63 protein-coding genes and 1 pseudogene (2 of these 64 cut by a window edge) are annotated in these 56542 nt (G+C 50.0%); 40 read left to right on the forward strand and 24 right to left on the reverse strand.

Annotated features, from left to right (window positions below):
- The 11 genes from LKD37_RS01320 to LKD37_RS01370 form a co-directional block, all read left to right on the forward strand.
- Positions 1-12: the final stretch of a hypothetical protein gene (locus tag LKD37_RS01320; RefSeq protein WP_178803257.1), read on the forward strand. The gene continues 174 nt to the left of window position 1, outside the view; the window shows 12 of its 186 coding nt (coding positions 175-186); its start codon lies off the left edge, out of view; its stop codon occupies positions 10-12.
- 17 nt (positions 13-29) lie between these two features.
- Positions 30-2003, forward strand: a complete 1974-nt coding sequence (ligA, locus tag LKD37_RS01325; protein ID WP_302927602.1) for an NAD-dependent DNA ligase LigA — start codon at positions 30-32, stop codon at positions 2001-2003.
- 119 nt (positions 2004-2122) lie between these two features.
- Positions 2123-2596 carry a hypothetical protein gene (locus LKD37_RS01330; protein WP_302927603.1) on the forward strand — a complete coding sequence of 158 codons (474 nt, stop codon included), beginning with the start codon at positions 2123-2125 and terminating at the stop codon, positions 2594-2596.
- Between the two features lie 14 nt (positions 2597-2610).
- A complete protein-coding gene (locus LKD37_RS01335; RefSeq protein WP_302927604.1) occupies positions 2611-3354 on the forward strand; it encodes a hypothetical protein in 744 nt (247 codons plus the stop codon).
- Entirely contained in the window at positions 3351-3863 is a 513-nt protein-coding gene (locus tag LKD37_RS01340) for a hypothetical protein (protein ID WP_302927605.1), read from the forward strand. The genes LKD37_RS01335 and LKD37_RS01340 overlap by 4 nt, the downstream gene beginning before the upstream one ends.
- A complete protein-coding gene (locus tag LKD37_RS01345; protein ID WP_302927606.1) occupies positions 3847-4641 on the forward strand; it encodes a hypothetical protein in 795 nt (264 codons plus the stop codon). Before LKD37_RS01340 ends, LKD37_RS01345 begins: the two co-directional genes overlap by 17 nt.
- A gap of 195 nt (positions 4642-4836) precedes the next feature.
- Positions 4837-5265 (forward strand): DUF4262 domain-containing protein, encoded by a 429-nt coding sequence (locus LKD37_RS01350; RefSeq protein WP_256283879.1) that lies wholly within the window; start codon positions 4837-4839, stop codon positions 5263-5265.
- Complete coding sequence (locus tag LKD37_RS01355) at positions 5262-5576, forward strand: YodL domain-containing protein (RefSeq protein WP_302927607.1); 315 nt, start codon at positions 5262-5264, stop codon at positions 5574-5576. The genes LKD37_RS01350 and LKD37_RS01355 overlap by 4 nt, the downstream gene beginning before the upstream one ends.
- Before the next feature lie 97 nt (positions 5577-5673).
- Positions 5674-6348, forward strand: a complete 675-nt coding sequence (locus tag LKD37_RS01360) for a YkgJ family cysteine cluster protein (protein ID WP_302927608.1) — start codon at positions 5674-5676, stop codon at positions 6346-6348.
- Between the two features lie 48 nt (positions 6349-6396).
- Entirely contained in the window at positions 6397-7128 is a 732-nt protein-coding gene (locus LKD37_RS01365) for a YkgJ family cysteine cluster protein (RefSeq protein ID WP_302927609.1), read from the forward strand.
- Positions 7121-7762: a hypothetical protein gene (locus LKD37_RS01370; protein WP_256283875.1), complete on the forward strand. Its 642-nt coding sequence runs from the start codon at positions 7121-7123 to the stop codon at positions 7760-7762. The genes LKD37_RS01365 and LKD37_RS01370 overlap by 8 nt, the downstream gene beginning before the upstream one ends.
- A gap of 256 nt (positions 7763-8018) precedes the next feature.
- Here LKD37_RS01370 and LKD37_RS01375 read toward each other — a convergent pair whose 3' ends face one another.
- The 8 genes and pseudogenes from LKD37_RS01375 to LKD37_RS01410 all read right to left on the reverse strand — a co-directional run.
- Entirely contained in the window at positions 8019-8186 is a 168-nt protein-coding gene (locus LKD37_RS01375; protein WP_302927610.1) for a hypothetical protein, read from the reverse strand.
- Positions 8186-9922: an ABC transporter ATP-binding protein gene (locus LKD37_RS01380; RefSeq protein WP_302927611.1), complete on the reverse strand. Its 1737-nt coding sequence runs from the start codon at positions 9920-9922 to the stop codon at positions 8186-8188. Before LKD37_RS01380 ends, LKD37_RS01375 begins: the two co-directional genes overlap by 1 nt.
- Positions 9919-11649 carry an ABC transporter ATP-binding protein gene (locus tag LKD37_RS01385; protein ID WP_302927612.1) on the reverse strand — a complete coding sequence of 577 codons (1731 nt, stop codon included), beginning with the start codon at positions 11647-11649 and terminating at the stop codon, positions 9919-9921. The genes LKD37_RS01380 and LKD37_RS01385 overlap by 4 nt, the downstream gene beginning before the upstream one ends.
- Before the next feature lie 11 nt (positions 11650-11660).
- Complete coding sequence (locus tag LKD37_RS01390; RefSeq protein WP_302927613.1) at positions 11661-13127, reverse strand: ABC transporter ATP-binding protein; 1467 nt, start codon at positions 13125-13127, stop codon at positions 11661-11663.
- A 9-nt stretch (positions 13128-13136) separates the two neighbouring features.
- Positions 13137-13838, reverse strand: coding sequence for an energy-coupling factor transporter transmembrane component T family protein (locus tag LKD37_RS01395; RefSeq protein ID WP_119980246.1), 702 nt, complete (start codon positions 13836-13838; stop codon positions 13137-13139).
- Positions 13838-14452, reverse strand: a complete 615-nt coding sequence (locus LKD37_RS01400) for an MptD family putative ECF transporter S component (protein ID WP_302927614.1) — start codon at positions 14450-14452, stop codon at positions 13838-13840. The genes LKD37_RS01395 and LKD37_RS01400 overlap by 1 nt, the downstream gene beginning before the upstream one ends.
- 83 nt (positions 14453-14535) lie before the next feature.
- The gene (locus LKD37_RS01405) at positions 14536-15174 is read right to left on the reverse strand and encodes a TetR/AcrR family transcriptional regulator (protein WP_349048815.1); all 639 of its coding nucleotides are present in this window, start codon (positions 15172-15174) and stop codon (positions 14536-14538) included.
- A 238-nt stretch (positions 15175-15412) separates the two neighbouring features.
- Positions 15413-15660, reverse strand: a pseudogene (locus tag LKD37_RS01410) (relaxase/mobilization nuclease); the annotation flags it as partial.
- Between LKD37_RS01410 and LKD37_RS01415 the strand changes: the two are divergent.
- From LKD37_RS01415 to LKD37_RS01425, 3 genes are all read left to right on the forward strand, one after another.
- Positions 15655-15846 (forward strand): hypothetical protein, encoded by a 192-nt coding sequence (locus LKD37_RS01415; RefSeq protein ID WP_302927651.1) that lies wholly within the window; start codon positions 15655-15657, stop codon positions 15844-15846. The pseudogene LKD37_RS01410 and the gene LKD37_RS01415 overlap by 6 nt on opposite strands.
- Positions 15847-16041: 195 nt before the next feature.
- On the forward strand, positions 16042-17088 hold the full coding sequence (locus LKD37_RS01420; RefSeq protein WP_302927615.1) for a Fic family protein: 1047 nt from the start codon (positions 16042-16044) through the stop codon (positions 17086-17088).
- 187 nt (positions 17089-17275) lie between these two features.
- Positions 17276-18715 (forward strand): VanZ family protein, encoded by a 1440-nt coding sequence (locus LKD37_RS01425; protein ID WP_302927616.1) that lies wholly within the window; start codon positions 17276-17278, stop codon positions 18713-18715.
- Here the strand turns inward: LKD37_RS01425 and LKD37_RS01430 are convergent.
- The 9 genes from LKD37_RS01430 to LKD37_RS01470 form a co-directional block, all read right to left on the reverse strand.
- The gene (locus tag LKD37_RS01430; RefSeq protein ID WP_302927617.1) at positions 18628-19317 is read right to left on the reverse strand and encodes a hypothetical protein; all 690 of its coding nucleotides are present in this window, start codon (positions 19315-19317) and stop codon (positions 18628-18630) included. The two genes, LKD37_RS01425 and LKD37_RS01430, sit on opposite strands and share 88 nt — an antisense overlap.
- A 144-nt stretch (positions 19318-19461) precedes the next feature.
- Positions 19462-21153 carry a recombinase family protein gene (locus LKD37_RS01435; RefSeq protein ID WP_021738918.1) on the reverse strand — a complete coding sequence of 564 codons (1692 nt, stop codon included), beginning with the start codon at positions 21151-21153 and terminating at the stop codon, positions 19462-19464.
- Between the two features lie 38 nt (positions 21154-21191).
- The gene (locus LKD37_RS01440) at positions 21192-21377 is read right to left on the reverse strand and encodes a hypothetical protein (RefSeq protein WP_004849804.1); all 186 of its coding nucleotides are present in this window, start codon (positions 21375-21377) and stop codon (positions 21192-21194) included.
- 270 nt (positions 21378-21647) lie between these two features.
- A complete protein-coding gene (locus LKD37_RS01445) occupies positions 21648-22988 on the reverse strand; it encodes a virulence-associated E family protein (protein ID WP_302927618.1) in 1341 nt (446 codons plus the stop codon).
- Entirely contained in the window at positions 22873-23613 is a 741-nt protein-coding gene (locus LKD37_RS01450; protein WP_044997810.1) for a CHC2 zinc finger domain-containing protein, read from the reverse strand. The genes LKD37_RS01445 and LKD37_RS01450 overlap by 116 nt, the downstream gene beginning before the upstream one ends.
- A gap of 47 nt (positions 23614-23660) precedes the next feature.
- A complete protein-coding gene (gene mobQ, locus LKD37_RS01455) occupies positions 23661-25133 on the reverse strand; it encodes a MobQ family relaxase (protein WP_072850453.1) in 1473 nt (490 codons plus the stop codon).
- 2 nt (positions 25134-25135) lie between these two features.
- Positions 25136-25453 (reverse strand): DUF3847 domain-containing protein, encoded by a 318-nt coding sequence (locus LKD37_RS01460; RefSeq protein WP_195549376.1) that lies wholly within the window; start codon positions 25451-25453, stop codon positions 25136-25138.
- Between the two features lie 284 nt (positions 25454-25737).
- Positions 25738-25941, reverse strand: coding sequence for a hypothetical protein (locus LKD37_RS01465; RefSeq protein ID WP_004614949.1), 204 nt, complete (start codon positions 25939-25941; stop codon positions 25738-25740).
- A gap of 147 nt (positions 25942-26088) precedes the next feature.
- Positions 26089-26313 (reverse strand): helix-turn-helix domain-containing protein, encoded by a 225-nt coding sequence (locus tag LKD37_RS01470; protein WP_005362423.1) that lies wholly within the window; start codon positions 26311-26313, stop codon positions 26089-26091.
- Between the two features lie 242 nt (positions 26314-26555).
- Here LKD37_RS01470 and LKD37_RS01475 point away from each other — a divergent pair, with 242 nt between their 5' ends.
- From LKD37_RS01475 to LKD37_RS01500, 6 genes are all read left to right on the forward strand, one after another.
- On the forward strand, positions 26556-27656 hold the full coding sequence (locus LKD37_RS01475) for a DUF6076 domain-containing protein (protein ID WP_431833258.1): 1101 nt from the start codon (positions 26556-26558) through the stop codon (positions 27654-27656).
- Between the two features lie 138 nt (positions 27657-27794).
- Entirely contained in the window at positions 27795-28478 is a 684-nt protein-coding gene (locus LKD37_RS01480) for an ABC transporter ATP-binding protein (protein WP_206671811.1), read from the forward strand.
- Positions 28471-29175, forward strand: a complete 705-nt coding sequence (locus LKD37_RS01485; RefSeq protein ID WP_274271061.1) for a hypothetical protein — start codon at positions 28471-28473, stop codon at positions 29173-29175. Before LKD37_RS01480 ends, LKD37_RS01485 begins: the two co-directional genes overlap by 8 nt.
- Complete coding sequence (locus LKD37_RS01490; RefSeq protein WP_009243059.1) at positions 29166-29813, forward strand: hypothetical protein; 648 nt, start codon at positions 29166-29168, stop codon at positions 29811-29813. The genes LKD37_RS01485 and LKD37_RS01490 overlap by 10 nt, the downstream gene beginning before the upstream one ends.
- A gap of 32 nt (positions 29814-29845) precedes the next feature.
- Positions 29846-31150, forward strand: coding sequence for a sensor histidine kinase (locus LKD37_RS01495; RefSeq protein WP_302927619.1), 1305 nt, complete (start codon positions 29846-29848; stop codon positions 31148-31150).
- The gene (locus tag LKD37_RS01500) at positions 31131-31730 is read left to right on the forward strand and encodes a response regulator transcription factor (protein ID WP_009243057.1); all 600 of its coding nucleotides are present in this window, start codon (positions 31131-31133) and stop codon (positions 31728-31730) included. Before LKD37_RS01495 ends, LKD37_RS01500 begins: the two co-directional genes overlap by 20 nt.
- A gap of 225 nt (positions 31731-31955) precedes the next feature.
- Here the strand turns inward: LKD37_RS01500 and LKD37_RS01505 are convergent, their stop codons facing one another.
- The 6 genes from LKD37_RS01505 to LKD37_RS01530 all read right to left on the reverse strand — a co-directional run bounded on the left by LKD37_RS01505 (position 31956) and on the right by LKD37_RS01530 (position 36278).
- Positions 31956-32093: a helix-turn-helix transcriptional regulator gene (locus LKD37_RS01505; RefSeq protein ID WP_302927620.1), complete on the reverse strand. Its 138-nt coding sequence runs from the start codon at positions 32091-32093 to the stop codon at positions 31956-31958.
- Positions 32094-32564: 471 nt separating this feature from the next.
- Entirely contained in the window at positions 32565-32828 is a 264-nt protein-coding gene (locus LKD37_RS01510; protein WP_302927621.1) for a hypothetical protein, read from the reverse strand.
- A gap of 9 nt (positions 32829-32837) precedes the next feature.
- A complete protein-coding gene (locus tag LKD37_RS01515) occupies positions 32838-33305 on the reverse strand; it encodes a hypothetical protein (RefSeq protein WP_302927622.1) in 468 nt (155 codons plus the stop codon).
- Positions 33306-33488: 183 nt separating this feature from the next.
- Complete coding sequence (locus tag LKD37_RS01520) at positions 33489-33917, reverse strand: PepSY domain-containing protein (protein WP_302927623.1); 429 nt, start codon at positions 33915-33917, stop codon at positions 33489-33491.
- On the reverse strand, positions 33856-35706 hold the full coding sequence (locus LKD37_RS01525) for a PepSY domain-containing protein (protein ID WP_302927624.1): 1851 nt from the start codon (positions 35704-35706) through the stop codon (positions 33856-33858). The genes LKD37_RS01520 and LKD37_RS01525 overlap by 62 nt, the downstream gene beginning before the upstream one ends.
- Complete coding sequence (locus tag LKD37_RS01530) at positions 35703-36278, reverse strand: RNA polymerase sigma factor (protein ID WP_302927625.1); 576 nt, start codon at positions 36276-36278, stop codon at positions 35703-35705. Before LKD37_RS01530 ends, LKD37_RS01525 begins: the two co-directional genes overlap by 4 nt.
- A gap of 121 nt (positions 36279-36399) precedes the next feature.
- On the opposite strand from LKD37_RS01530, the gene LKD37_RS01535 reads away from it, so the two are divergent.
- The 20 genes from LKD37_RS01535 (at position 36400) to LKD37_RS01630 (ending at position 55641) form a co-directional block, all read left to right on the forward strand.
- Positions 36400-36843: a zinc ribbon domain-containing protein gene (locus LKD37_RS01535; protein ID WP_302927626.1), complete on the forward strand. Its 444-nt coding sequence runs from the start codon at positions 36400-36402 to the stop codon at positions 36841-36843.
- 63 nt (positions 36844-36906) lie between these two features.
- The gene (locus tag LKD37_RS01540; protein WP_302927627.1) at positions 36907-37473 is read left to right on the forward strand and encodes a hypothetical protein; all 567 of its coding nucleotides are present in this window, start codon (positions 36907-36909) and stop codon (positions 37471-37473) included.
- 8 nt (positions 37474-37481) lie between these two features.
- On the forward strand, positions 37482-37937 hold the full coding sequence (locus LKD37_RS01545) for a hypothetical protein (RefSeq protein WP_302927628.1): 456 nt from the start codon (positions 37482-37484) through the stop codon (positions 37935-37937).
- Positions 37934-38131 (forward strand): hypothetical protein, encoded by a 198-nt coding sequence (locus LKD37_RS01550; protein ID WP_302927629.1) that lies wholly within the window; start codon positions 37934-37936, stop codon positions 38129-38131. Before LKD37_RS01545 ends, LKD37_RS01550 begins: the two co-directional genes overlap by 4 nt.
- Before the next feature lie 197 nt (positions 38132-38328).
- Positions 38329-38805, forward strand: a complete 477-nt coding sequence (locus LKD37_RS01555) for a single stranded DNA-binding domain-containing protein (protein WP_069431375.1) — start codon at positions 38329-38331, stop codon at positions 38803-38805.
- A 96-nt stretch (positions 38806-38901) separates the two neighbouring features.
- A complete protein-coding gene (locus LKD37_RS01560) occupies positions 38902-39654 on the forward strand; it encodes a hypothetical protein (protein WP_256285538.1) in 753 nt (250 codons plus the stop codon).
- A 24-nt stretch (positions 39655-39678) separates the two neighbouring features.
- Positions 39679-41559 carry an AAA family ATPase gene (locus LKD37_RS01565; RefSeq protein WP_302927630.1) on the forward strand — a complete coding sequence of 627 codons (1881 nt, stop codon included), beginning with the start codon at positions 39679-39681 and terminating at the stop codon, positions 41557-41559.
- Between the two features lie 27 nt (positions 41560-41586).
- On the forward strand, positions 41587-43857 hold the full coding sequence (locus LKD37_RS01570) for a cobaltochelatase CobT-related protein (RefSeq protein ID WP_302927631.1): 2271 nt from the start codon (positions 41587-41589) through the stop codon (positions 43855-43857).
- An 84-nt stretch (positions 43858-43941) separates the two neighbouring features.
- Positions 43942-45072 (forward strand): hypothetical protein, encoded by a 1131-nt coding sequence (locus LKD37_RS01575; RefSeq protein WP_302927632.1) that lies wholly within the window; start codon positions 43942-43944, stop codon positions 45070-45072.
- A 17-nt stretch (positions 45073-45089) separates the two neighbouring features.
- Positions 45090-46067 (forward strand): hypothetical protein, encoded by a 978-nt coding sequence (locus LKD37_RS01580; RefSeq protein WP_302927633.1) that lies wholly within the window; start codon positions 45090-45092, stop codon positions 46065-46067.
- Positions 46057-46977 carry a hypothetical protein gene (locus LKD37_RS01585; protein WP_302927634.1) on the forward strand — a complete coding sequence of 307 codons (921 nt, stop codon included), beginning with the start codon at positions 46057-46059 and terminating at the stop codon, positions 46975-46977. Before LKD37_RS01580 ends, LKD37_RS01585 begins: the two co-directional genes overlap by 11 nt.
- 307 nt (positions 46978-47284) lie before the next feature.
- On the forward strand, positions 47285-48427 hold the full coding sequence (locus LKD37_RS01590) for a hypothetical protein (RefSeq protein ID WP_302927635.1): 1143 nt from the start codon (positions 47285-47287) through the stop codon (positions 48425-48427).
- A 35-nt stretch (positions 48428-48462) separates the two neighbouring features.
- Positions 48463-49464: a YqaJ viral recombinase family nuclease gene (locus LKD37_RS01595; protein WP_302927649.1), complete on the forward strand. Its 1002-nt coding sequence runs from the start codon at positions 48463-48465 to the stop codon at positions 49462-49464.
- A gap of 16 nt (positions 49465-49480) precedes the next feature.
- Positions 49481-50017 (forward strand): DUF7768 domain-containing protein, encoded by a 537-nt coding sequence (locus LKD37_RS01600; protein WP_302927636.1) that lies wholly within the window; start codon positions 49481-49483, stop codon positions 50015-50017.
- Positions 50018-50165: 148 nt separating this feature from the next.
- Positions 50166-50669, forward strand: a complete 504-nt coding sequence (locus LKD37_RS01605) for a hypothetical protein (protein ID WP_302927637.1) — start codon at positions 50166-50168, stop codon at positions 50667-50669.
- A 17-nt stretch (positions 50670-50686) separates the two neighbouring features.
- Positions 50687-51109, forward strand: coding sequence for a hypothetical protein (locus LKD37_RS01610; RefSeq protein WP_302927638.1), 423 nt, complete (start codon positions 50687-50689; stop codon positions 51107-51109).
- 33 nt (positions 51110-51142) lie between these two features.
- Positions 51143-53353, forward strand: a complete 2211-nt coding sequence (gene recD2, locus LKD37_RS01615) for an SF1B family DNA helicase RecD2 (protein WP_256285548.1) — start codon at positions 51143-51145, stop codon at positions 53351-53353.
- Positions 53334-53783 carry a hypothetical protein gene (locus tag LKD37_RS01620; protein WP_134109519.1) on the forward strand — a complete coding sequence of 150 codons (450 nt, stop codon included), beginning with the start codon at positions 53334-53336 and terminating at the stop codon, positions 53781-53783. Before recD2 ends, LKD37_RS01620 begins: the two co-directional genes overlap by 20 nt.
- 15 nt (positions 53784-53798) lie before the next feature.
- Positions 53799-54533 carry a hypothetical protein gene (locus LKD37_RS01625; RefSeq protein WP_302927639.1) on the forward strand — a complete coding sequence of 245 codons (735 nt, stop codon included), beginning with the start codon at positions 53799-53801 and terminating at the stop codon, positions 54531-54533.
- Between the two features lie 52 nt (positions 54534-54585).
- Positions 54586-55641 carry a DUF3854 domain-containing protein gene (locus tag LKD37_RS01630; protein WP_302927640.1) on the forward strand — a complete coding sequence of 352 codons (1056 nt, stop codon included), beginning with the start codon at positions 54586-54588 and terminating at the stop codon, positions 55639-55641.
- Between the two features lie 62 nt (positions 55642-55703).
- Here LKD37_RS01630 and LKD37_RS01635 read toward each other — a convergent pair whose 3' ends face one another.
- On the reverse strand, positions 55704-56542 hold the 3' portion of the coding sequence (locus LKD37_RS01635) for an ATP-binding protein (protein ID WP_302927641.1). 352 nt of this gene lie beyond the right edge of the window; the window shows 839 of its 1191 coding nt (coding positions 353-1191); its start codon lies beyond the right edge, outside the window; the stop codon is at positions 55704-55706.

A 56542-nucleotide genomic window follows, 5' to 3' on the forward strand; every position in this document is an offset into this window, starting at 1 on the left:
AAAATCTATTAACAAAAAGGAGAAGCATTATGCGAGAAAAGAACAATACCAATCTGGAACGGATGCGCGAACTGATCGAGCGGCTCACGGAGGCGGACATCGCCTACTACAAAAACGATGCTCCTATTATGACGGATCTGGAATATGACCGACTGACAGAGGAGCTCTCCTCTTTGGAGCATGATACCGGGCTGGTGCTTTCCGGCTCGCCGACGCAGAAGGTTTCCGGAGAGATTTTGGAAAGCCTGGCGGAGGTGCGGCATACAAAGCCCATGCTGTCCGCAGGCAAGACGAAGTCCATTGAGGATCTGATCCGGTTTGCAGCAGGACGTGCTGTTCTACTGTGCTGGAAGATGGACGGGCTTACGCTGGTTTTGCGGTATGAGTACGGAAAACTGAAGCAGGCCATCACCCGCGGCCGCGAGGGTATCATCGGCGAGGATGTGACCCATACGGTGCGCACCTTCCGAAACGTGCCATTGACGATCCCCACGAAGGAATCGTTTGAGGTACGCGGAGAGGGCGTCATCTCATGGGAGAGCTTCCGCAGAATCAATGCCAGTCTGGAGGAGCCCTATACCCATCCGCGAAATCTGGCCTCCGGCAGCACGCGAAAGCTTGACGCCGGTGAGGCAAGCAAGCGCCGGCTGGAGTTCTGGGCTTTCGAACTGGTCAGCGACCATCTGGAACCTGAGAGCAAGCTTGCGCAGCAGCAATTTCTGCAGCGCAGCGGTTTCTCGGTTGTGCCGTATATCTTTTTGGATGCCGGGCACAGCGGGCAGGACATCCGAGATACAGTCGCCGGCATGGAACCCAAAGACTTCGCATATCCGGTGGATGGCCTCGTCATGGAGTATGAAGACCTCCGCTACGGTAAAAGTCTTGGAGCAACCGGACATCACGAGAATCGCCTGATTGCGCTCAAGTGGGCCGATGAACTCTATAGCACGCGTTTTCGCGGCGTGGAGTTGGCCACGACCAGAACCGGTATGGTAAGCATCACCGGTCTGTTCGATCCGATCAGTATTGACGGTACACTCGTCAGCCGCGCTTACCTGCACAACCTTGATATCTTCGATGAGTTTCAGTTTGGCATCGGTGACGAGATCAGCGTGTATAAGGCGAACATGATCATTCCGCAGATTGCGGACAATAAAACGCAGAGCAACACCTATATGCTGCCCATGACCTGCCCCTGCTGTGGAAAGCCGCTAACGGTAAAGTCCACATCGGGCGGCACACGGCAGCTGTATTGCGGTAATCCGCACTGTGCAGCCAAGCTGGTGCAGAAGTTTGCGCATTTCTGTGAAAAGACCCGCATGAATATCGAAGGACTTTCAGCAACAACGCTGGAGAAGCTCATCGGTCACGGCTGGGTGCGAAATTTCGGAGACTTATACGAGCTGGAGCAACACCGTGAGGATATTGTACGCACCGAGGGTTTCGGCGAGCGATCCTTTGACCGACTGCAGGCGGCAATTGAAAAGAGCCGCCGCTGCACGTTGGCAAAGTTTATCGCCGGTCTCGGTATCCCGATGGTCGGGCGCCATGCAGGCCGGGATCTGGATCGCTATTTCCATGGCTCATGGGCTGAGTTTGAGGCGGCAATTCTCAACGGCTTCGATTTCACACAGCTGCCGGATTTTGGCGAGACCATGCACAACAACATTTATACCTGGTATGCGGATGCTCAGGAGGCAAAGCTCTGGCGTCCGCTGCTGAGAAAAATTCAATTTGAAACAAAGGAGAATTTGACTATGGAAACCACCATGAATAACCCCTTCGCAGGCAAGACCGTCGTTGCTACCGGAAAGCTGGAGCATTACACCCGTGACGGCATCCAGGAGAAGCTGATTTCTCTGGGCGCCCATCCGTCCGGTGCCGTGAGTAAGAAAACCGATTATCTGATCGTTGGCGAAAAAGCCGGCAGCAAGCTGACCAAAGCACAGCAGCTGGGCGTAAAAACGCTGACTGAACAGGAATTCGAGGACATGCTGGCCTGAATGGAAGGCGGCGCAACGGTTGCGGAGCAGGGATTACCTGCTCCGTTTCCGGTTTACCGTGCTTTTCACGCAGAGGGCAAAATGTTTCTTGTAAATTCTCACACCGAGGAGGACACACAATGAGAAGAAAGAAAATCGGAGTCATGGATTTCCACGGCAGCGTGGATATCACCGACCCCTGTTATGACAAAGATGTCTGGTGCCGGATGAACGATGTGAAGATCAGTGACGGCGAATATACCTGCAATGTCTGGCATCATACCGACAAAGGCACATATAAGGACGGGACGCCGTATTCGTATATACTGGTCGGCGCGATCGGGATCTACCGAAACGGTGACATCCCGCGTCAGAAAGACATGGAGAAGATCGGCAGCATCGGCGTGGATGCCGGGCTGGCAGGCTTCTTCCACAACAAACCGGATTACAGCGACGAGGCATGGAGCAAATTCTGTGACAGGATCCGTCATGGCGATGCGTGGCTGACCGAGGACGGCTTTTACAGTTCGTCCGGGTACGGCGATGGATGCTATGGCGTGTATGCCTATAAGCAGGATGGCGAGATCACCGCGCTGGAAGTCCGCTTTCTCTGAGGAGGAACAGACATATGAGCAGTGAAATATTCTATGCCAAGGCATTCCTTCGGGTCGGCGACCGCTTCATTCCTGTCGTCAATCACGGCTCCTCCAATTGCTACGACTTTGATAGCCGTGGCCGCGAGATCCCAGAACGACACTGGTCGGTCCTCAGCTATCCTTTTCGTGGCCGCCTTGCCTTCACGGCAGCGGAAATCAAGCAGATCGCAGCCGCATTTGAGGAAGCTAACACAGAAAATCGCGGCGGGACCTGTAAAAGCCGAAACCGTGCATTTGAGGTGGGCGAATTCGGCCGCTGGATACTGGCCGGGCTCAAGTCCGCCCACACAGTAGAGGAATATCGCGCATACGGCAATTCCGTTGTCGTCATCGACTATGAACGGAATTGGTCAAAGGCTTCCATTGCTTCGACCGCAGAACTGTCAGCACTTCTGGATCAGCGGGAGAGTGATCATATCGGTATCGGCTTTGCGGATGACCGAAATATCTTCTACCCGAAAATATCCAGAAAGAAGCAGCCGTTTGATTTTGGCACACTTGATCGCTACTATGTCCTGCAGTCCGAACAAGGCTTCTTTGTTAAGCGCAGCAGCCGCCGTGTCTGGGCGACACTGATCGCACAGGCAGAGTGCGTAAAAAAGTTCAGAACAGAGGCCAAAGCACAAAAGTATCTGACAGCCAATCACGCATTTTTCTCCGCGTGCAAATGCGCATTTACAGTGAAATGCGTAGAAAGCAAGGAGGCCGCAAAATGAAGGAAACCAAAGAGGCCCGTTTCCGCCGTGTAGCGGAGGCGCGCGTCAATAAACTTATCCGGATGCTGCGGCTTCTTGGCAACTGTTCCGGAACAAATACCTACGCCTATGATGACGATGCCGTTGAGCAGATTTTCACGGAGCTGCAGGTCGAGCTGGATCGGGCACGGGAGCGATTCGCCGAAAATGGGAAGCCGGGACGAAAGCGGTTCTCTCTTTCGGAAACGCCGACGCCGGACACCGTTTCATATCCACACATCACGCTTCCTCTGCCGGATGGCACGCGGCTGCGCGCCGTCAGCTATGCAGACGAGACTTATCCAGCCATCAATCTATATCTTCTACAGGATGGCAAGCCGGATGAGTTGATCTGCTTTGCAGAATACAACTCAGAACACAGTCCCTGCCATGAGCTTTGCATTGGGGTCTACACTTCCGACAAGGAAGACACACAGTACTATGGGTCATATCGGCCAGAAAGGGAATCAGAGTATGGAAAAAATGATTGACAAAAGCCGGGCATACGAAACCTACCGACTTGCGTGGGATGATATCGCAAAGTTGCTGTCAGATCAGATCAAGGCTGTTCTGGGCCGAAGGTTTCTTCTGCGTGTGTGGCCGGAGGATCAAGGATACTGGGGCGCCCGTGCACTGCATGGGCTGTTTTCGGTTGCTGATCTGAATCGGCTGCTGGATGCTGTACAAGCGGACGCGGAGACCCGCATGGAAACTCTGCCGGAGGATTCAGAGGACGTACACGGTTTCGGCATGACACTTGGCTCCCTTCTTTTGAAGGCCGCTTTACAGGCGGACTGGAAGTGTGAGATGGTCGAGGACGATGCACTCTGGATGATCGGTTTTGTCAGCTCGGAAACGCGGCCTTACACGGTGAGCGGTCTTCTAAGGAATCTCAATACGGATGCGCTGCTGCCGGCAAAAGAGGCTCTGGAGTACCTGAAGGACAATGGAAGCACCGACTGCACACTCAGCGATATCCGGCTGCGTTATTATGCCGCGTATGGGAACGAACTGTGCTGGCGCTATCCCATCAGCGATGGGATCCATGCCGGTGCGTTTATCCTGGTCACAAAGGACGGCTATCTGAGTCTCCCCTACAACAGCATGGACGAGGATGAGTATGAGATCCTGATGCTGGACGACGCGACCTTTCATGATTCGGCATCGCTTGCTACGCTCCTGTCAGACTGGGAAGATTTCTCTGCCGACCTGACGGATGCCATGTGCGAGATGTGCCGCATTCTGGAAGGAGGCGAAGAGGATGCCTGATGCGGTTAAACCCGAGATCTGTCTGACAGGAAAGCTTCTATACCCGGTACATATCGGCCTGCCGGCATATATTCAGGAGACTGACGGATACCGAAGGACTTCCACAGTCTGTGCTATTCTGGCAGACACACAAGAAGCTACCGTGATTGAAACGCGCAATAGCGTGTATTCCATTCAGAAAGTATGAGGTGCAGTATGAACAACAATATCGACTGGATCATCCATCTTGTAGCAAACGGAGCCTGTGACGAGTGCGGGAAGGAGGAAAAAGGGTTCCTGCCCTATACCTGCAATGCGCATACTCATGGCATGGAGAAATATGACCACCCGGATTTTCAAGTGGTCCTGAGTCTTCCTCCCCGTGAAATCGGAAGGATCCTCAACACATTGGGGCTTAGGGTTCAGGAAGGAGAACGCTTTCAGGCCGGTAGGTATGTATCCGGCATCTATGCCGACTGCGATATCCGTCTGGATGAATTTCGGGAAACGGGACGCAATGTGCTGCGTGCAGTCATACCGGATCGGCAGAATCGTTTTCCGGAAGATCCACAGTGCGAAGAACCATATCGACTGCAGAGCATGGACACAGAGGATCTGTATGAGAGAGAAGGTGCGTTGTCGTGAAAATTGCCATCTACCAGATTGCGATAGAGCGCGATGAGAACCGTCTTGCGTTTCAGAGCCTGAATCACATCATATCGGTCAGCAATGGTCGAGTCCCTGTAGAGCTTTACGACTGCGTTTTTGCCGGAGAAGTTTCTGCGCAAACACTGGAGGATATCTTCTATGTTTTCAACATGGAGCACCCTTCCGCTTACAAAGGGCGGTCGCTCTCGGTCTCCGATGTGGTGGAAATATTTCTTGCATCAGGAGGAAGTGAGTTCTATTACTGTGAGCCAATCGGGTTCAAGCGGATTCGCTTTGAAAAGGAGTAAACCAAACGCTGAGCGAAAAAATAAATCAGGCTTTACAGCACAAACAGGAGGCGTCGAATTATCGGCGCCTCCTGTGGCCTAAAAGGAGAATATCACAATGAACATCGAAGAAGTCTTATCAACAACGCACAGAATCTCTCCTCGTGAGAGGGTCCCCTTTCACTGCACCTGCTGCGGCGAGTGCTGCCGCCATGTCCGGCAAAGCGTTCCCTTGGAAAGTCCGGATGTATTCCGGCTGACAAGGCTGCTGAGGGAAAGGGACAAGGGAATCATTTGCATGGACGACTTTGTTGCGCGGTATACCGAACTTGCCCTACTGGACGAATGTGGGTATTTCATGCTCATGCTGAAAGTTACAGGTGTTGACGACGCCTGCATTTTTCTGAAAGAGAATCGGTGTATGGTCCATGCGGCAAAACCAAGAACCTGCCGGATTTATCCATTCGTTGCCGGTATCGGAGATGACGGCCACCCGGAATATTTGGTGAGCCGCGAAAAGGAACATCATTTCAAAGGCCCGGCCGTTCATGTAAAGACATGGATGAAACGGCGGTTTACCGAGGAAGACAAAGCGTTTCTCAGAATGGATCTTAGTTCTGCTCGGGATATTGCACGACTCATGCGTCGGATACCCGAATTCCATCGGCAACAGGCGATGCTCCTGTTCTGGCGATATAAGTATTCGGATTTCGACTTAGATCAGCCGTTCCTAAAGCAATATGCAAAAAATCTTCAACAGCTCAAGGCCGCACTGGCCCTGTTGGCGGAGTAGCCATAACCAACACAAACCGACGATTATTCCATGAAAAGGAGAAGTAAAATGGATCAAAGATTACAACACATTGTGGAGCACTACGATGAGATGTGCATCGGAACGGATGAGCATTTTCGTTTTCACTGCAAGCAGTGCGGGAAGTGCTGCATCAACCGGGAGGATATTCTCCTGAATCCCAAAGACCTCTACAACATATCCAAGGAGCTGGGACTTGCACCACGGGACACCATTGCACAATATTGCGAGGTATATCTGGGGCAAAACTCCCGAATCCCCATTGTACGGCTCAAGCCGAGAGGATCTATTAAGCGTTGCCCGCTGCTCAGGGACCGGAAATGTTCTGTTCATAATGCAAAGCCTACGGTTTGCGCCCTGTTCCCACTGGGCCGCAGCATAAAGCTGGATGCGAAAGAAACGGATCCGAACGCCATTGAGCGTGCCAGGATCCAGTATATCATCAACTCCATTGAGTGCGGAGATCGTTCCGAAGAGCATACCGTACGCGAGTGGGTAGAAAGCTTCGGCATACCCATCCACGACAACGATTTTATTGCATGGCAGAAAGCGCTGTTCTCTGTAAGACAGCAAATCGTGGAGCTGGAGAAAATGCTTCCTGACAAATCCATGGAGCGGGTCTGGTCCATTACCTATCAGGCGCTGTATCTCAATTATGACATTCAGGAGGATTTCCGGGAACAGTTCCAAAAAAACAGCGACCGTCTTATCGACGCACTTGAACATCTGCCGGCATTGTGGAAGGAGCTCAGCCATGAATGATGACCGCAACCGTAGTCAAATCATTCGCATCGATGCACGCAACTGCTTTGTGGAAAGTCTGAATGATGCCTTTGAGATCGGGAAAGCGCATTTTACATTTGCCTCCTACGACCTCAGCAAGCCCTCCGGCCAGCGTCAGACCAACAGCATTCAAATCTACATCGATATGGCGGAGGTGTTGGAGTTGTGCCGGAAGCTGATGGGTGGTGAATTGCGCTATCTAATGCAGGTTAAGAAGAAAAATGGCGACAGCACGCCGCTCTATCAGTGTCTTGGCGGCACTTCGGCGGAAAAGCTCGCAAGGTACGGACGGGCACGAGCGGATGGGAAAAGCCTGTCGCGGACTGCGCAGCTCGTCTGCGGCAGTAAGACGGATTTTCTTTTCGTTGCTGACAGCGGTCCCGGAGAAACCAACGCCAAAGGCCTGATCGTACCGCGGTTCGGAAAGAATCCTGAAAACCATGTCTCGGTCAGCATGACTTTTGAACTGTTCAGCGAGCTTATGCTGATGACCAAAACCCACTACCAGTCATGGCTGACGGCATACTATCTGCAGAACCCGATAAAATCAGCGACATTGCCGGCGCAGGAAACGTATGCAGCGCCCGATAACGCCCCGAATACACTCTTCTGAGGTACAGCCCATGAGGTTTCGTACATTCAGAGAAAGTATCCGAAACATGGGTGGTGTGTGGACAGGTAACGATGTGTATTCTGCACAGACACAATCGCAGTATACTGCCGCTTTTTTGCCGGAGTATCCGGAGAAATCTAAGAGGGACAGTACAATCAGCTGTTGCTGGCTCAATGGAGACTGGGACTACAGCGGCGTGTATGCCGAAGAATTAAGGATGAAGAATGGCTGCGTATATCGGGGTTGCGCCCTTCTATCAAACGGAGCCGATGATGTCGAGACGGTTCATGCCATCAAAACGATTGAGGATTGCCTGTGGAAGCAGTATCCTCAATACTGACCTTTCAGCGATACAGTATACCAGTGCGGAGGAGCTTGCTTTTGCAAGCTCCTCCGTTTTGCGTATAAGCATCTTTTGCGGCATCAGGCAATGCTCCACTCCCGCGCCTTTGTCTGCTCTGAAATCATACGGGCATACCATCCGTTTTGTGCCAAAAGCTCCTTGTGGTTTCCGCGCTCACTGATTATTCCTTTGTCCAGAACAAGAATCTGATCCGCCCCGATGATCGTGTTGAGACGATGCGCAATGACAATTACCGTCTTGTCTTTCATCAGAGCGTCCAGCGCCCTATGAATCTCTTTCTCATTGTCTGCATCCAAACTGGAAGTGGTTTCATCCAACAAGACGATAGGTGCATCCTTGATGAGAGCGCGTGCAATGGAGATTCGTTGCTTTTCGCCGCCGGAAAGGGTATTTCCACCTTCGCCCACCACGGTATCGTAGCCGTCCGGCAACGCCGAAATAAACTCGTGGCATTGCGCTGCCTTTGCTACCGCGATGATTTCCTCCATACTCGCACCCGGCTTTCCCACCCGGATGTTGTTCGCTATGGTGTCATGCAGCAGATAAACGTCCTGAAAGACGATGGCCATTTTCCCTGTCAGCACATCCGGTGACTGTTCCCGAATATCACAACCGCCAATCGTAACGGAGCCCTTTGACACATCCCAAAATCGGGAAATCAAACTGATGATTGTGGTTTTTCCGCTGCCGGAGGGCCCTACCAGTGCCGTCGTCGTTCCCGGCTTTACAGAAAACGAAACATCCCGCAGCACGGGAACGCCCATCTCATAGGCAAAATCCACATGAGAAAAGATGACATCGAAGAATGAAAGCTGTGCAGCCTCTTCACGATAGGGCAAAGGTGCTTCCTGCCGTGTCTGCAAGATGTTCTCCGCCGCCTTGCCGAGATATTTTAATTCAGGGTATAGACTGCCGAGCGTCGCCATCATACTGGAAAGAGAAACGCCGATCATCAGTAGGGCGATCATGCGCTGTGTGTCGATTGCTCCCGACTGATATAAGGCCGGAGCCAGAATTAACGCTGCCGGAAGAATCAACGAGGTCACAAAACTGAAGGAGATAGAAAAAGGCATAATCGAGAGTTCCAGTTTTACGGAATCTTTTTTTAAGGAGGTAAAGCTATCGTCAAGGCGCTGAAACTTTTCGCCTGTCATGTTATAGAGCTTAAAGGTTCTGATTCCATTGATGTACTCCACAATGCGGGAGATCACACGACTAACGCTTGCCCGCTGCCTGCCGCCGTATTTCTGTGACATCGCTCCACTCAGACGCATCAAAGGGAACGCAATCAGGATCAGCACTGTAGCAATCAGTCCATACTGCCATGAAACCATAAAGGCAAACAGGAGAGCCAGAGCGCTGAAGAACAGCACCTTTATCAAACTCGCCAGAGAATGTGTCAAAACCTGTTCAAAGTCAGTAATATCTGTAGTCAGCGTACTCATGAGGCGGCCGATGCTGTTCTTGTTGAAATATCCAAGATTCAGGCTGCGGATATGATCGCCGAGAGCAAGGCGCTGCTGCGCCGAAATATCTGCGCCGCGATATTGTACCTGCGTATAGTTTACGGAAAATAAGATAGCCCTCACCAAAAACAACAGCACAAGGATGACGCTGTACAAGGTCAGTTTTTGCACCGTAAAGATGCCGCCGATCAGCTCGATAATCGTCAAAACCATTGCGCTGAACATCCCCATGTGCAACAGTGCGTCCAGACAGGACAGCACGATAGGTAAATACAGAGACTTTATATTTTTACCGGCAACCCGGCGAATCATTTTGAATGTGTAATTCATGCTGTCACCTCCTGCGTATAACTGCGCCACATATCGGCATACCGCCCGCCCTTTGACACCAGCTCGTCATGTTTTCCTTTCTCTAAAAGGCGTCCTTCATGGAACACACAAATCTGATCTGCTCCCGTAATCGTGTGAAGACGGTGAGCGATCATAATGGTGGTTTTTCCTTTCAGCAAGCACGATAAAGCAAGCTGGATTTTATGTTCGTTTTCCATGTCCGCAAAACTGGTCGCTTCATCGAAGATAATGATGGGAGAATCTTTCAGGATTGCCCGCGCAATGCAAATGCGCTGCTTCTCTCCTCCCGAAAGCTTTACGCCGTCCTCGCCCAGTTTGGTTTTGTAGCCGTTCGGAAGGCTCATAATAAAATCGTGGATCTGCGCGGCTCTTGCAGCATCTTCTACTTGCTGGGGCGTAGCTTCTTTGTTTCCGATGGCGATATTTTCATAAATACTGTCATGTAGCGTAAAGGTTTCCTGAAATACAAAGGACACCAAGTCCATCAGATTATCGTTCTTCAATTCTAAAATATTCTTTCCGTCGATGCAGATGCTACCTTCCGCGACTTCCCAAAACTTGGGGATAAGCTGCGCGGCGGTGGTTTTTCCAGCCCCGGAAGCGCCAACAAAAGCAGTCAGGCTACCTGCCGGCAGAGATAACGAGATGTTTTTCAACACATCGGTTTTGTCATATCGGAAAGTAACATCCTCAAAGCTCACGCTATGAGGCTGTGCGCAATCTAAAGTCTCCGTTCCCTCTGTTGTGCATGGCAGCTCCATAATGGTCTGGATTCGCCCAACGCCGCTCATAATCTGACTGAACATCATGGCAAGATTCATCAGATTGAGCAGGCTGGAAAGAAACACCATACTCATGACCATAAAATACAAATAATCCTGCACGGGCAATGTCCCCCGGAAGTAGAGTAGACCGCCCAATGGCAGGGCAAAAAGGATTCCGCTTTCAACCAATGCCACAAACAGGCCGTAAGTATATCCCTGACTTTTGGTGCAGCGTTTCCAGAACGCATTGTATTCTTCTACCGCATCCGCATAGTCCCGGTAGCTCTCTGCCGTCATATTGTAGGCTTTCATCACGGGCATCCCGTTGATGAACTGCATAATTGCTGTGTTCAGCTTTTCCAGCAGGCGATGGTAGGTCGGCATCTGCTTCCCGGTAATCGCCATTGCCGCCCCTTGAATGATAAGCCCCAGCACTACCGGCACCAGCAGGCATAAGGCCATGGTGACATTGATTGTCAGCAGATGAATGAATACGATCACAGGCACGCATACGGCAGAGGTCACGTCCGGAATTTGGTGGGCCAGGAATTTTTCAATTCGTTCCACATCCTCAATAATGACTTTCTTGATCTCGCCCGATGCGTGATCGGTGAAAAACCCCAGATTAACCTTTGCAATGTGCCTTATGATCTGCGTGCGCACGTTGTATAGCGTGTTAAAGGCTCCAATGTGAGAAAATGTCCCGGAAAGGATGGAGCAGAGGAATTTCCCTGCAATCGCCGCTGCGGCAATCAACCCATAGTGCAAAGCGTCTCCTTCACCGCCCAGCAAAACCAAAATGCTGCGATACACCATGACATACGGGATAAACGAGCATAATGCGCTGGCAATTCCGAACAGGGCAGATACAAGCAGATGTAGTTTATATTTTCCAGCCAACTGCATTAAATAAGCGGCGCTGGATTTTCTTTCCTTTTCCATGGCTCCTCCTGTTATTCCCGCATGGCGGCCATAAGCCGCTCTGCGTTATCAATTTGAAAATCATCCGCCAATGTGCAGTTTCGGATCACAAGCGCACGGCTGCAAGTGGCAAGGGCACATTCCAAGTCGTGAGTAATCATAAGAATAATATGCCCCTTTTCTGCAAGCGCACGAAGCTGCTTGCTGACAGATCGCATATTGCGACCATCCAAGCCACTGGTAGGCTCGTCCAGAACGATGACCGGCGCTTCGTTCAACAGAGCGACAGCCAAAGCAAGACGCTGTTTTTGTCCTCCTGACAGGGTTGCCGGATGCCGGTCTGCAAACTCTGCCAAATTCAAGAGCGTCAGCAACTCGTCCGCCCGCAGCTTCAACGCGGGCGTTACTTTTTTGCCTGTCAAAAGTTCATCGGGCAGACTTTCTCCGAATAACTGACTGTCCAAATCCTGCATGATATACCAAATCATTTCGCGCCGGCTGCTCTTTTTCAATGGCTTTTCCGCAAAACGGATCGTACCGCCGTCCTCCTTCAGGAGCCCTGACAGCAATTTCCCCAACGTGCTCTTTCCGGCCGCATTGGGACCCACAATCGCAACGATTTCTCCCGGTGAGCAGGAAAACGAAACGTCCTTCAACACTTCATGCAAGCCGAACCGCTTGTGTAGTCTCTCAACGCTTAACAAAGGCTTCTGTTCAGTTTCCTTACCACTATTAGCAGGGAATGGCAAGTTCAAGAGTTCCATACTGCGAAGCCCCCACTCGAAAACCTGCTCATGGGGCAGAATATTCATTTCCTGCGGCGTCATCACGCTGACGATTTCACCCTTATTCAAATAGACGATCCGATCTGCTATATCACGCAGATAATAAAGCCGATGCTCTGCAATCAGAATCGTCTTTCCTTGCTTTTTCAAAAGACAAACAAACGCTGCAAAATCCTCCGTAGCGCCCATATCCAGATTGGCAGAGGGTTCGTCCATCACATAGATATCTGGGTCAATCGCCTCCGCAGAGGCGATTGCTACCCGCTGCCGCATACCATAAGAGAGGTATCGAACCTTCTGTTCTAAAAGGTCCGTAATGCTCAATGCCTCCGCTGCGTCCTGAACTCTTTTCACGATCTCGTCATGAGGGACACCGTAGTTTTCGCAGCCAAAGGCAATTTCGCCTGCTACCTCATTGGCAAAGAACTGGCTACGCGGGTCCTGAAATACATTCCCGACATACTTGCCTCGTTCCCATGAGGGAATCTCCGCCATGTTCTTCCCGAATAGCCATACTTCGCCGCTGAGCTCTCCCGTGAAGAAATAGGGGATCAGTCCATTTATCACGCGGGTCAAAGTACTCTTTCCGCTGCCGGAGGGGCCCGTCAATACGATGACCTCCCCCTTTTCTACGCTGAGATTGATATGCTTCAACTGATTCTCCGTGTCTCCGTAGGAGAAACTGAGATTTTTAATTTCAATCGCTGGATTCAATTTCTCACCTCACACCAAGATACACATGGCCGCTGTTGAAATAAACAGCGCAATCATGACGCCATCGCTTACAGCCATCTTGTTTAAGTAGTAGCCTTCCTTCTTGTAGGGACTCTCAATCCCGCGAACAACGCTGGATGCCGCCAACTCGTCTGCAATTTTCAAGGAGCGAAACACCATCGGTACGACCACATATTCAAAGGTGTTAAGCGGATGTAAAACCACTTGAAGCGGAGAGAGCAGAAGTCCGCGCGTCTTCATGGCATCCAGCACATCAGAAAACTCCGAAGCCACCGTTGGAACAAAACGCAGTATGACAATCACCGTCAGCCTTACGGAGGACGGAAGCGGCAGTTGCCGGAGGGCAGCAGTCAGCTTGCCCGATGGAGCCTGTGAAACAAGATAGACCGCCATAAAGACGGGGATCAGTTCGATCAGGAAAGTAAAAAGCATGGGGGAAGGAATATTGATACCATGGCGCACATTGAATGTAAGCCATCCGTAGCTAATGAGGAAAGCTACTAAGAATTTCAGTCCCTTTCCCCAATACCCGAATATTGTCATCACAAGAAACAGTGCGGCGGTGCAGGCAATATGCAGCCACATGTTTTTGCAGAGAAAAGCCACGGCACAGACACAAACAGCCAATATCAAAAGCGCAAAAATGTTGACGCGGCGGATCAGTTTTGTGTTGTTAATTACGGCTTCCATCACTTTACAATTCCTGCTTTCTGGAAATGGCGTCTCAAAATACGCTGTCCAAAGAGGCAGCCAAGCAGGGCAAGAGCTACCGTGATCGCACAGGCTCCAATCATGTGCCACGGGCTGGAGAGCATATTGAGTTGCATATCAAAGACCTCCTGAGAAAAGCCTTCCGTGGATGCCTTTGCCACATAACTTTCCCAAGCAGCCCAGATCGGAACAGTGTTTCCGATAATCATGCCGAGGCCATAACAAGACCACCCCATGGCGTTGCGCAAAGGCTTCCGATAGCTGTCCCTGCCCAGCATCACAAGCTCGCAGATTACACCTACCAGCAGAAAATAAGGAAGCAGGAATACATAGCCGCCTAAGGCGCTGATGATGCCAAACACGGTGCTCCACACCATCAAAATCCCGTGTTTGTTCAGTCGGTTAGCAACAACAAGATAAAAGGTTGCACAGAAAAATTCTTGAATACCGGCAGAGCAGTAAAGGTACAGGAACGGAAACGGAAGCGTCAGAGTGCCAACCGCTCCATATACCGCAAATGTCAAGACCATCATGGCTGCAATTACCATCACGTCCTGCGTGGTAAATCTTTTCTTTTCAGTCGTAGTATTCATAAAAAACTCCTTTCAAAAAATAGGTCTGTAGGATTCACAAGAATGAGTTAGAGTAGGCTAACCAACGGGCAAAAAACACCTCCTTACGCAAAATACAATTTCCATGCACTACCGAAAAAATCTGCAATGAGATGTATTCTGTCAAGTGCTTCGTCCTTTTCCAGCTTATGACGTACAATCTCGAAGAACGCATAATACTGTGCAGAAAATAGAATATGTATTTCGTCCAGCGTCAATGGACGGCACGAATAGCCCTGGCGAATCATCTCCTGCTGAAAGGCATAAGTCTGTTTTTCTTCTTCCTCAATAAGCTGATCCACAAAGCTTTCGTAGGCGCTTCCGGCAGACTGGCTGATAAGCAGGTAGAAAGCGTCCTTGTTTGCGAAAATGTACTCCACCAGTACGGAAATAACCTCATCAGAAATATTCCACATATTTTCCGGATGGCCATCTGTCAGAGAAGCGAAGCCCCGTTCTCCGCCTTTGCGATACAAATCCAACATATGATCCGCAACTGGTGACACAAGTGCGGCAAACAGGCTTTCTTTATCGGCAAAATACCGAAAAATTGCGCCAGTAGTCAGCCCAGCTTGTTTTGCAATACTGCGAACGGAAGCATCGTTATATCCCTTTTCCATGAACTCCTTTTTGGCTGTGTCTAAAATCAGTTGTCTTGTATCTTCACTCTTACTCAGGCTAATCACCTCCCAGAAAAATAGCACTGCTATCTAATTATACACAGGTTGCGTCAAATGTCAAGATAGCAGTGTTATTTTAAGCCCAAATTTACAAACGTAGCAAACGTGGCAAGCAGGGCAAAGAGGGCTCTCTTTTGCATTTTTGGGAAATTTTCGCCTCCGCGAAAACTCCCCTCTGCTTGTCGGGGCAGCGCCCCTAAGGCCCCTTGAACGCGCAAAATGCGCGCTGCACGTTTCTGCGAAACGCCTAGGAGAGTGACCGTTATTGCCGGTCATGCTCCTTTTTCTTCTCCTCCTCGTGCTCGTTTTTGCCCAGCATACGATCCACGTTCTGCTTGTGGAGCAGCAGCTCGCGCATCTCGTCGCGCGAACGCCGGTATTCGGCATACGCCGCCTTTTTCTCCGATAGCAGCTTGGCGTATTCCTCCTGCCGGAGGGCAGTTTTCTGACGCCCAGCTCGTCAAAGGCTTTCTTCGCCGCCTTGTGTAGCAGGATGCCACCCTCATGATCAGCAAGATACAGACGGACACGAGCGGATGGCAAAAACCTGTCCGGACGGCGCAGCTCGTCTGCGGCAGTAAGACGGATTTTCTTTTCGTTGCTGACAGCGGTCCCGGAAAAACCAACGCCAAAGGCTTGACCGTGCCGCGGTTCGGATATGAAGCTGCAGCACAGTTATTTCTGCGGAAGTATTGATGCTGTGGCTTACTTCAAAAATCAAAGCGAGCTAACGCAAACGGCACGGAAACTCCGTGCCGTTTTTTATTATGCTGTATATTCCAAAGCCTAATCTGCACATATTATTAGAAAAGAATATGCAGATAACTCAGATGATTGCTTGCGTTTCTGCATATAGTGCGCTATAATTATGTGCAGAAAGGCTGGTGCTGTATGAGAAAATTCGATTACTCCTTTTTGAATAACGGTATGCTGCCGGCAAACCTTGTGAACCTCACTTCCAATATTGCAGCGCTCAAAACTATGGCAGGCGTGCGCAAGGAGGAATACACGCAGATCTTCACGGAGCTGGAGGCTGTCGCAAAGGTGCAGTCCATCAAAAGCTCCAACGCCATCGAGGGCATTGTGACTAGCGATGAGCGTATCGCCGCCATTGTCAATCAGAACAGCGCTCCGCTGAACCACAACGAAGCGGAGATCGCAGGATACAGAGATGCACTGAACGAAATTCATCTCGGCTATGAGTACATCGACTTTCGGCAGAGCGACATTTTGCGGCTGCACGAAATGATGATGAGCTTTGCGGGCTACGAATACGGCGGGCAGTATAAGACGGACGATAATGTGATTTTGGAGATCGACGCCGATGGAAATCGGCGTGTGCGTTTTCGTCCCACGCCTGCAAGCGAGACTCCAAAAGCCATGGAGCAGTTGGAGCTTGCTTATCTGGATGCTCGAAGCGATGCAAATATCAATCAGCTTCTTCTGATCCCATGCGTAATTTTAGATTTCCTCTGCATCCACCCGTTCCGAGACGGCAACGGCAGAATGTCCCGTCTGCTGTCACTGCTGCTGTTATACAAAAACGGCTTTGACGCCGGGAAATATGTGTCCTTTGAGGAGCAGATCAACAACTTTAAGGCGTATTATTATGAAGCCCTGCGGCAGTCCTCTGCCGGATGGGAAACGAATGAAAACTCCTATTTCCCCTTTATCGAGAATTTCCTCTCCACGCTTTATATGTGCTATAAGGAGTTGGACAAACGGTTTGCTGTGGTACACGGTAAGAAGATCACGAAAAAGACCCGTGTGGAGGCGACCGTGCTAAACAGCCTGACCCCGCTTTCCAAAGCTGATATCTGCAAAATTCTCCCCGATGTCAGCCCCACGACCATCGAAGCCGTCCTTGGGGTAATGGTTAAGACCGGCTCGGTAAAGCGTATCGGCGCAGGACGGACGTCGAGGTATATTAAAGCGTAAGAGGTATTATATTCATAAGCAAAAGAACAAGAACCCAACCTTTTGGTCAAAATACAAGATACACATTGCAGCTGTCATTCCAACCGTTCCGAATAGGAATTTCGCATCCTCACAGGCGGCGGAGTTGTGCGCCTTTCGGCGTGTTTCTTCGCTCGCATACGATTTTATTGAAGGGAGAAAGATTGCCGTGCATGATTTTATTGGAACCATTTTTTATTTTTTTCGAAATGCAATTCCCCTCGCTTTGATCGGCTTGGCGGCAGGTGCAGTAATTCTTGTTATGCTGAACCTGAAGTGCCGTCGAGAAGGAAAATGTTTTCCGAAAGGGCAAGCTGTCGCCTTTCTCCTTCTGTTGTGCTACTTGGGTGGGCTTGCTGCCATCACTTTAATGAACCGTATGGATAGTATGCGAACGGGCGTCCAGCTCCTTCCCTTTTTGGCGTTTTGGGAGGCGTGGAATAACTTTACCCTGCAAATTTGGCTAAACCCTTTGCTGAACATCGCCATGTTCCTTCCACTGGGCGTACTGCTTCCTCTTGCGGTAAAGCATTTCCGACGGTGGTTTTGGATGCTGACCGCCGGGGTCGGCACATCTCTTGTGATCGAGCTGCTTCAGTATGTCCTTGGTCGTGGACAGGCCGATGTGGACGATCTGATATGCAATGTTTTGGGGGCCATGCTGGGGTACTGCTTTTGTATGCTGTTCGTCAGCTTGGTGAGGAAACAATGGAAAACCGCCGGAGTCTATGTTATTTTTCCCGTTCTGTCCATCGCTGCTCTGGCCGGTGTGTTCCTCACCTATCATTTCCGGCCCTATGGCAACCTTGCGGACGGTCCGATCTACAACGCGAAGACCAAGGAAATCGAATGGGTGCAGGAATGTTCTTTGTCCAATGCGCCCGGACCGTCCGGAGTGTACCGGACGGAGCCGTTCACAAGGAAGGACTGCGATGCCTTTGCGTCAGAATTTGTTGGGCGACAGGGAGCGGAAATTCGATTCGGTACTCCCGATGTAGATTACTATGACAGCAGAGCTTTCTACTCTGACCACCGCACCTATGCCTTGTGGGTGTGTTACAATGATCACTCCTACGAGTACACGGATTATCGCGTGGACAGTAAACAACGATACAGCGAAAAGGGTGGAGCGATCACAGAGGACGACCTTCGTGCCGCTCTGGACAAGCTGGGCGTCGAGATCCCCGATGCGGCCAGTTTTGTCACCGCGGACGAGAGCGCGGGAAGGTACGCTTTTCGGGCAGAATGTGTAGTAGAGGACGATGTGCTTACCAATGGTGAATTGGTCTGCTGGGTGGCAGAGGGCGGTATCCTCTACAAGGTAGACAACCATCTTTCTGTCAGCACCCTTCATGGAAATGCTGCAGTTATCTCTTCCCAAGAGGCGTATGAGCGTCTTTGTGCTGGGCAGTTCTCTTGGCGTGATGTGCCCATGTTCAACTATTTGTCCCCACGGCAAGTGCGAGTCACTGACTGTAAGCTCGAATATATGACCGACAGCAAGGGATTCCACCAGCCCGTTTACTTGTTCACCCTCTCAGATGAAAATGATGCCGCACTGCGGGGCGGTACCGGTTGGACCACTTTCGTTCCAGCTTTAGCCGGATAGCAGATTGACAAGAGGATTGCACAAGAAACCGCATAACTTGCAGCTGTCATTCCAACCGTTCCGAATAGGAATAACGGAACAATCGAAAGCAGTAGTGAGATGACGCTGCAAACAAACATGGCCTTTCTGAGGCTGGCAGCGTTGTCAAATTTGAACAAGGCAATTGCACCAAGCAGGATAATCAAAATTGTGAGGATTCCTGTCAACAGCGGCGTGAAATTCGCATACCCTACGGGGAGCAGACTGAAATATGAATACACTTCAATAGTTTGTTTGGTTGGACTTGTCGCGAACACCATGACAGTACCGATCGGTAGTATCTCTAAAATTAACGCTATACCCTGTAACGCAAGAGCGGACAGATGATAGGCTCTATTCGTTGCTTTCATTGAATTCCTCTTCTTTCGTGTGTAGATGTAAAGAATTGCTATTGCAACAATGATAAGACCCAGTGTCCAGATATAACTTTGACTTACCAAAAATAGCGGTGAAATTATGAAAGCGATGCCAATAATGAAAATGATTACACTTATTACACTTGCAAGCATACGCTTTGAATAATTCAGCGACTCCAAAATAATATTGTCAGCTTGTTCTTTCATATCAACCTCCTCTATCCTTTTTCCAGACAGCAATTCAGTGATGGAAACGCCTAAAACATCTCCAAGCGGTTTTAACAATGAAGTGTCAGGAAGTCCTTTTCCCGTTTCCCTTAATTAAAGATATTGTTGGGTAAAAAAGAAAGGTCAGTCGATTTTGCCGATGAAGCGGTAGTAGATTTCTACTTCCTGCTCACGGCTTCCATCCTCGCCCTTGACAGCTTCGTGGACGGTTATTTTTTCAATTAGAGTGTTCAGAAGTTCGGCGGTCAGCTCCACAGGGTTGACATACTGTTTCATTAGGGCAATCCACTTTTCAGCATCCGCTGCGGTCTGTACGGCGGCTTCCATCGTTTCGTGAAGCTGTCTTATTTTTGTTTCAAGTTCCTTTTGCTCGTTCTGGTACTTCTCGGACAGCATATTGAAGTTATACTCGGTTATGCGTCCGGCAGACCAGTCCTCATACATTTTAGCAAACAGCCCGTCAACCTCGGCTTTACGCTTCTCTGCCTTTTTCAGCTCCGCAGCCTGCTTTTTCTTCGCAGAGTTTCTTTCCCTGTCGCTGGCATTGAGTAGCCGTTTCAGCAGCTTGTCCTCGTCTTTCTGTACCATCATAGACCAGTATTGCAGTCTTGCAAGCACATAGGCATACAGTACATCATAGCGGATATAGTGCATGGAACACTGGCGTAATCCCTGTCCGTTCTTGCTGCAATGGTAGTACCCGTATGGGTTTTTGTTCTGCTTGTTTTCCCCATAGGCTAAAGACCATCCGCAGTCTGCACATTTTATCAATCCTGCGAAAATCTGTGTCGTACCGTTTCTGCGTTTCCTGCGTCTGCTTGCAATCAGCTCTTGAACTTTTTGGAACACTTCTTCGGAAATGATGGCTTCGTGGGTATTTTCCACACGATACCATTCTTCCTGCGGCTTCCGCACCTTTTTCTTGTTCTTGAATGAAATGTTGCTCTGCTTGTTGTGAACGCTGTGACCGATGTAGGTTTCCTCTTTCAAAATGCTCTTGACCTGTGCAATCGTCCACGCATAGGCTTTTTCTGCGGGCGCACCGGCGTAGATATTGGCGAAAGTCCCGTATCTTTCATAGTTCAGCCAGCCGGGGGTAGGTACTTTTTCCTCCACCAGAATCCGTGTAATGCTGGCGGCTCCACGCCCGTGTACAGCAAGGTCAAAAATCTTCTCTACAATCCAGCGTGTTTCCGGGTCGATCAGAAGATGACCTTTTTTGTCCGGGTCTTTTACATAGCCCAGCGGTGCATAGGCTCCATAGTGTGCGCCATTGGCAAATCTTGTGTGCATGGCAGCCTTGACCTTTTTGCTGGTCTGTCGGGCGTGCATTTCATTCAGGATGTTTAAGAACGGTGCAAGCTCGCTTTCTCCGTTGATGGTGTCCACATTGTCATTGATGGCAATGTAGCGTACTCCCTTGCTGGGGAAATAGATTTCCGTGTACTGACCGGTCAGGATATAGTTTCTTCCCAGACGGGATAAGTCCTTTGTGACAACGCAGTTGATTTTCCCGTCCTCGATGTCATCAATCATCCTTTGGAAACTTGGACGCTCGAAATTTGTCCCGCTCCATCCGTCGTCAATGTACTCGTCTACAACAGTCAGCCCATGCTCTGCGGCATACTGCCTAAGCATCATGCGCTGGGTCTGGATACTGCCGCTTTCCCCCTGTAATTCATCGTCACGGCTCAATCTCAAATATAGTGCAGTGTTATAAATCGTTGTATTGTATGGTTGTTTCACGGTTAAAAATCCTCCTTCTAAAAGAAACAACCCACGCTTATACAATACTCGCTGGTACAAGTATATCATAAGCGTGGGCTGATTGACAGTCGTTATTCCGTATTTTTTCAGGAAGCGGCGGCAGCGTGCTGGATCACATCTTCCAGCAGACTGTCAAGCGGCTTCCCATCCTGTGCGAAATGCTCCGATACTTTGATACGGACTTTCCCCATGACAAAATACTGGGTGCCGTCTTTTTCGGTAAGCAGGGTGCCGCTGTTTTTGTTATTGCTCTCGTTTTTGCTTTTTGCCATAGGCAGTTACCTCCATAAATGAAATATGCCCGACAAGGGAATGTCAGGCAGGTGTACAGCCGCAGACTGTCTCCATGTCAACCAAACTGTGTCAACCGGCAGAAAAGACTTTGAAAACAATCCATAGGCGCTCTATGATTACTTTTTACTTTTTCTTTGATTTCTTGGTTGACATGGTTGACAAAGGAGAGAAATGCCCCAAATATCAGGCTTTTCCCCGTCAACCGGCTGTCAACCGAAGCGTTAACCAAACTGTCAACCGGTGGCTTTTCAGAATGGCAGTTCCATTTGCCGGGCTTCTTCTTCCGTGATTTCCTGAAAACCGTCCCCCTCCGGCGGGTCTTGGTTGACACGCTCCCAGCCTTTTTGAGAACCGTATTTCTTATACCGCTTCGGGCTTTTGTAGGCTGCCCAGCCCTGTATGATGCCGCCCGCAATGCCGGTATTCATAATCTCGCAGATTGCCCGTGTCTCCCAGTCTGCCGGGGAATTTAAGTTCCCCAGCGCTTCCTCATAAAGCTGCTTGGAACATACCCTGTCGCCGGTGTAGTCCTCCAAATAGGCGTAGATCATGCCAGCCTGTGTGTCCTCCTGCATGAAGTCCTGCTGATGGGCGTTCAGGTATCGGTTCATTTCCATGCTGAATGACAGCTTATACTTCCCACTGCGGTAAACCGTCATGGCTTCCGCCCACATCTGTTCGATATACGCCCTCGCCGCCGCTTCATCGTCCAGTATGTGAACCTCCGCCCGTTCCGGGTACACCGTCACGGGGAGAAAGCGCCGGTTGCCGGTGCGGTCACGGGGTAAAAAGTCCTGCCGGTTGGTCGTCCCTCCAAATACACATTGCCGCAGCCGGTCTGCCGGATGTGTCTCATACGGCACTTTGTAGGTTTCTTTCTGGCGGCTTAAGAATGACTTGATTTCCTCAATACTCTTGGCGTTGGCTGTGGCGATCATCTCCGACATCTCGATAATCCAATGCCCTTGAAGCTTGCGGTACACATTTTCATCGTCCAGCTTCTTCAAATCGTCTGAAAACCATTCGTCCCTGCCTGCCAGCAGCCGGAAAAAGGTAGATTTCCCGGCTCCCTGACCACCAACCAGACAGAGCATGACCTCAAACTTGCTCCCCGGTCTGAATACCCGCCGGATGGCTCCCATCAGGAACAGTTTCAAGGCTTCATAAGTGTATTCGTCCGTATCGGCTCCCAGAAAGTGATGCAGGGCATAACGGATGCGCTCTGTGCCGTCCCATTGCAGGTTGTTCAGGTAATCCCTGACCGGATGGTAGCGGTTTTCATTGGCAACAATCTTGATGGCGCTCTGCACCTTTTTCTCGCTGATAAGCCCGTAATTTTCTTCCAGATACAAAAGCAGGTAGTTCATGTCCATGTCGGTCAGCGTGGTACTGGTGCGCTCCCAGCCTAGCGGCTTCACAATGTCAATCTGCTCCGTCAAAAGGTTCAGACGCAGCGCCTCACGAAACAGCGGGTCACGCTGGAACACCGTCAGGCAGTTTCGGATGCTGTTCTTCACGCCGCCTTTCTGCGTCCCCTCTAATGTCTCCCGGATTTCTGCCGGTGTCTGCGCCGGTTCCATTGTGTCCATCGTCCTTTTGACCGCTTCCTGCGTTTCCGGCGGCAAGCTCTGAAATTCGCTGTTCAAGCCGCAGCACCTCCTTTCCCTGTGCGGCGATCAATGCCGCTTTTTCTTCTATTTCTCCGTATAACAAAATATCCAAAAGGTATTCTGTGTAGCTTATCCTCTGCAACGCTTCCACAAAAAGAGGATGCCAGATGGCATCCTGCGGCTGTGGGGCGTATGCTGTTTTCCAATGCTCCAGCAGGCGCTGATAATCGCATAGCACCCGGAAACAATACCGTTCCGTTTCCTGAAATCTCTGCTCCGCTGATTTTTGCCGGGGCTGTGACCTGTTGTGACGCTTCCTATCTGGCGGCGCATTGCCGGATTTCTCATAGGAAACGCCGAAGTCCTCCGCAAGCCTGACCGCAGCTTCCCGTTTCCCCAATCCATGCAGCAAAGCGGCAAAGTCGATCACATCCCCGGAAGCCCCGCAGCCGAAGCAGTAAAAGCGGCTGTCCACTTTCATGCTGGGCGTGCGGTCATTGTGGAATGGACAGCAGACCATGCCGTTTCTCCCCACCCGGATTCCATAGAATGAAGCAGCCTGCCGTGTGGTAACAGACTGTTTCACCGCTTCAAATACATTCAAATGCTCCCTCCGTAAAAATACCGGTAGCGGTAAAGCTGCCGGTTATATCATAGCTCCATCTCATGTTTCTTTCTCTGTACTTCCTGTGGCTGCTCCCTCCGGCGCAGTGCGGTATCTACGGCGTTCTGCACCTGCCGCAGCCGTATGACTTCCTCCCGGAGTGGCTTGTGCTGCGGAGACAGTTCGGCATACTCTGTTTTTAACTGTGCGTATTCCTGTTTCCATGCTTTCAGGGCAATGGGTTTTCCGTCCAGTTTTTCTTTCAGAATACGGCGGGCGGCATAAAACAGCCGTAACTCCGCATCGTGGGATGTTTCAAATTTCTCCCTCTGTTTCTTAAACTTGATATTGTTCAATTCCGTATGGACAGGTTTTAGCCGCTGGTAATTCTCGCCCTCCCGTATCAATTCCTGCAATTCCTTTATCCTGGCAGATTTCTTTTTCATGGAGCCGCTTAATGCTTCAAATTCTTCACTGACAGAGGAAAGACGCTCCTGCAAATCCTCTAATGTGAGCAGCTTGTTTTCCGTCAGATAATTGACGGCTTCGGCAAACTGCTTTAAGTTTCCGGTTCTGGCTTTATTGCTCCATGCCCCTGCGTTGCGCTGGTTGTAATAAGCGATCAGCAGGTCGGCAAGGTTCGGTGTCTGTGGTTTGGAAAGTTCTTCTTTTACCTCTGCCATCCAGACAAACAGGGCTTTGATCTTCTTCCTCACATCCTGCATGAGCCGGTTGGTGGCTTTAATCCAGCGGTTCAGTTCCCCTTTCTCGGTGCGGATGCCCTTTGCTTCCATCTGCCGGACATTAGCTCCCTCGTGGACAGTAGGTATCAGGTCAAGCCCCTGCCGCACATAGGAACGGTGGTCGATACGCACATCCAGTCCTTTTTCCTCAAATTTTGTATTAACGGCAGCCGCCCACTGCTCCCGCCAGTGTTCCAGTGTTTCCGGCTCGTGCCAGTCTGTTGTGTGGACAGCATTAAACATATAATCGCCATTTTTATCCCGGATTCGGTTTCCATCTTCATCAAGAAGATATTCCCGCCGCTGTTTTTGTCCCCATGTGCCATCCGGGTTCAAAGGGCGCATGGTTGTCATCACATGGAAATGCGGGTTTGGGATACCGCCGTCCTCTTTCTCCGGACTGTGAAAAGCAAGATCGGCAATCATGCCTTTTGCCACAAACTGCTCCTGCACGAACTTCCTCGCCAGCTCCATGTTTTCTTCCAGCGTCAATTCATTCTGCATGGCAATATCAAAGGAATAGGCAAGCTGTGCTTTTGGATGTTTCTCGCAGTTCTCCACAGCATTCCAGAGGGTCGCCCGGTCAAGATATATTTCCGGCGCATGGGGCGGCAGCATGATTTCCGAAGCGATCACGCCGCCCTTTTTGGTGTAGTCGCTGACTTCTCCATAGTAGCTGCTGTAAAGACGCTCCCCGGCTCGGTAGGCTGCGCTGGCAATGGCGCTCTGACCGGCGCTGCGCTTGATCTGTGCGATTGAAAAATGATAAAGTGCTATCCTTAGTCACCGCCTTTCTCCTGCCCGGAAATACGGGCGTGGTTTTCTGCGGCAGACCGGATGAAATGCTCCGCCTGCGGCAGATTCAAAATGCTTTCCATGAGGGAATAAAATTCCGCTTCGGATAGCTCCTTTGTCTGTGGTGCAATGCTCTCAACGGCTGCCCCACGGGTAATCAGCCGGTGCGTCCTCTGTTTCCGGGAACCGCTTTCCAGATACGCCTGCCGGTTTTTCAAACGCTGCATTTTCCGTTTTTCCCGTTCCAGCAGGACAGTGGTTTTTTCATATTCCTGCTTTAACTGTTCCAAAGATTTTTCCATGTTCTCACATCCTTTGCTTATAAGATAAAGAAAGACCATCCGCAGACAGTCTGTGTCAGTGCTTCTATAAAGCCCGATGAAAAGGGAAAACCACAGAGCGGATTTCTCTTTGCGGCGGGTACACAGGGGATAGCCGCTTTAGCGGCGCAAGGGGGTGTAGCCACCTTGTCGGAGCAAAGCGAACGCAGACCTCGGATTGCTGATTTTATCAGCGGCAGAGGTAAGCTCCGCAGGACGCACGATACATGGTCTTTAGACTATGTATAGAAGTGCGCCCTTAGTTCCTAAGGGATTTTGCCGTTTCCGGCAGTCTTGTCCTTTTTCTTGGAACGCTTGGAAAGATACTTCGGGCAGTCAACCACAACCGCCCGGAAGCTCTGTTTACATTCGTGCTGGCATTTCCGGCACAGTTCGTTGTAAGTGATACGGCTGCGGTCATTTAAGAAGAAAGACCATTCCAACCGCCGCTTGTTACTCATTCTTGCCATAACCGGCTCCTTTCTCCGTTTCTATCTGATGTACGCAGATAGGCTGTTTTGATGTAGCGTCTCGGTATCATTTTTAAGTTTTTTTCCCTCTGTATGCCCCTTTGGAAAGTGCGGCAGTATTGCAAGTCAGGGAATGATACCTCACGCTTATTTGTCGCTTCCCGGTACGGTTTCGGAGCCTTTTGCCATCCATTCAAAGAAAGCAATTTTGCTGACCTTGATAAGTCTGCCCCTGCGGAACGCTGGAAAGCCGGGTGTGTGTACCAGCTCATAGGCGCTCGCTCTTGAAATTCCCATAATCCGCTGAATGTCCGCCACATCCAGAACCAGCGGTAAATCCTCGTAGCTGTTCAATCTCTTTTTATCGTTCATTCTGTTCCTCCCATAAATCAAATAGGTTAAAATGCTTCCTGTTGCCGTTCTCCCCAAAAGCCGTTTTCCTGCCCCATTCCTGCGGTGTTTCCCTGCATTGGTGCGCCGAATGCGTCACTTCTCCTGCCGGTCATATCCCTTTTGGACGGTCATTCACTTGTCAAGGTACTGTGCGGTACGAAATTACCAACCGCAATCATCATAGCGTACTATCCTTGACAAAACAATGATTCTGCGATACCATGAGTGTAACGGATATAACTGAATTATATAATTACCATAAACAAAGGCAGGGGATAGGGATGGAGAATCAGTTTATACGGCATGAGCCATGTTTTGAGAGGATTTTGTTTGTCCTGACGCTGGACAGGAAGAAAATGAAAGAGCGGATTTTGATTGGGGAAGAACAGCAGATCCGCTTCCGTCTGAACGGGAGCCAAAACGCAGAGGTGCTTTGTGATATGACACGCCCACTGGGAACTTTTTTGATAAACTTTGAGCGTGACACGGACAGAGACTGGAACTTATACGGGCTTTCTCCGCTGCGGCAAGCTCTCCACTCCAACCGATGGAAACAGCCGGAGCTGGAGCAGGCGGCAAGCGAATTTCTTTGGGAGAAATATCTTAGCAACGACCCTCTGAAAATGTATGTGGCGTTCCGTATCTGGAACAGCTATCTGCTTGCCAGAGAACCCCGTGACCGTAACGCTGCCTGTGACCGCTTCATGGATAAAATGAGCAGACTGACCGGGGTATTCCAAAACGAAACCATGAGCTTTGACAGGGAGACAGGAAAACCGAAACAATTTCAAGCTGGCAGCCTTTATTTCAAAGGCGCACCGTCAGAAGATACCCGGCTTGACCTCTGGTTCCCGGACAACCGGCGCACAGAAGAATGTGTGTCTGCCTATGCGTCCCTCTACCCGTTGATTACCTATTATCTGAACAGGCTGAATGACTGGGGGCTTTGCTTCCGGCGGTGCAAGGTCTGTGGAAAATATTTTCTGGCAAAGAGCCAGCGGTATGAGCTGTGCAGCGACAAGTGCCGAAAAGCACAGGCGCTTCAAAACAAGCGGGAATTTGACGAGAGGTCAAGAGAAAATAACTATGACCTGCTTTATAAAAATGAATGCCAGAACTGGCGCAACAAAATAAACCGGGTAAAAAATACCGCAGGCTTTCCGGCTGACCGTCTGGAAAAAATACAGGCTGCCTTTTCCGACTTTAAGAAAGAAGCCTTACAGAGAAAAAAGGCTGTAAAAACAGGAACAGCCAGCCCGAAAGAATTTGCGGACTGGCTGTATCAGCAGAGTAATGTAATTGTGAAGCTGACTGAATACTAAATTTTTTCTCGTTGTGAGGTTTCTGTGACATTTGCCTGATGGCAGTATCGAAATTGCAGTAATTACTCATGCAAAACGCTTCTTCGTTTTATACACTATACCTATATGGTGGAGCACCAAATGAAAGGAGCAAAAAATATGTCTGAGATTCAAAATGCGATTGAAGTAAAGAACTTAAAAAAAGGTTTTGGTGGCAGAGTTTTGTTTGAGAATTTTAGCCTGAATGTAAAAGCAAATACAATCCATGCGATTATTGGCCCGAACGGTTCTGGAAAGACAACACTGCTACGCTTGATTACAGGGGTATACCAGCCAAATGCAGGGACAATCAACATTGTAGGGAAATATGCAATGCAGCTTGAAAATGACTATCTGTATGAAGAACAGACTGGTCTTGAAAATTTGAGAATTTTTGGGAAATACTTTGGATTTGAAATAAATGATCGTTCAGACAGTTATTGTACGCAATTAGGATTGACCGAGCATTTAGGAAAGCGTGTTAGCACTTATTCTAAAGGGATGAAAAGGAAACTGTCCCTCTTGATTGTTATTATGATGGGACGGGATATTCTGTTCATGGATGAACCAACATCGGGTGTAGACCCCATATCCAGAGTAGAAATCCGTAGTTTGATAGAGGCTCTAAAAGCTGACGGAAAAACGGTTATTATTACATCACATGACCTTAGCGAGATTGAAAAGTGTGCTGATGATGTATCTATGATTAAAAATGGCAGATTGCTGTTTGATATGGGTATTCAAGAAATGCAAGGACAATCATTGGAAGAAATCTTTATTAAGGAGGGCAATCGGTATGAGTAACATGGGAAAAGGCGCAGTCTACTATCTTACCAGAAGCAAAAGCCTCCTAATTGATACTGCGATTGTTGCCATTCTGGCAACTTTTATGAGCTTTGCAATGCAGATGGACGCCTTGCAGTCTAAGGGAGAAGATTATTTAGTCTTAATGCTCTATGCGGTTATTTTGGGTCTTACCTCCCTGCAATCCGGTGCTATGATTGTAGATTTGACAGCAAAGGATAAGTTAAGCCGGAGAATTGAATTTTTTGCAGCTTCTGGAATTGCGGTAAAAGAGATTATAAAACAGTATTCGATACAGATTTTCCGCTTTTCTGGTATTATCCCGTTCTTTGTTTTTATGAGTTGCTATTACTTTACCGACTGGACAATGAGCTTTGGGCGGATCGTATGCGTTTATCTTAGTATTCTTGTACTTAGTTTTTGTGAGATTGTCGCTTTGAATATCATTGTACTGGATGTGAAACGAGTAAAACTGTTCAAAAATGTTCTGTTCTTTGGTAATTTTGCACTGGTTTATTTGATTGCGATGTCGGCAGAACGAATTACAGAGCTTGTGAATCAACATCATATAGGAATTGACTATTTGATTATTGTGGTTGATGTTGCACTTTGCATGATGTTTGTACTATTAAGTTTCTTTAAGGCTCGGCACATGAGCAACGAAACAGTTATCAGGAGGGATGGCGAATGGGTTTGATAACCTTAAACCTTAAAAGGGTATTGAACTGGAATTTTATATTTATGAGTGCGGTAGCAGCTATCTTCGGCATGATCTTTCTGATGAACTTTGGGGATATTTCAGAGAACATTGTATTTGGTGTTGATATAAAGTATTTTATGCTTGATGGATACCTGTGCTTATTTATCTTTTTTGCCGGAGAAATAAGCAAGGATATGTTGCAGCAAGAAAAAATCACAAAGAGAATAGAATGGAAACTTGCTAATGGTATTAAAATCTCAAGTATTGTTAAGGAGAATCTGCTATCACTATGGATTGGAACGCTGATCCTTTTGTTTCCTCTACTTTTGATGATTTCCATTCGCCTGCCAAACCTTATCTTGTTATTAAGCACCTATTTTCTGATCCTTAGCATATTGTATTCGGCATTTATAAATGTTTTGATTCTCTGGATTAGAAATATGAACTGGTTTAAGAGTATTCCTATCTTTGCAACACTGCTTCATATTTTGCTGGTTGTCTTAAAATGTGGGATATTTATGAAAACGAATAATGTGTGGGTGTTGCTACTATTTTCTCCAGTGAGTATAATAGTTTTGACTGCGTGTGGTTTATGTCTGATGACTAAAGAACGGATCGTATCATCATATTACTAACATAATGAATTTTAGCTGAAAGGAGGGGGGCTATGCAGGATAAACGCTTCTATCCGTATCTGTTTCTTCATGCGGGTATTGTGACTTTATGGGTTATATTGGATAGAACACATAAAGGAATTGCGAATGACGGAGCCATCAACTTATTGTCGATTGCCGTCTTGCTTTGTTATTTCAATCTGCTCTATCTTCATGTAATGACATCACTGCAAAAGGCAACAATATCTGAATGTGGCTGGAACCTGCTTTCTGTTTCCTTTATTGCGGCGCTGATGTATGATGGATTTTCCACCTTATACACGGGTGCATTTCTGGTTTTTGCATTGATTATCGGAATAATGCTGGTAAGAACTGACGCAAGCCGGGGAAAAATGGTTCGCTTGCTGTTTGGAATTGCGTCTATCATACTGTCGTTTTTCAATTTCCGAATTCTACCTGCGATAACTATGTTAATTGGAATGTTCGTGGGAATTTTCCTTGATTATAAATATATAAATTTGAAACAGGTTAATATTCTTCCGATTGCCCAGAGGAAAGCAAGATATGTCCTCGCTCTTATGATTCCCTTGTTTACAGTCGTACTTTATTGCTTTGATTTGTCCACCCTACAAGTCAATGTATTTTTTCAGCTTATAATGCTTTTATTTGAGGCTTTTGCTGTCATTCATCTTGGCGACATGGAGGCCCGTTACAAGGAGTTGACAAAGTATTATGAATTAACGAACTATATTGCAAATGAGAGGGAAGATTTCTCAAGACTGCTTCATAACGATGTGCTTCAAGACATTGGAGGTGCCAAAAATCTCCTGTCGCTTCGCTCACCAGATGTTGATGAAACAAAAAGGATATTGTCTGATTTGGAATTGCGGGTAAGAAATATGATGAATTTCTATTCCTCTAATATCTTTTCGGGGTATGCTTCATGGGAACATATCGGATATATGCTTGACGCGATTAAGAAGCTGTACCCAAAGAAGAATATACTTGTAGATTTCACGATTGACAGCGAAGCAAGGATTGCTTTGAAAAAAGATAACAGTTTGGAACAGACTATGCAGATAATCAAAGAACTTGTCAACAATGTTTATAAACACGCTGCCGCTACTTTTATTCATTTGGAAATCGCGCTAAATGAAGAAAGTAGACTCGTAATTACCTGTCAAAATGATGGAGCGAAACCAAATGACATTGAAAATACTCTTTCTTCCAAAGGTGGTATGCTGTTCTTGACGGTGTTGATAAATGGGAATGGTGGTAACATTCAGTATTTAGAGAAAGATGGTATTTTAACTGCAACGGCAGTTTTGGGGAGAAAAAATGAAGATATTACTATTTGATGATCACAGGATATTTGGAGAGAGTTTAAGCAAACTTCTGGAAGATTGGGATGAAATCTCTATCTGTCGCTATGTAAGTAATGAAACAGAGTTTTGGAATATTCTTTCCGTAGACGAATGGGACATTGTATTACTTGATGTCAACCTAAGAGAGCAGTCAAAAAGTTCTGGCATTGATCTGATAGAAACGATATATAGTAAAAAGCCAAAAATAAAGGTGGTTATGCTATCCTCTTATGATATGCCAGTTTATAGACAGGAGGCACTTAAAAAAGGCGCCGTAAGTTATATTGATAAGTCTGCTTCTGCTGACGAGTTGGTAAAAAAACTCACAGCTATTAGTAAAGGTCACAAGTCCACTACGCCCCCTTTATTAGATCCCCTGACAGATCGTGAAGCGGAAATTATTAAGGCGATTGGAACAGGGAAAACAAAGCATGAAATAGCGCAAGAACTGTATATCAGTGAACGGACACTTTACAACCATATCCAAAGCATCTATGATAAGCTGGGGGCTAAAAATGCTATCGAAGCCTATAACAAGGCTATTGCACTTGGATATATCACACCCTTAATATGAGTTTAGGCAATAAGAGGGACAGATATATCAGAACACAAGTGACAAGTATGCACATTATGTAAGCAGATAGCAAAAACAAGTATCATTGAACGACTTCATCAAAACAATAAAGAAAAGCCGGGAGCAAAATTAAGCCTGCTTCCAGCTTTTTTGTATTTGTTATTGTATGTGGTTGACTAAGGAATATTGTTTAAGCGTGAGTTTGTGATATTGGGTGTGGTATCTTTAACTATGGGAAACTCCTGTTTCCCATAGTGAAATTGCTTTTTCTGTTACCATAAGCTTTTCGGCCAATTCTTTTTGTGTAAAACCCTTTTGTTTTCTGAGTTCGGCAATAAAGCGACCTGTTATATTTTTGTCCATATTCTTGCCCCCTGTTAGCTATATTTTATCAAAAAGCACTTAGAATCGAAACCTATGAATCGTAGAGTTGGCACTTTTTCAGTTTTCAAAGGGGATATTCTTATAAACATTATACCTTAAAGAAGCAAATCTTTCTATCGCCGTCTCTTACAGCCAAATAACTGTTGCCTATCACATCGGCACATAAACAGTAAGTCTTGAAAAAGATTTGCTGCTTTTTTGCGTCTATCTTTGGCATTTCAAAAAAACGGTTGTAGTAAAGAGTGAAAGGAAGGATTTTGAAGTGACGCTATATTATGCGCTTGAAGGCATAAATGAAATATAAATACGACGGCATTATGTACATAGCCGAGAGGCTTTCGTTTTGAAAGCCCCTCGGCTATTTTATGGCAGAATGGAAGTAAAACATTCGCTATTTGATTTGCTGTTTCCATCTTGCTTCTATAATCCGGGTATATGTTTATGTAGTGCCTAATCCTCCCGGTCTTTTCCGTTCGACCAGCTTTGGGCGTCCGATTTCTCTTTACATTCACTCATTTGTTCGGTTTCTTCAGCAGGAATTGCCGGGCGTGCTATGTGCCATTTTACTGACACTTTATTGCCGCCTTCCGGGTGAAGTAGTCTTTTCCCCCATCCAATCACGGTATCTACAAGGGCGACCCATATTCTTGTAACGACAAAAAGAATTAAACACACAACGAAAAATGGGAATAGATAGCTCAGTAGTTCTTTCATAAATCTGCTCTATTTTCCCGAAAACCGTTTGTAGAACTTAGCAAAATCCTCGTGCTCTTCCGGCTGATATATATAGACCAGATAATCCTCGTCATTTTCCGGCAAGGTGGCAAACTGGGTATAGCCTGCCATGATACCGCCCTGATGATAAATCGTATACATGCCCGTTGAGATCTTTGCCTTTTTAATGCTGTCTCTTGTGAAGATTTCCGCTTCGCTGCACCCTTCCAATTCGGGAGTGGTTTGCAGCAAAGCAATGCTCATGTCCGACTCACGGTAACCAATAATCAGGCTTGTATATGTGTAGGTGGTTTTTCTGGCAATAATATAATCGCTGGTTTTTATATTAAGCCCATAGCCGTAGACGATCTTCCATGTATCGCCGTCTGGCATCGCTTGGCTAAATAGCTGACGAATCAAGCCCTTGTTTTGCTCCGATCTTTCAATGTCCCATTTTTTCTTTCTGAATAAGCTCATATTGTCCTCCTGTTTATAGGGTAGTATTCCCCTGTGAAAATCCACCCTTACTCCTTGAGCGTCGAGATTTTTGCTTTCTGTATTTCGCTGCCGAGAACGTGGAGCAGGGTATTACAATCCTGCCCCACGTTCTGCTGTTTCATTTTCTGCTGCTTAAAAGCACCTTGTCATAGCTTAATCTGTTCAACGATGCTTGGAATCGGAATTTTGAGACGTGTCCGGCACAGTCTCGGAGTCCTGACGGGAAAACCACTCGGCTTTCTTCCCGATAACTTCCCCGGATACTGCATCGATCTTGTAGGAATACGCACACTTGTCCGTGTAGAACTCCAGAATGTAGCAAGGCTTGCCCTGATTGCGGCTCAGCTCCTCTCGGGTGAACACGATTTTTTGCGCTGTCTCATCCAGCCCTGCGTCCTCTAATGCGATCTTCTTTGCCTTTTCCAAGCCGATAAACTCCGGGGCAGGGGGAGTGATCTTATCGCAGGTCTTATCCATGATCACGCCCAGAACGGCGTCGATTTTGTAAGTCCAACGAGCAGAGGCGCTTTCAAAGGCGAAGTAATAGTAGGGCGACTTGATGCCGCCGGCAACCTTCGCTGACCCCGGCATCGTCCAGTGCGATTTTCTTCGCGTCCGCCAGAAGAATGAAGTGGTAAGCCTCGATGATGCTGCCGTCCTTGGCGTCTACTTTGTAGGAATACTGCTTCTTCGCAGTGTAGAACTCCAAGATGTAGCAGGGCTTGCCCGAATTGCGGCTCAGCTCCTCTCGGGTGAACACGATCTTTTGCGTGGCCTCATCAAGTCCCGCGTCCTTCAGCGCGATCTCCTTCGCCTCCTCCAGAGAGATGAAGTCCGTTGTCACGATCTCTTTCTGCTGCTTCTCCAACACAGTGCCTAGCACCGCATCAATGCGGTATGTCCACTGTGTTTTCGTATCGGCAAAGACGAACCGGTAGTAAGGCGTTTTGATGCCGCCGGCAACCAGCTCTTCTGTCGTGAAGACCACCTTCACGTTGACCCCGGCATCGTCCAGTGCGATTTTCTTCGCGTCCGCCAGAAGAATGAAGTGGTAAGCCTCCATGATGTTGCCGTTCTTGGCGTCCACCTTGTAAGAATACTGCTTCTTCGCGGTGTAGAACTCTAAGATGTAGCAGGGCTTGCCAGAATTGCGGTTCAGCTCCTCTCTGGTGAACACGATCTTTTGTGTGGCTTCATCAAGTCCCGCGTCTTTCAGGGCGATCTTCTTTGCTTCTTCCAAAGAGATGAAATCTGCAGTGTCGATTTCCGTTGTGGCGGTCTCTTTCTGCTTTTTCTCCAGAACGATGCCCAGCACCGCATCAATGCGGTATGTCCACTGTGTTTTTGCATCGGCAAAGACGAGCCGGTAGTAAGGCGTTTTGATGCCGCCGCTCACAAGGGTTTCCTCGGTAAAGCCGACTTTATCCTTGCATCCGGCATCATCCAGAGCGATTTTCTTCGCTTCGGAAAGAGTGATAAATTTCCCAGCGTAAATAATGCTGCCGCTCTTTGCGTCGATTTGGTAGAAATATTGATTCGTCCCGGTGTAGAACTCCAGCAGGTAGCAGGGCTTGCCCTGATTGCGGCTCAGCTCCTCTCGGGTGAACACGATCTTCTGCGCCAGCTCATCAAGCTTCGCGTCCTTCAGTGCAATCTTCTTTGCTTCCTCCAAGGAGATGAACTTCGATACACTGACAGAAGAAATGCCGGAGACCTCTTGGAATTTAAGAAGCTCGTCCAACGACATGCGGGCGACCTCGTCCGTGGGCAGCCCGGTTTTGTCTGCTGCGGTAAGGATACAGTCGGCGCGGCCAAGGGAGACATGGAATTCCTCGGCGATCTTTGCTGCTTCGGCATTTTCCGTCAGTTCGGAGTGGAAAACCAGCGTGCCGACGGCATCGGTCTGCTCCAGGGTCTGCTGGATCTCCGCAGAGAGCGATGCCTTTAGCTCGGCGTTCGCATCAAGACGGGAATCAAAAGAGATCAGAACAGTCGCTTCGCCGTTTCCCATATATCCGCAGGCCTCGTAGGCGGCGACCGTGCGCGTTAGAGCGGTCTCGACACTCTGCTTTCCCAGCGCAACATCGCTGAGCGCATTTTCCGCATCGCTGTTCAAGCAGCGGATGCTCTTGACGGCGCCGCTCTTGGCAATCGTATATTCCACGCTGGGGTTGACATCCATTGTGAAGGTGCCTGCTGTCGCATTGCTTCGGATGGCATGTGTGGCGATGCCAGTACAGAGAACCAGTGCAAGGCAGGCAGCCATTGTTCCAAGCTTGGCCCAACCGGGCTTTCTTTTGGTATTTGCTTCGCTTTCCGCGTCAGCGATAAGCTCGTCATTGATCTTTCCGATCGAACGAAGAAGAACTTCGGTTTTCATAGCATAATTCCCTCCTTTTCAAGAAATCGTCTTAATTCGTTTCTCATACGGAAAAGCAAAGACGTCACCTTGCTCTCGCTCATTCCGTATGCGTCCGCAATATCCCGTATTGCGTAGAGGTGATAGTATCTGCGGACAAAAATGTTACGGTTCAGCTTGGGCTTTGCATACAGGAAGCGGTCAATGGCGGCAGCCAACTCATTTTCTTCGATGGTCTGCTCCACAGTTGTTTCTGAAGGAACGCAGGCTTCCAACTCAGACAGCGCGAGGACTACTTGTCCGTGTCCGCGTTTTTCGGCAGTATACCGCTTATAACGGTTCAGAGCGAGGTTGCGCGTGATTTTCCCTAAGTAGATCGACAAACGGTTCGGACGCTGCGGCGGGATCGAACTCCATGCGCCGAGGTATGTATCGTTGGCACATTCCTCCGCATCCTCTTTGTTACGCAGTATGTTATATGCAATCGTGTGGCAGATCTGATTTCCACCGGAATAAGCACGCTGATTTAAGGAAGCAGCCACAAAAGCTGCAGCGGCGGGGAAGATGAGCCCCATAGCGCAAAATAAATACATACGATTTTTCCGCTCCCGACTATTGAGGAATACAAAATGTCTCGCGAAATGGCAGACTAAATGGCAGGGTTTGCGCCGATGACACGAAAAAGACGCTGTGGTATAATCGTATCGTCCCCCAATGGGTCGTGAAACCCGGCATGAATGCCGAATACTGCCCAAAGGAGTGCTGAGTATGAAATATTGTCCCTATTGCGGCGCCGATTTTGCAGATGGCGCCGCTTCTTTCTGCATGGAGTGCGGAAAGAGTCTGCCGACTGCGGAAGATGGTCAGAAAAAGCCAAAAGAGAAACCCGTAAAGTCGCAAAAGCGTATGGAAAAGAAGCGCAAGCATCCGTCCCCCAAGCCACGGAAAAAGCATGAAAAGCCTGTCGGCGAACACATGGGAGGAGCTTTTCATCCAAAGAAAGATGGATATGACGGCTACTATGACGATGTTCTGCCTTCAGATGCAGGAAAACTGAAAGAGGGGCCTGACATGGAATTGGTGAAGAAGGTTTCCGCCGTGGCGGGAGTCATGCTGCTGATTGTTATTCTGTGCGTTGTCGCAATGTATTTGTTGTGAGTGCTGTAATTCGCGCCGCCTTGCCGTGTAATATGGGAAAAGGACAGACAAGGAGTGAGCAAAATGAAATATATATCCAAAGGTATGGTAATCAGAGCCTCCACAGAGGATCTTCTGTTCGTGACCCGCTGCGGCGTAGATTTTCAGCTGACCGGGGAACAGGCTGCGCTCTGGCTTAACGGCAGATTTGGGTTTGCAAAAAACCGCGAGAATGTGCCGGAGGTAAAAGCCCTGCAGCAGCTTAAACGTAAGGGGCTTGTTGAAATTACAGAAGGTGATGAGCCCGTTTTTGAGTATCGTGCATTGACGCAGTGCGTTCTGACGCCTGCGAAGCCACAAGGAGTTCGTGCGATTCTCAGCGCACGCCAAAAAGAACTGCTGCTATGGCTGACAGAAGCCGGACTTCGGCTCACCACGGCAGAACTGGTATTCCTGACAGAACATCATGTAGCCCCGCAAATAAATCTGTTGGGGGATAGAAACAGGCAGAACCTGACGGAAACAATCTATACGCAGGAAACCATTTTTGATAACATTCTGGAAGCCCAAATGGAACACGCCGCAGTGCGGGATGAGGTCGTTTCCGCATTGCTCAGGCTACTGAAGAAAAAGAGAATCCTTCTGCTGTGAGGTGCGTAATGAGAGAAAAATTCGAAAAAATCCCACCGCCGCTGCAAAAACAGATTATAATGAGATGTGGAGCCGCGCTGGTAAGCCTTTTATTGATGGTGGTGTCTCTGTTGTTGGAGGGCAACCTTTATCTGTCTCTTTCCGTCCTGCTCTTTTTCGCCTTTTATGGGTTCAGTGCATTGCAACTGCTGTATAGAGCAGTCACCGATCAAATAGTGGTAATTCGTGGTCACTGTACCGGGCTGGAAAAAACTCCGATGCGCCGCCGCATCAAAACGCTCTATCTGTGGTCAGACCCACATACAGTGAAAATACAGATCGCCGGAAGACTTCGAAATGTTGATGAGGGCGACATCATCACGGTATATACGGCAACCGGCACACCGGTATATGAAAACGAAGGCTGCCAACAGCTTAGCACATATTTGGCAATCGATATTTTGAAAGGAAGAGGATCAAAATGACAAAAGGCGATGAGATCCGCGGATTAGTCAGGGAAATAGAGAACAGAGTCGAAGCGGGTATCCTGCCGGATGGAAACTGTATATTCGACCCGCTTCGAGTGAGGCTTGCGTTGGAGTTGGTTCTGTCTGTGCTGGAGCAAGGTCCCCCGGTGAAAACAGCGAAGTGCCCGGCGAAAACAGCGGAAAGCAATTGACTGTCATATGAGAACCTGCTATAATACAATCATAAGTATCAAGGTTTCCTGCGCGGAACACCAGAGTATTCAAGTTATAAAGTGTCAATTAACACATTTGTGTTGGTTGGCACTTTTTTTGTTTCTCGGTTTCTTCCCTGAATGGGTTGAAATAAATCATGTTATAGCAGGCAGCACCTGCAAGAAAGGAGCATCTTATGTTCAAGGTAATCGCAACTGATGTCGTCATCTCCAAGGGATATGACGGCGCACCGGCTCTCAAATTCTCCGAAAACGGGGAGAGCGTCCGGTTCCGCATCGGCAAAAAGGTGTACGACACCCGCGCCGAAAACAACACCCGATGGGTAAACCTCTCTGTAAAAGCCTTTGGCCCGGTATGTGAGCGCATCAAAAAGATGCAGCTTAAAGAGAGCTCGTTCATCAATATTCTCGGCCGCCTGGACGAGGATGTCTGGGAGGACAGCACGACGCATGAAAAAAGAAGCGCCATGGTGGTCATTCTGGATGAGATTGAGTATTGCTCCTCCGGCGGCGGAAAGCAGAAGACCGAGGAAGCTGGGGAACAGCCCAGAGCGGCTGCCGCACCCGCAAAGTCTGCCTCCAACGGAGAGATGCCCGGTAATTTCACCGGCTTTGAACCCTTCGGCGGCGTAAATTCGTTCTTCGACGAATAATCAATCGAAGAACTACAAATGGATCGGGCGCATTAAAACGCACATGAGTATCTATGTGGACTCATGTGCGTTTTTTGCGTTCAGAAAGGACAATATATGCAAAACAAAGAATTCAAGCGCCACATCGCCTATGAGGTTTTGACCATACTGGGGACATTGGCTCTGCTGCTGTTTGTTTGCAGGCTTTGGCCGATTCTCTTATTGGTGATACTCGGTATTTTTATCGCCGCCATGCGACTGCTCTTTCTCTCTGCCAGAAAAGTGGAGAATATCCCGCCTCTGCTTCCGGCTGCTCGCCCAGAACCTACGGATCAGGATATCCGGGACATGGCGTTCGGCTCAATGCAGCGGCGGATTACAGAGCTGGTCACGGCCGATTTCCCCAACGCCAGATGGGTATGGAAGACGCCTAATGCCATGCACAATATTGCGACAGGCAACGAGGTGCGAATCCTGCTCAACCATGCCGGCGGATACCGTGAAGCGATCGTTGTGATTCGCGGCCTTCAAGTGTGCAGCCTGACCTACCCGCACGCGGAAGAAGTCAAGATGCCGGAAACGGAAAATGATGAGACGGGCGCAGAGGAAAACGAGGATGACACTCCGCAGAAGGTCGATCCCCCGGAGAATTATGAGTATCTGGCTTTTGAATGGGTGGACGCCCATGTTATGGAACTCAATGAGCGGTGCAACGAAAGCATCGCGCAAGGGCTATCCATGCTGGAAATAACGGCGGCAGAACTGCCTGCCCGAGAAAGCTGGCCGGACATCTGCCGGGAGCTGGAACGAAACGGTATGGAGAACTGCTGCTGTACAGATACCGGTATTACCATTGATTTCACGCAGTGACACTGCAGAAAGGAATGACGCGATATGAGCGTATCAATCAACAATCTGTTCAACTACTCCCGTTCGCTGCCCGTCCCCTTTGATACCATGACAAATAAGAAGGTCAAGGTGGCATCCATGTACGGGGCAAAGACGGAATCAACGCTATGTGGTTCTGTGATCAAGGCAGTCCACGCCATGTGCCGGTGCATGAACGGCACCGGAGAAGGTGCGGTCGGCCAGATCGATACAAACAAAAGCGTGGCGGAGTATAAATCCTCCGTCGGTCCGGATGCCTATCATATTGTGGTGTTCGATGCAGCCTCCGGCAGCGCTTTGGCAAGCGTTTATGACAAAAACACCGAGCTCATCGAGCAGTACGTGGCGCATCCGAGCCAGCGAGACGGCGCGGCAATCTTCTTTGCCCTAATGCCGTTCCTGATGTCAGATGCGGAGTTCGATGAAACCTTTCAGGAGTACTACGACCAGTTCATTGCCGGATACCCGGATATGGCAAAGGCGACCGAAAGCATGGCAATCCTCTGCGACAATGCCTACCGCAGAATCAAGGACGATACCTGCCCGGCGCATATCAATATCACAGTGGACAAGTCCGGAAACCTGATGCGGGTCTCTCAAGGTCAGCTGGATTCCGGATCTTTTGTGCCCACCAGCGTCACAGCCGGGGAATTCACGATCTTTGCCAAGACCGGACCGGCCGTTATCAAAAAAGCCGGCGTCGTGGTGGAGCATACGGATTTCGTCGGCAAGTATCCCCTGACGCCGGGACGCACCTTGAGCGCGTTGGAGCTGAGCCTGATTCCGAAACTCCCGGAATGGTATATCATTCCGCCGGAAGTGGTGGATATTTGCAAGCATGCGCAGAAAACCACCGGGCGGCCCATGCAGATGCGAAACTTCCTATTGCGCGGGCCTGCCGGTACCGGCAAGACCATGGGCGCAAAAGCCATTGCCGCCGGACTGGGGCTGCCATACATGAAGTATACCTGCTCTGCCAACACAGAAATATTTGATTTCACCGGCATGATCTTCCCTGAAACGGACGCAGTGTCCACCGGTAGCTCGGAGCTTGACCGTGAGCGCGAGATCCTCAAGTCCATGGGAGGTATCAGCTATGCCAATGTAGCTAAGCTTCTGCGCCTTCCGGACTTGGATGATATGGACTACGATCCTGCCGGCGTCTATCAGGCTCTGACAGGCGTGGAAAATCTGGCGGCTACCGTGCAGGACTGCATGAGCGTTGTGCTGGAAAAGGTCACGGAAAAGGTACAGGCTCTTAGCAAGCGTGCTGAAAACCGTCAAAGCTCCGGCCAGAACTATACTTATGTGGAGACGGATTTTGTGAAAGCGTTAAAACACGGGTATTTAGTCGAGGTTCAGGAGCCATCCACGATCATTCAGCCGGGTGTGCTGGTGGGCCTTAACTCTCTTCTGGAGCAGGAGGGGTCTATCACTCTTCCGACCGGCGAGATCATTCGCAGGCATCCTGATACGGTCGTCATTGTGACGACCAATGTCAGTTACGAAGGTTGTCGGCAGATGAACCAGTCGGTGGTGGACAGAATGAGTCTGGTCAAGGACATTGAACTGCCGGAGCCCGAGGTTATGGTACAGCGAGCCATGGCCGTGACCGGATGTGCCGACGAATACCTGGTATCCCAGATGGTGCAGGTGGTCAACGACATGGCCGATTACTGCCGCAAAAACAGTATCACCGACGGTGCCTGCGGAATGCGCAGCCTGATCGATTGGGTCATCAGTGCAGAGATCTCCGGCGACCCTTATCTGTCGGCAAAGTATACGGTCATCAGCAAAGCCACTGCCGACGAGGAAGACCGGGAAGCCCTGATTACAACCATTCTGGACCCTATGTTTGCCCCAAAGCGGAAGCGAACATCGGCATAAGTCCGGAAGAAAGGAGGACGACTCTATATGGCAAGAGTGAATCATAAGCGGGTTAAACAGCTGCTCAATGAAAAACGCAGCAGAATCACAGACCGGCAATTCTTCACGTCCCGCATCCTTGCGGGACATTTTGAAGATATGGCCATGGCACAGACGCGGCGGTATAAATACAACCGCCGCATCCATGTGGCCATCAGCTGGAGTCCGAAGTCCGGTGAAGTGGCATGCACCAATAACCTGTCGGTGCTGATCAATGCGGGGCATAGGCTGGTGACCCAAAACAGGGGGCGGGAGAACCGCTATGAGATCGTTTGCGGACTGTTTGCCCACGAACTTGGGCATTGTCTATACACGGACTTTCTTGCGGGCCAGACCTACAACAACTACCTCAGCCGGGAGAAATGGTACCCGGAGCCGCCTGTTTACAAGCTGCCCAAAGACACTGTAAGCGAACGAGCGCTGTGGGAGTATGTAAGGCTGGAGCCGCGGAACAATGAGATGCTTCGCTATGTCGCGCACCATATTTCCAATGTCATTGAGGACGCCTATATCGAAAATCGGATACTCGCTCAATTCCGCGGCACGCTGGGCAACTGCCTGGAAGCGTTACGGGAGCAGCAGTATGAGAGCATTCCGACGGTAACGGAGCTTATCGAGAAAGAGGATGACGGGAACTGCCATATCTTTGAGAGCATCCTGCAGATCATGCTGTCGTATGTGAAGTTCGGTGAAATCAAGTACGGAGATGCTCCCCTCAGCGATGAGCGCATTCAGGTCGTGTTCAAACTGATTCACGATCTGGACGCCGCCATTGTCAATCCCTCCGGAAAAGAACGGCTCAAGGTCGTCAATCTCATACTGGTTCGCTGCTGGGACTATATCGAGGATTTCCTGGAGATCAGCAAAAAGCGCCAGGAGGAGGCCAAGGCGTCCGGTTCCACAGAGTCGCTGGCCGAGACCATCGCGCAGATTCTGCAGGCAATGGCCGGAAGCTCTGTGTCCGGCGAGGGCAGCAGCACACCGATCCCCGAAGTGGGTGCGGTCTGTGTGGCAGCCGGAGCTGGGAAACGGGCGCAGACGGCAGCTCAGGCAGAAAAAAGCGAGTCTGAAGGAAGCAGCGGCTCTGAAGAGTCCGAGCCCCAGACTGACCCCGAATCCGAGCGTTCTTCTGCCGGGATCTCCCAGACCGAAAATCCGGCGGAAGAAGGCGCAATTCCCGGAGATATGGAAGGCGCTTCCGGTGGGAAGCAGGCAGTATCAGCGGAAGAAGACGGACGCATCCCCTATCAGCAGACAGATCGTGTTTCCGAAGGCAGCGGAGGGGCGACCAAGCACAACGATGCATATGAGCGTGAACGCTATGACCATGCAGCGGAGGACATTGAGCGCCTGCTGGACAAGATGGCGGAGAAGGCCGCCTGCGAGCAGCTGGAGAATGAACGGACACGGGAACTCAACGATGTGGCCCAGAGCATCTCCTATGGAGATGTCCATGCCGGTGTTGATATCTGTGTGAACCGGATATCCACCGTTGATGAGGAGCTTGTAGAGCAGTATAACGCCATTTCCGGGCCATTGCTGGATATCTCACGGCAGCTGCAGAAAAGCCTCTTGCAGCAGCTGAAGGATAAACAGCGCGGCGGCAAGCAGACCGGTCTCATGATGGGGCGACGGCTGGATGCCCACGCCCTCTGCCGGAACGATGGGAAGGTTTTTTATAAAAATGCCCTGCCCAATGAAATTCCACAGATGTCCGTAGGGCTTTTGCTGGACGAATCAGGCAGCATGTGCTCCTGCGACCGCTGCACCTACGCCAGGTCTTCGGCTATCATTCTATATGACTTCTGCAAGGCGCTGCATATCCCTGTCACCGTTTACGGTCATTCCACCAGCGGCAGCAGTGTGGAGCTGTATTCCTATGCAGAGTTCGAAAGCATCGATAACGATGATAAATACCGCCTGATGGACATTGCCGCCCGTGGCAGCAATCGCGACGGCGCCGCGCTTCGTTTTGTGGCGGAGCAGCTGGTTAAACGGCCGGAGGAGGTAAAAATCCTGATTCTTGTATCCGATGGTCAACCGGCAGCGCCCGGTTACTACGGAAGTGCCGCCGAGGAAGATCTCCGCGGCATCAAGCAGGAGTACCGGCGCAAGGGAGTATTGTTCATTGCGGCCGCTATCGGGGAGGACAAACAGAACATCGAGCGAATCTATGGTGATTCCTTTATGGACATCACAGATCTGAATCAACTGCCCGTAAAGCTGACCGCAGCGGTCAAGCGACATATGCGGGTCTAACGGGGATATTACAATTCACAACGACGGGCAGCGGATTCTTTTCCTGCTGCCCGTTAATCTTACAACAGGAAAGGAATCAAAAAAATGAGTCATTTTGTAACATTGGTCAATTTTTATATGCCCAAGCTGGAGGAAAACTGCGAGGAAAACATGCGTTATGCGGAACAGATCGCAGAAGTCAAAGAAAAGCTGACGCAGGACCCGGAGAGTTTTGCTTTGCGGTTTCTTTTGAAACGACTTCAAAGCAAGGCCAGCACTCTGGAACGTTCGGCTGAGTGCGAGATTGATGAGCTGATGGCCCCATTCTGTGAAGGAACGGATGACCCGGCCTATCTGGAGTTTGAGGATCGAACCGATGACCTGCGGCGGGATTATGAGACCGACAAAATCAACTGTGTCCGTTTTCCGGACGGAACTGTCGTTCCGGAGTACAACCGGCTGGTATGCAAAAAATATCTCATCAAAGATGGCAAGGTGTTCCAGAAAAAGGCCGGGCACCTCGGCCATGAGAAGCGCACGAAGAAAGCGAAAAAGATGCGTGCATTTATGGGATATCCGGTGAAGAAGCTCTATCCCAGTCTGAAGCAGTATGCGGAGGACTACTGCGGTTATACCTATGACAGCAAGACCAATACGTATGGGTATTACTGCAATCCGAATGCCTTCTGGGATTGGTATTCCATTGGTGGCCGCTGGCCGTTCCAATTCCTTGTCCGTGACACAGCAGAACGAATTAACGGTGAGCGCACATGGGGCAACGAAGATGCTGTATGTGAAGCGCCCGAAGGCTATATATGGGTCTGCGGCGCAAGAAAAAGGGATATTGCATGGGAACTCATGAAGGAATGGGAGCTGCAGCACGCCAAAAAGCGATTTGAGCTTCTTGCAGAGACATTTCGCTCCGGCAAGGCTCCGGAAGGCAGCTTCTGGAAGATCACGGAGGATGGAATTATCTCTTTCGTAACGCAGATCTATTTCAAGAATGAAAGCGAGGAGGCTTACCTCCGCCGCAACGGACTCGCACCGGATCAGCGCATGGTGCCCGACGCCTATTCCTTCCTTCAGGACGGAGACTGGCACTCCAAGGGAGAAATGGGCTGGTGGGGTATCAGCAGCAACGACAAGAAGCCGGATGCATGGCGGCAGATGTTGGCAGACTACATAGACAGCATTCCTGACGATCATTTCATTGTCGGGATTGACTGCCATATCTAAGATAGGAGGAGTGAAAAATGATTTTGAACAGAACTGGCGCTGAATTTGAGTATGAAGGCGTCACATACACGATTGGCGGAGCCATTGTCGGAACCGCTGAGAGTGAATACGCAGGGCTTTATGGCCGAATAAACGCCATTCATGATGGCGAGGATAAGGAGACCGAAAACGAAACGCCTGACATCTATTGTGAGTTTGACCCTCCGGTCATGCCGCATGAGGTCAAGACGCTGGAGGATACCTTCTCTGATCTGTATCACCAGCCAAAGACCATTGCTGATATCGTACTGGACATGGTTATCATGGCGCCCGAAATGATTCGTCCGTTGGATGATCTTCGTTCTATGCGTAAACGCGTCAATGTTTTTCTTGTGATGGAAGACTGGGCTGTGGATGGCGAGCACGGAAATGATTGCGAGGCGTTCTCGGACTATGACGATGCAAAGCGTATTATGACAAATCGTATTCGAGAAGAATTGGAGGACGGAAGTGTTCCGTCTTGGAGAGAATCAAGCATCTTCGCAGAGAATTCTTCGATGGACTTCTACGAAGCATATCTTAACGGCGAGTATATGGAAAATCACTACAAAATCATGATTATCCGGCAGCCGCTGATGATATCCAGTAGGTATATTCGGGAGGTTGGAGGAGTGTATAAGGCGCAATGCCAGACCGAAGACTTTATATCGCAAATCGAACAATGGGATGAAGTTGCAGCATTGAGTGACGCACAGTATCAGAGACTCATTACAAACCCGATGATTCCTGAGTGCATCGAACGCCATCTCGGGCGCAATGACCACTATTGGGAAGCGTATTGGGAAAGTGTGTCTGAGGCTGCTCATGGTTTGGTCAGGCAAGCATCAAAGCAACCGGACTGTTTCACACCAGAAGCAGAAAATCCATACCCGCTTTGCATTGGCTCGGGCAAATCAGAGTGCGATGATTGCTGCCTGTATATGCATATGAAAGGAGAAGGCGGCTATGAGTGCTGAAAACAGGCTCACCTCCATCGTCTCGTATCCAGAGCGCGGAACTGGCGGCAACAATCGCTATCGCGGCAACTGTTCACCCAAGCTGATTGAGGATCTGATCGGTTTTTTCAGGCCGGCCGAGATCTGCGACTACATGTGCGGCAGCGGCACGACGCAGGATGCCGCTCATTCCATGGGAATCATTAGCCATTGCTACGATCTGCACAGCGGATTCGATCTCATCAATTGCGAGATACCGGAGCGCCCTGAATTTGTGTTCTGGCATCCGCCGTATTGGGATTTGATTACATATTCAGACGTGATGTACAAGGCTTCGGAGGTGCAGTCAAAATACGGATATGATCCCCGGCAGTTCGACTTATCACGTATCCCCAAATGGGAGGACTTCGTGCGCGTAATGAACTACGCCATGATGAAACAATTCTGCGCTTTGGAGCGTGGCGGCAGGATGGCCGTGCTGGTCGGCGATATCAAGAAGAAAGGGCAGCTTTACAGCATGCTCTTTGAATTGATCAAGCCGGGCACATTGGAAAATGTCATCATAAAAGCACAGCACAATTGCTTTTCAAATCAAACACAGTACAGTGGGCATTTCATCCCCATACTGCATGAGTATCTACTGATTATCAAGAAGGATGCGTCCTTGGTGTATCCGATCCTGATGACGGAGCCTGTACAAAAGGATATCCGCGATATGAACGGCGCTACCTGGCGGGATGTGGTTGCAGCAGTGCTGGAAACCTGCCAATCTCCTGTTTCGCTTGCATACATTTATGAGCAAGTCGAGCCATATACCAAAGCGCGGAAAAATCAGTGGTGGAAAGAGAAGGTTCGCCAAACCCTACAATGCAGTCCGCAGCTCTTCGTGAATACAGGACGCGGGATGTGGGCGTTGAACCGTTCCGCATAGTTTGCCTTTCGAGGGATGCCGCATCTGCGGCATCCCTCTTTCCTTTCGGCTTTTATGACCTTTTCGTTTGACTATGGATTGACTGTCGGCCGCAGCTCTGATATAATCATCATGTAAGTATCAGAGTTTAGCCACGGCTAAGCAGAGTTTAACCGAGTTGCGAAGTGTCATTTGTGCATTGCACGAATGGCACTTTTTTGTTTCCGGCCAATTCCATAGTGGCATAAGCCAGCAGTCCGATCATGGGTTGCTGGTTTTTGTTATATCACGGCGAATACCGCCAAAAAAACGAAAGGAGAACACAAAAATGTTACAACCATGCCAGGACAACTACTCCACAACCTTTGCTTCCTACGATGGGATGCGCCGGTACCATGAGAAGGAATCGCTGGAAAGCCGATGGCACAGATGCAGGGTCAACGAACTGCATATTGAGCCGCTGGATAAGGCGTCGCCTCTTTATGGAACTCCGTCCGCATTCGCTGCGGGAATCAGCGCTGAGTCCGTTGAGGACACGGCGGAAAACCTCGGTCTTGCCATGCGGGTAGATGGTTCTTACTATCCCGTCCGCAGCACGGCCTACAAAAGCCTGTTGGACAGAGCGAAAATCAGTGGATCGGCCTTGCCGAAGCTGAGCCGCCAAAGATTGGCGTCGGTGCTTAACGATTGCCTGGAGCTGTATTCTTCGGAGACGCTCCTGCTTATCCGAGATGAAAAAATCTCGGCAGCACACTCCGGCGATTCCATGGATTATTCCGTGCTGCCGATCGATGAACTGCTGAAGGTTCTGACCAAAAAGCTGGACGACCGTTTCCCCGGCAGCATGTTTCAGGGCGGTTATCGCGATCATTCGCTCTCCAGTGCCTCCTGGACTATGCCCGGGCAAAAGGAAGACCTGCTCGGCGCCTATGCCAAGCTGCTGGCGTCGCAGGGGAAACCCACACTTGCTGCCAAACTTGTTCCCGCCATCCGCTTTGTTACCTCGGATACCGGCATTGCCTCGGCTAAGGTTTCCGCCATGCTGGAGGGTACGCAGCACCCGATCCATATTGGGAGCTGTATCGCCGTGGACCACAGGCACCAGAGTAAAGTGGAGGACTTTGAAGCAGCTTTGGACCAGCTGTTTGCGCAGTTCGGTGATTCAGTCGCCAGATTACAAAAGCTGTTGGATATCCATCTGAGCTATCCGGTCAATGCGATGACCAGAATCTGCAAAAAGTTGTCTCTGCCGAAGAAAGCTGCTTTGGAAGCAATCGGCATGTTTGAGATGGCCTATGGAGGAGGAACTGCAACCGCCCATGATGTGTTCATGGCTATGCAGGAGATCCCCTATATTCTCAAATCCGACCATGCACCTGAGAGCAAAATGCTCGTTGTGGAGGAGAACATGGCGCGGGCGCTTACGCTGAGGTGGGGCGATTACGACCTTGCGAAGGCGGTGAGCTACTGATGTCCGCTCCGATTATTCTCTGCGACACTGCAGGCATGACCAACGAGCGATGGCTGGAATGCCGCGCCCACGGGCCTAAGGGCACCATTCCATATACGGTGGGAGGCAGCGATGTGGCTGCTATCTTCGGCGTATCGCCGTGGACAACACCGCTGGAGCTATGGATGATCAAAAAGGGACGGATGAAGGCGCCTGTGAAATCCAATCAGGAGCAGCTGATGATGGGGCATCTTCTGGAACCTATCGCGGCCTATTGGTATCAGCAAAAAACCGGCAATACGGTTTATGACGATACCTATATGTATCAGCACGCAGATCACCCGTGGGCTCTTGCGGACTTTGACCGCCGCTTTACCCGTAAGGAGGACAACGCTCCCGGCATTTTGGAGTGCAAAAGCTGCACCTATCACAAAGCCGGAGATTGGGCTGACGATGCCTATCCCATCTACTATGAGCTGCAGCTTCGCTTCTATCTGGCTGTGGCGGATGTGGAGATTGGCGCGTTTTCTACTATTTGGGGAAACAATCCGGAACATGATCTGGCAATGCCGGCGCTTACCCGTGACCGAGCCAAGGAGGATATGATCTTCCAGCGGCTTGAGGAATGGATTTGGAGCTTAGAGCATGACAAGCCACCTACGATGGCGGATGTCAAGCCAGCACTGGCACTGGAATCCCTGGCGCGCATTTACGGCGCCAGCCAGCCCGGACTCCCCACGATTGAATTCCCTGCAAAGTATGAGAAGGCGCTGCGCCAGATCGCGCTGTTGCAGGGGAAAATCTCCGACTGCAATGCGGAGATCAAAACCTATGAAAGGGAGATCGCTGCACACAGCGTGCGAATCGCAGAATTGATGCAGGCGCATGAGCATGGCGTGCTGAGCACGACCGGCGACAAGCTCCTCATCGATTTTGTCACTAAAACAACCAAACGTCCCGACTCGAAACTCCTCAAAGAGAAGTATCCCACCGTGTATGCGGATGTACTCAAGACCAGTGAGAGCCGGAAACTAAAAGTATCGGTTACACCGACATAAGAAGGGAGAATCAATAATGCACGACGCAATGAAAGCCTATCACGAAAGCTGGGAGCGCGAGCTTGACCGGCAATTCCTGAAAAACGACCGCTACCGGAAACGCGCCTATATCTGCTCACCTTTGAGCGGGAGCACGGCGGAAGAAGAACTCAGCAACATCTGGCGTGCTCGGGCATACATGCTTTATGCCCGCACCATGCTGGGATACCTGGCACGCGCCCCCCACGCCTATCTGCCCATGCTCCTGTGTGACCATGTAGCGGCGGAGCGTGCACTGGCTCTGCAATTTGGGCTTCAGCTTTTGGAACAGAGCGAGGTTTTGCTGATTTGCGGGGATCGCATCAGCCGTGGTATGAAGGGCGAAATCCATCATGCCGCCCAGTTGGGAATCCCCATCATCGTATACTGCGAAGACCTCTATTTGGATGTTCGCAAGCTGGCGACACAGGCCGGAGCGGATAAGAAGTTAGTCACAATAGACGAAACGCATCCGGCACTGGTCTCCAACGAGCCGGGAGCAGACCGGTCCTGGGAGGTGCGATGCCTTGCGTAGATTCTATCAGCCGGTAGATCTCCGGTCCCGACAGGAAATGACGCAGTATCTGACCACACATTTTCGCTATCCAACATTAAACTCCTGGAACAGATCCACATCGTATGCTTGTAACCTAAAAATCACACACCTTGGGCTCTCGCCCGAGGTGGTGGACAAGCTGTTCGATATGATCCAGACCCAGGAGTTTTTTGATGCCATGGACGAGTGTAAATGGGAATTTGCTGCGAAACACAACTATCTCTGGCAGGCAGCGATGAACGGACGAAGCGGCGGGTATCTGGTTCTCTATCAGGGAGAAAAGCGGCCGAGCGGCTACAAGTCCTACTGCACTAACTGCGGACAGGGGAATTACCAGCTTGCTGCAGATGGCAACTGCACCTGCGGTGTCTGCGGAAGACCCACTCGGGTCAATTTCTCGCAGACCCACATGCAGGTGATAACTTATCCGGGGCGTGGCACTGACGACGGCGAGGATTTCGAGGACTGGAGCATGCACGCGCTTCGTGAACGTGTAAAACTCGTGCAGGAGCTGGATCAACTGGCAGACCGTATGGTTGAGCTGGCGCTCCGGCTTACAAGAGAAGCACAGGTCATTGAAGAGGAGTATTTTCTCCCACAGACCCGCAAGGTGCTGGTCACGACCCTATAACAGAAAGGAGCAGATTTATGCTGAATGTTGGAGATAAACTGATCTGCAAAACAGAAGGACAGCCGGAAACGGAATTCTGCATTCGCGGCGAGGTCAAAAAGGTCGAAGGAGACATTGTGACCATCAGCCGCGCGCTTAAATTCGGGACACTGCCCATGCACAAGGATCTGACGCTACCGGAGAGCGAACTGCTGAAATACTACACGCCATTGGACAATCAAGCGACCGATGATTGCCCCGTTAACGGGTCTATCTATGAGGTCACGATCGTCCGCACAGGTGTCGTGTTCGTAAGAGCAGCTACCTCGGCTGCGGCTATGGATCTTGCAGACCATCTCACAACCGATCATGTCAACTGGTCAGACGACTGGAGCCCCACCGATGCCGAAGAACGCAGTGACTACGACGGCATGGTCTTTGAGGAGCCTGACTTTGACTGATTACCCGATTTCAAAAGGAAAGGAGAATCGATCTTGATATGTCAATTCAAAAGGCTGATCTACCCGAAAGCCGTTACGGCTGGTGATGCCAGCTACATGATCGCCCTGTACCGACCTTGTGAGAAGGTCATGGACGCGGCGGGGAATGTGGTTTCTGAGATCAAGGCGGTGGGTTATTGCCTGCCGACGGCAGATAATTTGCGTTATGATATGCGCGGACGTTGGAGCCGGAGCGCCAAGCATGGCATCCAATTTGAAGTCGAGGGCTTCGATGAAGTGATTGTACCCAGCAAGGAAGGCGTCATCGCTTACCTGTGCTCCGGGCAGATCAAGGGTATCGGTCCTAAAACCGCGGAAAAGATTTATGCCATGTTTGGGCAGAACACGCTGACCGTGCTGGATCATGAGCCGGAACAACTGCTTGCCGTGTCGGGCATCAGCAAAACAAAGCTCAAAAAGATTTGTGACTCCTATCTTGCCTCCCGCGGCGCACGCGATGTGGTTGCCTTTCTGGCACCACATGGTGTAACGCCTAACAGGGCGGTCAAGCTGTACAAGCAGTACGGAGAGCATACCATGGACATCGTCCGAAATCACCCTTACCGTCTGTGTGAGATGGTGGGCATCGGCTTTAAGACGGCTGACCGTATTGCTGTCAGCATGGGCTTTGACCCTCTTTCGCCGGAACGTGTGGATGAGGGGCTGATATTCACGCTGACCGATGCAGAGCTGAAAGGACATCTGTGTATGGAAAAGCACAGCTTTCTCAAGCAATGTCTGAAGCTGCTGGATACCGAAGGGCTGACGGAAGAGATGCTGGCGGTACGTGCTTCAAGAATGCTTGAGTCCGGCCGCTTGGCCTCCTACGACAGGCAGGTATACCGCGCAGTCACAGCGCGAACGGAACAGAGCCTTGCGTGGGCCGTTTACAGAATGCTTACTTATGAGAAAGCGGGGTCTCACGTCAACATTGATACGGAGATCTCCGCAGAAGAAAAAAAGCAGGGTATACAGCTGGCTTCCGAACAGCGGCACGCAGTTACGACGGCCCTGACATCACAGCTCAGTGTGATTACCGGCGGCCCCGGTACCGGCAAGACGCTGATCCAGCGATTCCTGCTGGATATCTATCGCAGGAAAAACCGCGGAGCAAAAATTATCTGCTGTGCGCCTACAGGACGCGCAGCCCGCAGGATGGAGCAATCGACCGGGTTCCCGGCCACTACCATTCACAAAGCGCTTGGGCTTCTGGCCGGTGAGGACGGCGACTACTGTGAACCGGAGATGCTGGATGCGGATCTGATTGTAGTGGATGAGGTGTCCATGATGGATATCTATCTTGCCAACCATCTGTTCCGCTCCGTACCGCACGGCAGTCAGCTTGTGCTGATTGGCGATGCGGATCAGCTTCCCTCTGTCGGGCCCGGCGCCGTGCTGAGCGAGATCATCGCCTGTGGCGCTGTACCGGTAGTGCGGCTGGATCGCATATTCCGGCAGAGCTATGGTAGCCGTATTGCTGCTAATGCAAAGCTCATCCGACACGGAAATCTTAGCTTGGAATACGGCGAGGATTTCCAGTTCTATGACTCCTGTGACATGAGTGCTTCCGCACAGCAGATCGAGACACTGTACCTACAGGAAACCGCCAGATACGGTGTTGACAATGTGGCACTTCTGACCCCATACCGCCAAAAAACGGAGACGGGCGTGAATGCGCTGAACGAGCGGCTTCGGGAAAAGCTCAATCCGCAGGACGGGAAAAAGCCGGAGGTTGCATACAGAAAGAGGATATATCGTTTGGGAGACAAGGTCATGCAGATAAAAAACTGCGAGGACATCAGCAATGGCGATATCGGTTATATCACATCCGTCACCCGCGATGACACCGACAGCGTGCTGACCGTTGATTTCGGCGATGGCCGAATTGCCGAGTATGACGGAAGCGACCTTGAAATGCTGGATCTGGCCTACGCCTCCACCATCCACAAGTCCCAGGGCAGCGAATATAAGTCTGTCATCATCAACCTGCAGTGCGCCCATGCGGTCATGCTGGTGCGTCCGCTTGTTTATACGGCAATTACACGCGCAAAGGAGCGCGTGCTGATCGTAGGAGAGCGGAGAGCGTTATGCATTGCCATCAAGCGTACAGATACGGAACAGCGCGGGACGATGCTCTCGGCGCGAATCAAAGAGCTAATCTCAAATGTGAAAGGAGATCATTACAATGGCAACTTGGCTCAGTGAGTACAAGAATTTGAAAAACGAGATGGAAAAGCAGATCGGTGCAGGACATGCCTCCCTGGAGCAGCTGATGCTGTATCAGGAGCTGCTGTATCGTATTGAGGTGCTTTATGCAAGTCAGGCATTCTGCCAGACGGCACCGGTCACGACGGATGTAGCCGTTCTGTCCGGCCATTACCAGCTGGTAGACGCCTATATCCAGTGCCTGACCAAGGAACGGCGGCTGGGACAGCCTGCAGATCAGAATCTGAAGGCCAAGCGCCAGACGGCGTCCGAGACCCTTGACAAGGTCGTCCTAGACTGCCGGAAGCGGTTTTCCAGCTTCACCCCAACAGATCAGAACCAGTATCGCAAGGGTGTAAGCAGCCTGATCAACACCGTTTTACCGGTTTGGCTGAAGCTGCGCAACACCTACATCAACATCAGTAAATAAGAGGAGGGCTTTATCATGAGTCAGAACAACTCGAATGCCAAAACAGCTATGCTGGCAAAGCTGGACAGCATCCACAAGGTGGAGGGCTTTGACCCTTCCCCGTTTGCCGTGGATTATACGGATCTCAATACGCAGGAGACGCGAAAGCGTCTTCCTGTCATGATCCAAATGGCATGGTTCCGCCTGAAATACCCTGAAGGCCGCATCGCCATCCAGGTGTCGCCCGGCAAGGATTGTTTTGTGGCAACGGCGCGCATCTATCCCAGCTACAAGGACCCGGTTGACTGCTATCTCGCAGAGGCTACAGCGTCAAGAGGCCCGGATGCCTCCAAGCCATCTGTGTCACCGCGGGAATGGGCGCAGACGGCAGCGGTAGGCATTGCACTAAGAAACGCAGGCTTTGGGCTTCAGTTCTCAGCGGCCGGCGACGATTTCCCCGACATGGCTCCGGACGAACTGCCTGTCGGCGAGATGGACACGAGCCGAGAGTCACCGGCTATGGAGCAGCCTGTGCAGGCAGAGATTGAGCCGGCATACGAACCGGCAGTTCTAACGGAGGAGCAGAGATTGGAGCAGGCTTTCCAGAAGCCGTGCCCCATCAAAAAGTACAGCGGCAAGACGCTTGGCGAGGTGTTAGCGATGGATCCAAACGCGATTGCATGGGTGGCCAATAAATACAAAGACAATCAGGAGCTGTCTGACGCGGCGAGGCTGATTTGTGAACATGCCATGCAGCAGGCATCCGTGTGATGCGGATATCATCACGGGGGACGGATAAACCGTCCCCCGGAAAGGAGGCTGTATGGACATCTTTCATATGTCAGATATCATTCCGCTGATTGGGCTTCCATACCCGCCATACGGAAGAAGCAACTACAATGTGCCCTGCCCGTGTTGTGATGACGAGCCGCACGCAAAACATCTCAACATCAATCTGCAGAAGGATGTATTTCGCTGTCCGCGCTGTGGGTTCTCCGGCGGCATTTTCGATCTGTATGCATACTATACGGGGATTGCCCGCGAGGAGGTCCGTGATGCTCTGATTGCACGCTTGGATGTGCAGGGCAGTATACCGAAGCCGGAGCACATTACTGTGCCCGTGGTTGCAGAAGTCCCACCGACAGATATAGCATCACGAAGCGACACCTATACCGGGCTTCTGTCCAAGCTGACGCTGGCCTCCGACCATCGGCAGAACCTGCGAAACCGGGGCCTATCAGATGAGGAAATCGACAGGCTTGGGTACCGTACCACTCCGGTGGTGGGGATGCAAACCATTGCAAGGCAGCTTCAATCCAGCGGATATTATCTGTCCGGTGTTCCCGGCTTTTACCGAAAAGACGGGAAATGGTCCTTTGCCTGTGAGAGCCGCGGTATTCTGATTCCGGTGCGAGACAGCAAAGGCCGTATTCAAGGCATGCAGATTCGCCGGGATAATGCGACGCGGCGCAAATTTCGCTGGGTATCCAGCACTGGCCGCACAGACGGCTGTAAGGCAGAGGGTTGGGTACATATTGCGGGGGAACCGCGCGCTATGGTGCTGCTCACAGAGGGCCCCATGAAAGCGGATGTCATCCATTATCTGACAGGACAGACAGTACTCGCAGTTGCGGGGGTAAATGCATTGACCCAATTGGAGCTTATCCTGCCGCAGCTGCATGAGCAAGGTGTAGAACGTATCATGACTGCATTCGACATGGATTTCATGGAGAACCCCCATGTGCAAGGCGGATACAGGACGCTGGTCTCACTGCTTTCGGATGCAGGTTTTCGCTATGGCACCTATCTGTGGGATCCACGCTACAAAGGTCTTGATGATTATGTTTGGGAGCACTGCTTCCAGCGGCAATTATCTTAGTGAAAAAGGGCGGTTCAGCTTCGGCTGTACCGTCCTTTTCTCGTTCCTGCGTTATCGCATATTTAATGTTCCAACAGAAAGTCAATAATGTTCTTTTGGCGGATCCCGCCACGATTGACCCGCAGCAGCGTATCCGTGGACAGGACAAGTTTTTCGTAGTTATCCGAGATCGCCTCCAGCGGCGCAAATTCCCGATCCGTATTTTCCGGCGTAAGAATATAGCAGACTTGGATATAGAGCCGGTCGTCAGCCCGGTTTGCGACAAAGTCAACCTCGGCCACATCCTGCTTTCCGATGTTGACGGAGAACCCTCTGCGCAGCAGCTCCAGGAATACAGTGTTCTCCAGAACGCCGGCAATATCATTGTCCCGGTAGCCAATAACGGCATGGCGCAGGCCTAAATCGGAGAGATAGTATTTTTCCTGCGTCTCCAGTATCCGCTTTCCCTTGATGTCAAAGCGGACGACCTTGTGGATCAGGAAGGCGCTTTCCAATGCCTTCAGATAATTGTAGACGGTTTCCGTGCTTAGCTTTCGCCCCTGGCTTTTTAAAAAATCAGAGATTGTTTTTGCGGAAAAAGTGTTTCCAATGTTGTCCATGAGATAAAGGACAATACTCTCCAGTAATGCCGTGTCGCGTATCCGGTTTCGTGCAATCACATCCTTCAGCAGAACGGAATTATAGATGTCATGAAGGTATTGCATGACGCGATCCTCATCCCATTTCAGCTGATGGATGCCGGGCAGTCCCCCAAAACGGAGAAAGTTAGCAAACTGTTCCCGCTTCGAGAGATTTGCCTCGTCCTCATTCTCTGCTGCGAATGCCAGATATTCTTCAAAATCCAGCGGATAGACCTGTATCTCCACATACCGCCCAGCCAACAGCGTGGCGAGTTCCCCGG

Source organism: Brotocaccenecus cirricatena, assembly GCF_020687045.1.
Lineage (GTDB): Bacteria > Bacillota > Clostridia > Oscillospirales > Oscillospiraceae > Vescimonas > Vescimonas cirricatena.

Excerpts from the sequence above, each read along its gene's own strand:
- ligA (WP_302927602.1), top strand. The coding sequence starts at position 30 with ATGCGAGAAAAGAACAATACCAATCTGGAACGGATGCGCGAACTGATC.
- LKD37_RS01330 (WP_302927603.1), top strand. The coding sequence starts at position 2,123 with ATGAGAAGAAAGAAAATCGGAGTCATGGATTTCCACGGCAGCGTGGAT.
- LKD37_RS01335 (WP_302927604.1), top strand. The coding sequence starts at position 2,611 with ATGAGCAGTGAAATATTCTATGCCAAGGCATTCCTTCGGGTCGGCGAC.
- LKD37_RS01340 (WP_302927605.1), top strand. The coding sequence starts at position 3,351 with ATGAAGGAAACCAAAGAGGCCCGTTTCCGCCGTGTAGCGGAGGCGCGC.
- LKD37_RS01345 (WP_302927606.1), top strand. The coding sequence starts at position 3,847 with ATGGAAAAAATGATTGACAAAAGCCGGGCATACGAAACCTACCGACTT.
- LKD37_RS01350 (WP_256283879.1), top strand. The coding sequence starts at position 4,837 with ATGAACAACAATATCGACTGGATCATCCATCTTGTAGCAAACGGAGCC.
- LKD37_RS01360 (WP_302927608.1), top strand. The coding sequence starts at position 5,674 with ATGAACATCGAAGAAGTCTTATCAACAACGCACAGAATCTCTCCTCGT.
- LKD37_RS01365 (WP_302927609.1), top strand. The coding sequence starts at position 6,397 with ATGGATCAAAGATTACAACACATTGTGGAGCACTACGATGAGATGTGC.
- LKD37_RS01370 (WP_256283875.1), top strand. The coding sequence starts at position 7,121 with ATGAATGATGACCGCAACCGTAGTCAAATCATTCGCATCGATGCACGC.
- LKD37_RS01375 (WP_302927610.1), bottom strand. The coding sequence starts at position 8,186 with ATGCCGCAAAAGATGCTTATACGCAAAACGGAGGAGCTTGCAAAAGCA.
- LKD37_RS01380 (WP_302927611.1), bottom strand. The coding sequence starts at position 9,922 with ATGAATTACACATTCAAAATGATTCGCCGGGTTGCCGGTAAAAATATA.
- LKD37_RS01385 (WP_302927612.1), bottom strand. The coding sequence starts at position 11,649 with ATGGAAAAGGAAAGAAAATCCAGCGCCGCTTATTTAATGCAGTTGGCT.
- LKD37_RS01395 (WP_119980246.1), bottom strand. The coding sequence starts at position 13,838 with ATGGAAGCCGTAATTAACAACACAAAACTGATCCGCCGCGTCAACATT.
- LKD37_RS01400 (WP_302927614.1), bottom strand. The coding sequence starts at position 14,452 with ATGAATACTACGACTGAAAAGAAAAGATTTACCACGCAGGACGTGATG.
- LKD37_RS01415 (WP_302927651.1), top strand. The coding sequence starts at position 15,655 with ATGATCAGCAAGATACAGACGGACACGAGCGGATGGCAAAAACCTGTC.
- LKD37_RS01420 (WP_302927615.1), top strand. The coding sequence starts at position 16,042 with ATGAGAAAATTCGATTACTCCTTTTTGAATAACGGTATGCTGCCGGCA.
- LKD37_RS01430 (WP_302927617.1), bottom strand. The coding sequence starts at position 19,317 with ATGAAAGAACAAGCTGACAATATTATTTTGGAGTCGCTGAATTATTCA.
- LKD37_RS01435 (WP_021738918.1), bottom strand. The coding sequence starts at position 21,153 with ATGATATACTTGTACCAGCGAGTATTGTATAAGCGTGGGTTGTTTCTT.
- LKD37_RS01440 (WP_004849804.1), bottom strand. The coding sequence starts at position 21,377 with ATGGCAAAAAGCAAAAACGAGAGCAATAACAAAAACAGCGGCACCCTG.
- LKD37_RS01445 (WP_302927618.1), bottom strand. The coding sequence starts at position 22,988 with ATGGACACAATGGAACCGGCGCAGACACCGGCAGAAATCCGGGAGACA.
- LKD37_RS01460 (WP_195549376.1), bottom strand. The coding sequence starts at position 25,453 with ATGGAAAAATCTTTGGAACAGTTAAAGCAGGAATATGAAAAAACCACT.
- LKD37_RS01465 (WP_004614949.1), bottom strand. The coding sequence starts at position 25,941 with ATGGCAAGAATGAGTAACAAGCGGCGGTTGGAATGGTCTTTCTTCTTA.
- LKD37_RS01470 (WP_005362423.1), bottom strand. The coding sequence starts at position 26,313 with ATGAACGATAAAAAGAGATTGAACAGCTACGAGGATTTACCGCTGGTT.
- LKD37_RS01475 (WP_431833258.1), top strand. The coding sequence starts at position 26,556 with ATGAGTGTAACGGATATAACTGAATTATATAATTACCATAAACAAAGG.
- LKD37_RS01480 (WP_206671811.1), top strand. The coding sequence starts at position 27,795 with ATGTCTGAGATTCAAAATGCGATTGAAGTAAAGAACTTAAAAAAAGGT.
- LKD37_RS01485 (WP_274271061.1), top strand. The coding sequence starts at position 28,471 with ATGAGTAACATGGGAAAAGGCGCAGTCTACTATCTTACCAGAAGCAAA.
- LKD37_RS01490 (WP_009243059.1), top strand. The coding sequence starts at position 29,166 with ATGGGTTTGATAACCTTAAACCTTAAAAGGGTATTGAACTGGAATTTT.
- LKD37_RS01495 (WP_302927619.1), top strand. The coding sequence starts at position 29,846 with ATGCAGGATAAACGCTTCTATCCGTATCTGTTTCTTCATGCGGGTATT.
- LKD37_RS01500 (WP_009243057.1), top strand. The coding sequence starts at position 31,131 with ATGAAGATATTACTATTTGATGATCACAGGATATTTGGAGAGAGTTTA.
- LKD37_RS01505 (WP_302927620.1), bottom strand. The coding sequence starts at position 32,093 with ATGGACAAAAATATAACAGGTCGCTTTATTGCCGAACTCAGAAAACAA.
- LKD37_RS01510 (WP_302927621.1), bottom strand. The coding sequence starts at position 32,828 with ATGAAAGAACTACTGAGCTATCTATTCCCATTTTTCGTTGTGTGTTTA.
- LKD37_RS01515 (WP_302927622.1), bottom strand. The coding sequence starts at position 33,305 with ATGAGCTTATTCAGAAAGAAAAAATGGGACATTGAAAGATCGGAGCAA.
- LKD37_RS01520 (WP_302927623.1), bottom strand. The coding sequence starts at position 33,917 with ATGCCGGGGTCAGCGAAGGTTGCCGGCGGCATCAAGTCGCCCTACTAT.
- LKD37_RS01525 (WP_302927624.1), bottom strand. The coding sequence starts at position 35,706 with ATGAAAACCGAAGTTCTTCTTCGTTCGATCGGAAAGATCAATGACGAG.
- LKD37_RS01530 (WP_302927625.1), bottom strand. The coding sequence starts at position 36,278 with ATGTATTTATTTTGCGCTATGGGGCTCATCTTCCCCGCCGCTGCAGCT.
- LKD37_RS01535 (WP_302927626.1), top strand. The coding sequence starts at position 36,400 with ATGGGTCGTGAAACCCGGCATGAATGCCGAATACTGCCCAAAGGAGTG.
- LKD37_RS01540 (WP_302927627.1), top strand. The coding sequence starts at position 36,907 with ATGAAATATATATCCAAAGGTATGGTAATCAGAGCCTCCACAGAGGAT.
- LKD37_RS01545 (WP_302927628.1), top strand. The coding sequence starts at position 37,482 with ATGAGAGAAAAATTCGAAAAAATCCCACCGCCGCTGCAAAAACAGATT.
- LKD37_RS01550 (WP_302927629.1), top strand. The coding sequence starts at position 37,934 with ATGACAAAAGGCGATGAGATCCGCGGATTAGTCAGGGAAATAGAGAAC.
- LKD37_RS01555 (WP_069431375.1), top strand. The coding sequence starts at position 38,329 with ATGTTCAAGGTAATCGCAACTGATGTCGTCATCTCCAAGGGATATGAC.
- LKD37_RS01560 (WP_256285538.1), top strand. The coding sequence starts at position 38,902 with ATGCAAAACAAAGAATTCAAGCGCCACATCGCCTATGAGGTTTTGACC.
- LKD37_RS01565 (WP_302927630.1), top strand. The coding sequence starts at position 39,679 with ATGAGCGTATCAATCAACAATCTGTTCAACTACTCCCGTTCGCTGCCC.
- LKD37_RS01570 (WP_302927631.1), top strand. The coding sequence starts at position 41,587 with ATGGCAAGAGTGAATCATAAGCGGGTTAAACAGCTGCTCAATGAAAAA.
- LKD37_RS01575 (WP_302927632.1), top strand. The coding sequence starts at position 43,942 with ATGAGTCATTTTGTAACATTGGTCAATTTTTATATGCCCAAGCTGGAG.
- LKD37_RS01580 (WP_302927633.1), top strand. The coding sequence starts at position 45,090 with ATGATTTTGAACAGAACTGGCGCTGAATTTGAGTATGAAGGCGTCACA.
- LKD37_RS01585 (WP_302927634.1), top strand. The coding sequence starts at position 46,057 with ATGAGTGCTGAAAACAGGCTCACCTCCATCGTCTCGTATCCAGAGCGC.
- LKD37_RS01590 (WP_302927635.1), top strand. The coding sequence starts at position 47,285 with ATGTTACAACCATGCCAGGACAACTACTCCACAACCTTTGCTTCCTAC.
- LKD37_RS01595 (WP_302927649.1), top strand. The coding sequence starts at position 48,463 with ATGACCAACGAGCGATGGCTGGAATGCCGCGCCCACGGGCCTAAGGGC.
- LKD37_RS01600 (WP_302927636.1), top strand. The coding sequence starts at position 49,481 with ATGCACGACGCAATGAAAGCCTATCACGAAAGCTGGGAGCGCGAGCTT.
- LKD37_RS01610 (WP_302927638.1), top strand. The coding sequence starts at position 50,687 with ATGCTGAATGTTGGAGATAAACTGATCTGCAAAACAGAAGGACAGCCG.
- LKD37_RS01620 (WP_134109519.1), top strand. The coding sequence starts at position 53,334 with ATGGCAACTTGGCTCAGTGAGTACAAGAATTTGAAAAACGAGATGGAA.
- LKD37_RS01625 (WP_302927639.1), top strand. The coding sequence starts at position 53,799 with ATGAGTCAGAACAACTCGAATGCCAAAACAGCTATGCTGGCAAAGCTG.
- LKD37_RS01630 (WP_302927640.1), top strand. The coding sequence starts at position 54,586 with ATGGACATCTTTCATATGTCAGATATCATTCCGCTGATTGGGCTTCCA.